Source organism: Enterobacter cloacae complex sp. P6RS (assembly GCF_014982245.1).
GTDB lineage: Bacteria > Pseudomonadota > Gammaproteobacteria > Enterobacterales > Enterobacteriaceae > Enterobacter > Enterobacter bugandensis.
Genome location: NZ_JADCLB010000020.1, coordinates 291,540 through 348,954, shown reverse-complemented (window position 1 = coordinate 348,954; position 57,415 = coordinate 291,540). Strand labels below are relative to the sequence as shown.

At 55.9% G+C, this 57,415-nt stretch carries 56 protein-coding genes and 3 tRNA genes (2 of these 59 only partly in view); 39 read left to right on the top strand and 20 right to left on the bottom strand.

The window, feature by feature from the left end:
- Positions 1-102, bottom strand: the 5' portion of a protein-coding gene (locus INF73_RS15395; protein ID WP_014832453.1) for a DUF2594 family protein. The gene continues 123 nt to the left of window position 1, outside the view; 102 of the gene's 225 nt are visible here — the first part of the coding sequence; it begins with the start codon at positions 100-102; its stop codon lies off the left edge, out of view.
- Between the two features lie 465 nt (positions 103-567).
- On the opposite strand from INF73_RS15395, the gene uvrY reads away from it, so the two are divergent.
- The 6 genes from uvrY (at position 568) to INF73_RS15365 (ending at position 4,105) form a co-directional block, all read left to right on the top strand.
- Positions 568-1,224, top strand: coding sequence for a UvrY/SirA/GacA family response regulator transcription factor (gene uvrY, locus INF73_RS15390; RefSeq protein ID WP_045260341.1), 657 nt, complete (start codon positions 568-570; stop codon positions 1,222-1,224).
- Positions 1,221-3,053 (top strand): excinuclease ABC subunit UvrC, encoded by a 1,833-nt coding sequence (gene uvrC / locus INF73_RS15385; RefSeq protein WP_069733040.1) that lies wholly within the window; start codon positions 1,221-1,223, stop codon positions 3,051-3,053. Before uvrY ends, uvrC begins: the two co-directional genes overlap by 4 nt.
- 56 nt (positions 3,054-3,109) lie before the next feature.
- Positions 3,110-3,658 (top strand): CDP-diacylglycerol--glycerol-3-phosphate 3-phosphatidyltransferase, encoded by a 549-nt coding sequence (gene pgsA / locus INF73_RS15380; RefSeq protein WP_008500348.1) that lies wholly within the window; start codon positions 3,110-3,112, stop codon positions 3,656-3,658.
- Between the two features lie 152 nt (positions 3,659-3,810).
- Positions 3,811-3,886 (top strand) — tRNA-Gly (locus tag INF73_RS15375).
- A 46-nt stretch (positions 3,887-3,932) separates the two neighbouring features.
- Positions 3,933-4,006: transfer RNA gene (locus INF73_RS15370), tRNA-Cys, on the top strand.
- A gap of 12 nt (positions 4,007-4,018) precedes the next feature.
- A tRNA-Leu gene (locus INF73_RS15365) sits at positions 4,019-4,105 on the top strand.
- Positions 4,106-4,369: 264 nt separating this feature from the next.
- On the opposite strand, the gene INF73_RS15360 is transcribed toward INF73_RS15365, so the two are convergent.
- The 6 genes from INF73_RS15360 to INF73_RS15335 form a co-directional block, all read right to left on the bottom strand.
- Complete coding sequence (locus INF73_RS15360) at positions 4,370-4,822, bottom strand: DUF3828 domain-containing protein (protein ID WP_193540515.1); 453 nt, start codon at positions 4,820-4,822, stop codon at positions 4,370-4,372.
- Between the two features lie 211 nt (positions 4,823-5,033).
- Positions 5,034-5,750 (bottom strand): ABC transporter ATP-binding protein, encoded by a 717-nt coding sequence (locus INF73_RS15355; RefSeq protein WP_193540517.1) that lies wholly within the window; start codon positions 5,748-5,750, stop codon positions 5,034-5,036.
- Complete coding sequence (locus INF73_RS15350; RefSeq protein ID WP_048956507.1) at positions 5,747-6,622, bottom strand: ATP-binding cassette domain-containing protein; 876 nt, start codon at positions 6,620-6,622, stop codon at positions 5,747-5,749. The genes INF73_RS15355 and INF73_RS15350 overlap by 4 nt, the downstream gene beginning before the upstream one ends.
- Positions 6,619-7,893 (bottom strand): high-affinity branched-chain amino acid ABC transporter permease LivM, encoded by a 1,275-nt coding sequence (gene livM / locus INF73_RS15345; protein WP_193540588.1) that lies wholly within the window; start codon positions 7,891-7,893, stop codon positions 6,619-6,621. Before livM ends, INF73_RS15350 begins: the two co-directional genes overlap by 4 nt.
- Before the next feature lie 11 nt (positions 7,894-7,904).
- On the bottom strand, positions 7,905-8,819 hold the full coding sequence (locus INF73_RS15340) for a branched-chain amino acid ABC transporter permease (RefSeq protein WP_028013668.1): 915 nt from the start codon (positions 8,817-8,819) through the stop codon (positions 7,905-7,907).
- A gap of 99 nt (positions 8,820-8,918) precedes the next feature.
- Positions 8,919-10,040: a branched-chain amino acid ABC transporter substrate-binding protein gene (locus INF73_RS15335; RefSeq protein ID WP_028013667.1), complete on the bottom strand. Its 1,122-nt coding sequence runs from the start codon at positions 10,038-10,040 to the stop codon at positions 8,919-8,921.
- 415 nt (positions 10,041-10,455) lie between these two features.
- Between INF73_RS15335 and INF73_RS15330 the strand changes: the two genes are divergently transcribed.
- Positions 10,456-11,124, top strand: coding sequence for a YecA family protein (locus INF73_RS15330; protein WP_193540519.1), 669 nt, complete (start codon positions 10,456-10,458; stop codon positions 11,122-11,124).
- A 34-nt stretch (positions 11,125-11,158) separates the two neighbouring features.
- Here the strand turns inward: INF73_RS15330 and tyrP are convergent, their stop codons facing one another.
- From tyrP to yecR, 3 genes are all read right to left on the bottom strand, one after another.
- Positions 11,159-12,370: a tyrosine transporter TyrP gene (gene tyrP, locus INF73_RS15325; protein WP_041909407.1), complete on the bottom strand. Its 1,212-nt coding sequence runs from the start codon at positions 12,368-12,370 to the stop codon at positions 11,159-11,161.
- Between the two features lie 245 nt (positions 12,371-12,615).
- Positions 12,616-13,113 carry a non-heme ferritin gene (gene ftnA / locus INF73_RS15320; protein WP_028013664.1) on the bottom strand — a complete coding sequence of 166 codons (498 nt, stop codon included), beginning with the start codon at positions 13,111-13,113 and terminating at the stop codon, positions 12,616-12,618.
- Between the two features lie 203 nt (positions 13,114-13,316).
- Positions 13,317-13,655 carry a YecR family lipoprotein gene (gene yecR / locus INF73_RS15315; protein ID WP_059358221.1) on the bottom strand — a complete coding sequence of 113 codons (339 nt, stop codon included), beginning with the start codon at positions 13,653-13,655 and terminating at the stop codon, positions 13,317-13,319.
- A 254-nt stretch (positions 13,656-13,909) separates the two neighbouring features.
- Between yecR and INF73_RS15310 the strand changes: the two genes are divergently transcribed.
- The 3 genes from INF73_RS15310 (at position 13,910) to INF73_RS15300 (ending at position 15,111) form a co-directional block, all read left to right on the top strand.
- On the top strand, positions 13,910-14,548 hold the full coding sequence (locus tag INF73_RS15310; protein WP_193540520.1) for an RpiB/LacA/LacB family sugar-phosphate isomerase: 639 nt from the start codon (positions 13,910-13,912) through the stop codon (positions 14,546-14,548).
- 118 nt (positions 14,549-14,666) lie between these two features.
- A complete protein-coding gene (azuC, locus tag INF73_RS15305; protein WP_014884364.1) occupies positions 14,667-14,750 on the top strand; it encodes a stress response protein AzuC in 84 nt (27 codons plus the stop codon).
- Between the two features lie 109 nt (positions 14,751-14,859).
- Positions 14,860-15,111, top strand: a complete 252-nt coding sequence (locus INF73_RS15300; protein ID WP_008500405.1) for a DUF2766 family protein — start codon at positions 14,860-14,862, stop codon at positions 15,109-15,111.
- A gap of 40 nt (positions 15,112-15,151) precedes the next feature.
- Here the strand turns inward: INF73_RS15300 and INF73_RS15295 are convergent, their stop codons facing one another.
- Positions 15,152-16,495 carry an anaerobic C4-dicarboxylate transporter gene (locus INF73_RS15295; protein WP_028013661.1) on the bottom strand — a complete coding sequence of 448 codons (1,344 nt, stop codon included), beginning with the start codon at positions 16,493-16,495 and terminating at the stop codon, positions 15,152-15,154.
- 163 nt (positions 16,496-16,658) lie between these two features.
- Positions 16,659-17,162: a non-heme ferritin-like protein gene (locus INF73_RS15290; RefSeq protein ID WP_193540522.1), complete on the bottom strand. Its 504-nt coding sequence runs from the start codon at positions 17,160-17,162 to the stop codon at positions 16,659-16,661.
- 787 nt (positions 17,163-17,949) lie between these two features.
- On the opposite strand from INF73_RS15290, the gene araF reads away from it, so the two are divergent.
- From araF to otsA, 5 genes are all read left to right on the top strand, one after another.
- Positions 17,950-18,939, top strand: a complete 990-nt coding sequence (gene araF, locus INF73_RS15285) for an arabinose ABC transporter substrate-binding protein AraF (protein ID WP_008500409.1) — start codon at positions 17,950-17,952, stop codon at positions 18,937-18,939.
- Positions 18,940-19,010: 71 nt separating this feature from the next.
- Complete coding sequence (gene araG, locus INF73_RS15280; protein ID WP_193540524.1) at positions 19,011-20,525, top strand: L-arabinose ABC transporter ATP-binding protein AraG; 1,515 nt, start codon at positions 19,011-19,013, stop codon at positions 20,523-20,525.
- A 14-nt stretch (positions 20,526-20,539) separates the two neighbouring features.
- A complete protein-coding gene (gene araH / locus INF73_RS15275) occupies positions 20,540-21,520 on the top strand; it encodes an arabinose ABC transporter permease AraH (RefSeq protein WP_032644894.1) in 981 nt (326 codons plus the stop codon).
- A gap of 176 nt (positions 21,521-21,696) precedes the next feature.
- Entirely contained in the window at positions 21,697-22,500 is an 804-nt protein-coding gene (gene otsB / locus INF73_RS15270) for a trehalose-phosphatase (protein ID WP_028013657.1), read from the top strand.
- Positions 22,475-23,899, top strand: coding sequence for an alpha,alpha-trehalose-phosphate synthase (gene otsA, locus INF73_RS15265; protein WP_028013656.1), 1,425 nt, complete (start codon positions 22,475-22,477; stop codon positions 23,897-23,899). The genes otsB and otsA overlap by 26 nt, the downstream gene beginning before the upstream one ends.
- Positions 23,900-23,915: 16 nt before the next feature.
- On the opposite strand, the gene uspC is transcribed toward otsA, so the two are convergent.
- Complete coding sequence (gene uspC, locus INF73_RS15260) at positions 23,916-24,344, bottom strand: universal stress protein UspC (RefSeq protein WP_028013655.1); 429 nt, start codon at positions 24,342-24,344, stop codon at positions 23,916-23,918.
- A 795-nt stretch (positions 24,345-25,139) separates the two neighbouring features.
- On the opposite strand from uspC, the gene flhD reads away from it, so the two are divergent.
- The 6 genes from flhD to cheW all read left to right on the top strand — a co-directional run bounded on the left by flhD (position 25,140) and on the right by cheW (position 30,572).
- The gene (flhD, locus tag INF73_RS15255) at positions 25,140-25,490 is read left to right on the top strand and encodes a flagellar transcriptional regulator FlhD (RefSeq protein ID WP_028013654.1); all 351 of its coding nucleotides are present in this window, start codon (positions 25,140-25,142) and stop codon (positions 25,488-25,490) included.
- A 2-nt stretch (positions 25,491-25,492) separates the two neighbouring features.
- Entirely contained in the window at positions 25,493-26,071 is a 579-nt protein-coding gene (flhC, locus tag INF73_RS15250) for a flagellar transcriptional regulator FlhC (RefSeq protein ID WP_013096051.1), read from the top strand.
- Between the two features lie 123 nt (positions 26,072-26,194).
- Positions 26,195-27,082 (top strand): flagellar motor stator protein MotA, encoded by an 888-nt coding sequence (gene motA / locus INF73_RS15245; RefSeq protein WP_008500417.1) that lies wholly within the window; start codon positions 26,195-26,197, stop codon positions 27,080-27,082.
- Positions 27,079-28,008, top strand: a complete 930-nt coding sequence (gene motB / locus INF73_RS15240; RefSeq protein WP_028013653.1) for a flagellar motor protein MotB — start codon at positions 27,079-27,081, stop codon at positions 28,006-28,008. The genes motA and motB overlap by 4 nt, the downstream gene beginning before the upstream one ends.
- Positions 28,009-28,012: 4 nt before the next feature.
- Positions 28,013-30,049, top strand: a complete 2,037-nt coding sequence (gene cheA / locus INF73_RS15235; RefSeq protein WP_045260328.1) for a chemotaxis protein CheA — start codon at positions 28,013-28,015, stop codon at positions 30,047-30,049.
- 19 nt (positions 30,050-30,068) lie between these two features.
- The gene (cheW, locus tag INF73_RS15230; RefSeq protein ID WP_014884351.1) at positions 30,069-30,572 is read left to right on the top strand and encodes a chemotaxis protein CheW; all 504 of its coding nucleotides are present in this window, start codon (positions 30,069-30,071) and stop codon (positions 30,570-30,572) included.
- A gap of 105 nt (positions 30,573-30,677) precedes the next feature.
- Here the strand turns inward: cheW and INF73_RS15225 are convergent, their stop codons facing one another.
- A complete protein-coding gene (locus INF73_RS15225; RefSeq protein WP_063942288.1) occupies positions 30,678-31,943 on the bottom strand; it encodes a dicarboxylate/amino acid:cation symporter in 1,266 nt (421 codons plus the stop codon).
- A 431-nt stretch (positions 31,944-32,374) separates the two neighbouring features.
- Here INF73_RS15225 and INF73_RS15220 point away from each other — a divergent pair, with 431 nt between their 5' ends.
- From INF73_RS15220 to INF73_RS15145, 16 genes are all read left to right on the top strand, one after another.
- The gene (locus INF73_RS15220) at positions 32,375-32,947 is read left to right on the top strand and encodes a spore coat protein U domain-containing protein (protein ID WP_028013650.1); all 573 of its coding nucleotides are present in this window, start codon (positions 32,375-32,377) and stop codon (positions 32,945-32,947) included.
- Between the two features lie 8 nt (positions 32,948-32,955).
- The gene (locus INF73_RS15215; RefSeq protein WP_028013649.1) at positions 32,956-33,504 is read left to right on the top strand and encodes a spore coat U domain-containing protein; all 549 of its coding nucleotides are present in this window, start codon (positions 32,956-32,958) and stop codon (positions 33,502-33,504) included.
- A 17-nt stretch (positions 33,505-33,521) separates the two neighbouring features.
- Positions 33,522-34,283 carry a molecular chaperone gene (locus tag INF73_RS15210; RefSeq protein WP_045260435.1) on the top strand — a complete coding sequence of 254 codons (762 nt, stop codon included), beginning with the start codon at positions 33,522-33,524 and terminating at the stop codon, positions 34,281-34,283.
- A complete protein-coding gene (locus INF73_RS15205) occupies positions 34,259-36,643 on the top strand; it encodes a fimbria/pilus outer membrane usher protein (protein ID WP_045260326.1) in 2,385 nt (794 codons plus the stop codon). Before INF73_RS15210 ends, INF73_RS15205 begins: the two co-directional genes overlap by 25 nt.
- Positions 36,640-37,602: a spore coat U domain-containing protein gene (locus tag INF73_RS15200; protein ID WP_028013646.1), complete on the top strand. Its 963-nt coding sequence runs from the start codon at positions 36,640-36,642 to the stop codon at positions 37,600-37,602. The genes INF73_RS15205 and INF73_RS15200 overlap by 4 nt, the downstream gene beginning before the upstream one ends.
- Before the next feature lie 84 nt (positions 37,603-37,686).
- The gene (gene tar / locus INF73_RS15195) at positions 37,687-39,354 is read left to right on the top strand and encodes a methyl-accepting chemotaxis protein II (protein ID WP_193540526.1); all 1,668 of its coding nucleotides are present in this window, start codon (positions 37,687-37,689) and stop codon (positions 39,352-39,354) included.
- Between the two features lie 44 nt (positions 39,355-39,398).
- A complete protein-coding gene (gene tap, locus INF73_RS15190; protein ID WP_041909430.1) occupies positions 39,399-41,000 on the top strand; it encodes a methyl-accepting chemotaxis protein IV in 1,602 nt (533 codons plus the stop codon).
- Between the two features lie 19 nt (positions 41,001-41,019).
- A complete protein-coding gene (gene cheR, locus INF73_RS15185) occupies positions 41,020-41,886 on the top strand; it encodes a protein-glutamate O-methyltransferase CheR (protein WP_014884342.1) in 867 nt (288 codons plus the stop codon).
- A complete protein-coding gene (locus tag INF73_RS15180) occupies positions 41,883-42,932 on the top strand; it encodes a chemotaxis response regulator protein-glutamate methylesterase (protein WP_014884341.1) in 1,050 nt (349 codons plus the stop codon). Before cheR ends, INF73_RS15180 begins: the two co-directional genes overlap by 4 nt.
- 17 nt (positions 42,933-42,949) lie before the next feature.
- Entirely contained in the window at positions 42,950-43,339 is a 390-nt protein-coding gene (cheY, locus tag INF73_RS15175) for a chemotaxis response regulator CheY (protein ID WP_008500431.1), read from the top strand.
- Positions 43,340-43,349: 10 nt separating this feature from the next.
- Complete coding sequence (cheZ, locus tag INF73_RS15170) at positions 43,350-43,994, top strand: protein phosphatase CheZ (protein ID WP_028013643.1); 645 nt, start codon at positions 43,350-43,352, stop codon at positions 43,992-43,994.
- 147 nt (positions 43,995-44,141) lie between these two features.
- Positions 44,142-45,290: a flagellar biosynthesis protein FlhB gene (gene flhB / locus INF73_RS15165; protein WP_028013642.1), complete on the top strand. Its 1,149-nt coding sequence runs from the start codon at positions 44,142-44,144 to the stop codon at positions 45,288-45,290.
- Positions 45,283-47,361: a flagellar biosynthesis protein FlhA gene (gene flhA / locus INF73_RS15160; RefSeq protein ID WP_193540528.1), complete on the top strand. Its 2,079-nt coding sequence runs from the start codon at positions 45,283-45,285 to the stop codon at positions 47,359-47,361. Before flhB ends, flhA begins: the two co-directional genes overlap by 8 nt.
- On the top strand, positions 47,358-47,750 hold the full coding sequence (locus INF73_RS15155; RefSeq protein ID WP_028013640.1) for a flagellar protein FlhE: 393 nt from the start codon (positions 47,358-47,360) through the stop codon (positions 47,748-47,750). Before flhA ends, INF73_RS15155 begins: the two co-directional genes overlap by 4 nt.
- A gap of 263 nt (positions 47,751-48,013) precedes the next feature.
- Complete coding sequence (locus tag INF73_RS15150) at positions 48,014-49,597, top strand: MFS transporter (protein ID WP_193540530.1); 1,584 nt, start codon at positions 48,014-48,016, stop codon at positions 49,595-49,597.
- A gap of 4 nt (positions 49,598-49,601) precedes the next feature.
- Positions 49,602-50,741, top strand: a complete 1,140-nt coding sequence (locus tag INF73_RS15145) for a glycoside hydrolase family 105 protein (RefSeq protein WP_193540590.1) — start codon at positions 49,602-49,604, stop codon at positions 50,739-50,741.
- Between the two features lie 34 nt (positions 50,742-50,775).
- On the opposite strand, the gene argS is transcribed toward INF73_RS15145, so the two are convergent.
- The gene (gene argS / locus INF73_RS15140) at positions 50,776-52,509 is read right to left on the bottom strand and encodes an arginine--tRNA ligase (RefSeq protein WP_193540532.1); all 1,734 of its coding nucleotides are present in this window, start codon (positions 52,507-52,509) and stop codon (positions 50,776-50,778) included.
- A 239-nt stretch (positions 52,510-52,748) separates the two neighbouring features.
- Between argS and INF73_RS15135 the strand changes: the two genes are divergently transcribed.
- Together INF73_RS15135 and cutC are read left to right on the top strand one after the other, a co-directional pair.
- Positions 52,749-53,318, top strand: a complete 570-nt coding sequence (locus INF73_RS15135) for a VOC family protein (RefSeq protein WP_193540534.1) — start codon at positions 52,749-52,751, stop codon at positions 53,316-53,318.
- A gap of 69 nt (positions 53,319-53,387) precedes the next feature.
- Positions 53,388-54,131 (top strand): copper homeostasis protein CutC, encoded by a 744-nt coding sequence (gene cutC, locus INF73_RS15130; RefSeq protein ID WP_193540536.1) that lies wholly within the window; start codon positions 53,388-53,390, stop codon positions 54,129-54,131.
- 120 nt (positions 54,132-54,251) lie between these two features.
- Here cutC and cmoB read toward each other — a convergent pair whose 3' ends face one another.
- The 5 genes in view from cmoB to INF73_RS15105 are tightly spaced (at most 52 nt apart) and all read right to left on the bottom strand, a layout consistent with a single transcriptional unit that may run on beyond the window.
- Positions 54,252-55,223 (bottom strand): tRNA 5-methoxyuridine(34)/uridine 5-oxyacetic acid(34) synthase CmoB, encoded by a 972-nt coding sequence (cmoB, locus tag INF73_RS15125; protein WP_028013632.1) that lies wholly within the window; start codon positions 55,221-55,223, stop codon positions 54,252-54,254.
- On the bottom strand, positions 55,220-55,963 hold the full coding sequence (cmoA, locus tag INF73_RS15120) for a carboxy-S-adenosyl-L-methionine synthase CmoA (protein WP_045260318.1): 744 nt from the start codon (positions 55,961-55,963) through the stop codon (positions 55,220-55,222). The genes cmoB and cmoA overlap by 4 nt, the downstream gene beginning before the upstream one ends.
- Before the next feature lie 40 nt (positions 55,964-56,003).
- Positions 56,004-56,399, bottom strand: coding sequence for an MAPEG family protein (locus INF73_RS15115; RefSeq protein ID WP_028013630.1), 396 nt, complete (start codon positions 56,397-56,399; stop codon positions 56,004-56,006).
- Positions 56,400-56,451: 52 nt separating this feature from the next.
- Positions 56,452-57,270 carry a DUF72 domain-containing protein gene (locus INF73_RS15110; RefSeq protein ID WP_045260317.1) on the bottom strand — a complete coding sequence of 273 codons (819 nt, stop codon included), beginning with the start codon at positions 57,268-57,270 and terminating at the stop codon, positions 56,452-56,454.
- A protein-coding gene (locus tag INF73_RS15105) for a hydrolase (RefSeq protein ID WP_028013628.1) crosses the window boundary here: on the bottom strand, positions 57,267-57,415 show its 3' end. Its footprint extends 418 nt past the window's final position; the window shows 149 of its 567 coding nt (coding positions 419-567); its start codon lies off the right edge, out of view; it ends in the stop codon at positions 57,267-57,269. Before INF73_RS15105 ends, INF73_RS15110 begins: the two co-directional genes overlap by 4 nt.

Sequence of the window (57,415 nt, the reverse complement as noted above, 5' to 3'; positions counted from 1 at the left end):
GCCCATCGCCTGCAGCATCAGCGTTAGCAGCGCTTTCAGGCAGTTTACTTCCTGTGCCAGTTCCTGGTTATTCTCCGCAGTGGCAAATTCAGGTGTGCTCATTTATTTTCCTCATTATTAAACGGCGCTAAAGCGCGACGACGAAAGTCAAGGCGGCGGAGTATACCACAAGCTGCAGCAAAAAATGCAGCGGTTGTTTTTCGTACTTTTACGCCAGTGTTTATTTGCGTAAACAGAGCCAGCCGGTAAACTGATGCTTTGGTATGACTATTAATTGTTTGCGCCTGGTTTACCTGCCGTTAATTATTGTTACAAAAATTTGAGAACAGTTTTTCCGCGAGGAAAGCGTGCAAGCTTTTTGTAACTTTTTGAATACAGATGCTTAAAAAAAGCCGCAAAAGCTCTGATGGCAAGGGCTCTCTTTCCAGGGACTGTACAGGCTAATTTCCAAAAACGAGAGCAAAATCGAATAGCCGATTTTTTAACGTTTTAATCTTGTGATGAAAACCGTTAATATAAGCCAAATTATCACTCAGTAGCGTTATCCCTATTCTGGAGACATTTCCTTTGATCAACGTCCTTCTTGTTGATGACCACGAACTGGTGCGCGCAGGGATACGACGCATTCTTGAAGATATTAAAGGTATTAAAGTTGCCGGTGAGGCGTGCTGTGGGGAAGATGCCGTAAAATGGTGCCGCGCAAACTCGGCCGATGTGGTGCTGATGGATATGAATATGCCCGGTATCGGTGGCCTTGAGGCAACACGCAAAATCGCGCGTACCTTTGTTGATACAAAAGTCATCATGCTGACCGTGCATACTGAAAACCCGCTTCCCGCGAAGGTGATGCAGGCGGGGGCAGCTGGTTACCTGAGCAAAGGCGCAGCACCGCAGGAGGTCGTCAATGCTATCCGTTCTGTATTTGCCGGGCAGCGTTACATTGCCTCCGACATTGCGCAGCAGATGGCGCTGAGCCAGATCGAACCCGAGAAAACGGAATCACCGTTTGCCAGTTTGTCTGAGCGTGAATTGCAGATTATGCTGATGATCACCAAGGGTCAGAAGGTGAATGAGATCTCAGAGCAGCTGAATCTCAGCCCGAAAACGGTCAACAGCTATCGTTATCGTATGTTCAGTAAACTGAACATTCATGGTGATGTTGAACTGACTCATCTGGCCATCCGGCACGGTTTATGTAACGCGGAGACGTTGTTAAGTCAGTGAGTGATGTATTCGATTCAAAAGCATTTCTGAAAACCGTAACCAGCCAGCCAGGCGTCTATCGGATGTATGACGCTGGCGGTACGGTTATCTATGTGGGGAAGGCCAAAGATCTTAAAAAACGTCTTTCCAGCTATTTCCGCAGCAACCTTGCCTCCCGTAAGACCGAAGCGCTGGTCTCACTCATTCAGAATATTGATGTCACCGTGACGCATACCGAGACGGAAGCGCTGCTGCTTGAGCACAACTATATTAAGCTCTACCAGCCGCGCTATAACGTGCTGCTGCGGGACGACAAATCCTATCCGTTTATCTTTCTGAGTGGTGACACCCATCCGCGCCTGGCGATGCACCGCGGCGCAAAACACGCGAAAGGGGAATATTTCGGCCCCTTCCCGAATGGCTATGCCGTGCGGGAGACGCTGGCGCTGCTGCAAAAAATCTTCCCGATCCGCCAGTGTGAAAACAGCGTCTACCGCAACCGCTCGCGCCCGTGTTTACAGTACCAGATTGGGCGTTGCCTTGGCCCCTGTGTTGCCGGGCTGGTCAGTGAAGACGAGTATGCGCAGCAGGTAGAGTATGTACGTCTGTTCTTAGCTGGCAAAGACGATCAGGTTTTAACCCAGTTGATCGGCAGAATGGAAAAAGCCAGCGCCGCGCTTGAGTTCGAAGAGGCTGCGCGGATCCGCGACCAGATCCAGGCGGTGCGCAGAGTCACTGAGAAACAGTTTGTCTCAAATACCGGCGACGATCTCGACGTTATTGGCGTGGCCTTCGACGCCGGCATGGCCTGCGTGCATGTGCTGTTTATTCGCCAGGGCAAAGTGCTCGGCAGCCGCAGCTATTTCCCGAAGGTGCCTGGCGGCACTGAGCTGGGTGAAGTGGTGGAGACCTTTGTTGGCCAGTTTTATCTTCAGGGCAGCCAGATGCGTACGCTGCCCTCGGAGATCCTGCTCGATTTTAGCCTCGATGATAAAACCCTGCTGGCCGATTCGCTCTCTGAACTGGCGGGGCGCCGGGTCAATGTTCAAACCAAACCGCGCGGCGACCGTGCACGCTATCTGAAGCTGGCGCGGACCAACGCGGCGACGGCGCTCACCACTAAACTGTCCCAGCAATCGACGGTGAGCCAGCGTTTAACCGCGCTGGCGACGCTCCTGAAGTTGCCGGAAGTGAAGCGAATGGAATGTTTCGATATCAGCCATACGATGGGTGAGCAGACGGTGGCGTCCTGCGTGGTATTTGACGCCAACGGCCCGCTGCGCGCCGAGTATCGCCGCTATAACATCACCGGCATCACGCCGGGTGATGACTATGCTGCCATGAATCAGGTGCTGCGCCGTCGCTACGGTAAAGCGATTGAAGAGAGCAAGATCCCGGACGTGATTCTTATCGACGGTGGGAAAGGGCAGCTAGGTCAGGCGAAAGCGGTATTCGAGTCGCTCGACGTTGAGTGGGACAAAAACCATCCGCTGCTGTTAGGCGTGGCAAAAGGGGCCGATCGAAAGGCCGGTCTGGAAACGCTGTTTTTTGAGCCGGAAGGTGAGGGCTTCAGCCTGCCGCCAGACTCCCCGGCGCTGCACGTCATTCAGCATATTCGCGATGAATCACACGATCACGCCATCAGCGGCCACCGCAAAAAACGGGCGAAGGTCAAAAACACGAGCACGCTTGAGACTATTGAGGGCGTTGGGCCAAAACGCCGCCAGATGCTGCTGAAGTATATGGGCGGATTGCAAGGATTACTCAACGCCAGTATGGAGGAAATTGCAAAAGTGCCGGGTATTTCGCAAGGGCTGGCAGAAAAGATCTACTACTCGTTGAAACATTGAGGGCTCTGTAGCAACATAGAGCTAAATTTTACTGACAACAAATAGTTACCGTCACTATGCAATATAATATCCCTACGTTGCTCACTCTCTTTCGTGTTGTACTCATTCCGTTCTTTGTGCTGGCGTTTTACCTGCCGGTCGTCTGGGCACCGTTCGCCTGCGCATTGATCTTCCTTATCGCAGCGGTAACTGACTGGTTTGATGGCTATCTGGCGCGCCGCTGGAACCAGAGCACCCGTTTCGGCGCCTTTCTCGATCCGGTAGCGGATAAAGTGATGGTCGCGATCGCGATGGTGCTGGTGGCTGAGCACTATCATACCTGGTGGGTGACGCTGCCCGCCGCAACTATGATTGGCCGTGAGATCATCATCTCTGCGCTGCGTGAGTGGATGGCGGAGCTGGGGAAACGCAGCAGCGTGGCGGTATCCTGGATTGGTAAAGTGAAAACGACGGCGCAGATGGCGGCGCTGGTCTGGATGCTCTGGCGTCCGAACGCCTGGGTTGAGTGGGCGGGGATTGGCCTCCTGTGGGTGGCGGCAGTGCTGACGCTGTGGTCAATGCTGCAATATTTGAACGCTGCGCGCGGGGATTTGCTTGATCAGTGATCGTTTCGCCGTAATTTTCAGCAAACAATCCAGACAAGCAAAAAATAACGTTGACTCATCACGTCATATCAGTAGAATGCAACGCATCGAACGGCGGCACAGCAAGCCGGACGATAATGAAATCAAGTGGTTAGCAGTTAACTTGATAACATGCGGGAATAGCTCAGTTGGTAGAGCACGACCTTGCCAAGGTCGGGGTCGCGAGTTCGAGTCTCGTTTCCCGCTCCAGATTAAAGACATGCGCAATAGCGGGTGTCAGTTAGAAAAGTTTTACGGCGCGTTAGCAAAGCGGTTATGTAGCGGATTGCAAATCCGTCTAGTCCGGTTCGACTCCGGAACGCGCCTCCACTTTCTTCCCGAGCCCGGATGGTGGAATCGGTAGACACAAGGGATTTAAAATCCCTCGGCGTTCGCGCTGTGTGGGTTCAAGTCCCACTCCGGGTACCATGGGAAACAAAGAATAATCAAAGCAATAAGCAGTGTCGTGAAACCACCGAAAGGTGGTTTTTTTGTGCCTGAAATCCACTTTCTTGCATCATTGTTATTATTCAGTTATTCAGTTATTCAGTTATTCAGTTATTCAGTTATTCAGTTATTCAGTTATTCAGTTATTCAGTTATTCAGTTATTCAGAGCGAAGGTGTATTTGTCGGCGATACGACAGGGATTCGCGAAGATGCATTGCATCTGTACCCCTGTCATATCGCCGATATCATTCTGCGCTCAGGTTGTCAGAAATATTCACGCTTGCCACGGACTGAACTTTCCATGCGCCATTTTCTTTGACCATGCAGTCAATCACGGTGTGATCCCGCTTTTTGCCGAATGATATATACACCTGCATGCATGCGGCATCGTAATCTAATGCCCGCGCACTGACGATGCCCCAGTCATCATCATATCCCTGGGCCTTTATGAACATATCGACGTCAGGCACGTCATATTCTTCCGGATCCAGCTTATCCATGGCTTTGAGTTTACTGATTGTTTCGCTGGTAACGTATCGGCTCAGCGCTTCATAGTGTTTTATTGGCTCTTTCCCGCTAAGAATCTGCGAGATGTACCACTTATTAAACTGAAGGGCGGCGGATGCCTCAGGGGGTAGCTTCTGTGCAGCTGATACGAGAGTGGGCAGAAGCAGGGCAGCAAGAATTATTTTTTTCATGTTAGTCATGCCTGTATATTGCATACGCTGGTTTTATGGGCACTCCACATAATTTAATCCCTTATAGACTTAATGGTTAACAAGGGAAACATTACGCCTGTAAGTTGCAGTTTTTTGTAAATAAGGGTGAGCGAAATTAAACCACTATCTGTTTGGATAATGGTGTTTGGTTAATCCATACGGCATCTTTATGCCCGCTATCGCGGGCGTTTTAATATCCGCCCAAATACGCCTTCCTCACCTCCTGATTTCCCAGCAGCTCCTCGCCGCTGCCGCTCAGCCGGATCTGCCCGTTAACCATCACATATCCGCGGTCGGAAAGCTTCAACGCATGGTGCGCATTCTGCTCCACCAGAAAAATGGTCATGCCGTTGCGGGCCAGCTCGCGCAGCGTCTGGAAGATCTGTTTCACAACTATCGGCGCTAAGCCCAGGCTCGGTTCATCCAGCAACAGCAGCCTGGGACGGCTCATCAGCGCCCGGGCGATCGCCAGCATCTGCTGCTCCCCGCCGGACATGGTCATCGCGCGCTGCTTGCGCCTCTCCTTGAGGCGAGGGAACAGGTCGAACATGGTTTGCATATCTTCAGCCGCAAACCGGTTGCCGATGGGGATGGTTCCCATCAGCAGGTTCTCTTCGACGGTCATATCCGGGAAGACACGCCGGCCTTCAGGCGCCTGCGCAATGCCGCCGGAGGCGACGTAGTGGGTGGATTGATGGCTGATGTCGTCACCATTGAACAGAATGTGCCCGCTCCGGATGCGCGGCTGGCCAAAGATAGACATCAGCAATGTGGATTTACCCGCGCCGTTCGCGCCAATCAGCGCCACGGTCTCACCTTTATTGACCTCCAGGGAGACCTGCTTCAGCGCCTGAATGGCACCGTAGAACACATCCACCTCGCGAAATGCCAGCAGCGGTTCTGTCATAGGGACACCTCGCTTTCGTCCGTACCCAGGTAGGCAGCAATCACCTTTTCATCATGCTGAATCTGTTCGGGTTTCCCTCTGGCAATAACATCGCCGTGGTCGAGCACGATAATGTCGTCCGAAATCTCCATCACCATCCCCATATCATGTTCAATCAGTAAGACCGTGATGTCATGACGATCGCGCAGGAAACGAATAATGCTGCTCAGCTTATGCGTTTCGACCGGGTTAAGCCCGGCGGCGGGCTCATCCAGACAGATCATCTCGGGCCCGGTACACATTGCCCGCGCGATCTCCAGACGCCGCTGCTGCCCGTACGACATCTCTCCCGCCAGGCGATTGGCGCACTCCACCAGGTCCACCACCTCCAGCCAGTAGAAGGCCCTGTCCAGGGCATCGCTTTCCGCCCGCCGATATGCCGGCGTGTTTAAGATCCCGGCGAGAAGATTGCGGTTAACCCGCATATGCTGGGCCACCAGAAGATTTTCCACGACAGACATCTCGCGAAAAAGGCGGATGTTCTGAAAGGTGCGCGCCAGCCCGGCGCGGTTCACCAGGTGCGTTCCGCCAAACATTTTGTAGAACAGGCGCTGCCCGAACTGCGCGGGGTTAATCCAGTCGCCCGGCTGGAATTTTTGTCCGAGGACCTGAATAACGTTGGTCGTTTTAGTGCGGGTAGAAAATAAAATATTGCCGCCGGAGGCCTTATAGAAACCCGTCAGGCAGTTAAACACGGTTGTTTTTCCCGCTCCGTTTGGCCCGATAAGGGCGGTAATGGAGCCGCGCTGCACGTCCAGATTAACGTCGTTAAGCGCCTTAATCCCACCGAAGTGCATCATCAGATGTTCCACGCGCAATATCGTCCCGTTCATGGCGCCACGCCCTTACGCACGGCAAACCCGCTGCGGTTAATGCGGATCAGGCCGCGTGGACGCCAGATCATCATCACCACCATTAGCATGCCAAACAGCAGGACGCGGTACTCCGCAAAACTGCGCAGCAGCTCCGGCGTTACCGTAAGCACAAAGGCGGCCAGCACCACGCCAAGGGTCGAGCCCATGCCGCCCAGCACCACGATGGCGAGGATCAGCGCGGATTCAAAGAAGGTAAAGGAGGTCGGATTCACAAACCCCTGATAGGTTGCGAAGAACACCCCGGCAATCCCCGCGGTCGACGCGCCCAGCGTAAAGGCTGAGAGCTTCACCAGGACGTGATTCAACCCCATCGAGCGGCAGGCAATTTCGTCTTCTCGCAGGGCTTCCCACGCCCGGCCAATCGGCATCCGCGTCAGGCGGTGTTTGACGTAGAGCACCAGCATCACCACCAGAAACAGTACGGTATAGATAAAGATAAACTTCATGTTCGGGTTGTAGGTCAGGTGGAAAAACTCGTGAAAAGGCACGCCGCCTTCTTTCGCGCGTCGTCCAAATTCCAGGCCGAAAAAGGTGGGGGGAGGGGCTGACACGCCGTTTGGCCCCCCCGTGAAGGTCAGCCAGTTGTTCAGGATCAGGCGAATGATCTCCCCGAACCCGAGGGTGACGATCGCCAGATAGTCGCCGTGCATGCGCAGTACCGGGAAACCGAGCAGGGCACCGGCGGCGGCGGCCATGATTGCCGCCAGCGGCAGCATGCTCCAGAAGCCTAACCCCAGATACTGGTATCCCAGCGCCAGACCGTACGCGCCAATCGCGTAGAAGGCGACGTACCCCAGGTCCAGCAGGCCGGCCAGCCCCACGACGATGTTCAGCCCCAGACCGAGAAGCACGTAGATCAGCCCGAGAATGGCGACGGTCAGTACATACTTGGTGGCGACAAACGGGAAGCAAACCGCAAGCGCAATCACCAGAGGAATAATCCAGCGCATGCGACTTTTGTAGTCCGGAGGCCTAACATAGACGCCCGCGCTATCGGCTTCGAAGCGCGCCTGGAAACGAGCGCCCACGGCAGTACCCAAAAAAGCGCTCAAGAGAAAACGCCCCAGCATTACAATGCCGACCATCCAGGCCAGCCGTTGTCCGGCAAAGTTAAAGCTGTACCCGTCCAGCACCACGCCAGCAATCGGGCCGAAGATAATCAGGGCAATCAGCCCGGAAAAAATCGCGTCCAGAACGCAGCGCTTTAGAGAAAAACCGTGCGATGTCATCATTCTCTTCCTCACACTTTGGCCACAACCGGACGCCCGAGCAGACCCTGGGGCCGGAAAATCAGGATCATGACCAGCAGGCCAAACGAGAAGACATCTTTATAGTCCGAGTTCACCATGCCCGAGAACTGGGCTTCCGCGACGCCCAAGATAAGGCCACCGAGCATGGCGCCGGGCAAGGAACCGATACCGCCGAGCACTGCCGCCGTAAAGGCCTTAATGCCAATCACAAACCCGACGTAGAAATCAAAGGTGCCGTAATTCATGGTGATGAGCACGCCCGCCAGGCCGGCCATCGCCGCGCCGATAACAAAGACCAGGGAGATAATCCGGTCGGTGTTGATCCCCAGAATAGAGGCCATCTTGCGATCCTGCTGTACCGCGCGGCACATCCGCCCCAGCCGGGTATGGTTGATTATCCACGTAAGCACCAGCATGCCGGCAAACGAGGCGAGCAGAATAAACACTTTGGTGTAGGTTATCTGCACGAACCCGTCGCCAAGATGCAGGCGAATCACGCCGTCGAGCATGGTCGGCACCCCTTGCTGGCGCGGGCCCTGGCTCAGTTGGGCGTAGTTTTGCAGGATAAGCGACATCCCGATGGCGGAGATAAGCGGCGCCAGGCGCGTGGAGTTCCTCAGCGGCCTGTAGGCGATACGCTCGATAGTCCAGCCGTACACGCCAGTTACCGCGATGGTGAACACCAGCGTACCCAGAATCAGCAGGGGGAAGGATTCAAGCCCGAAGAAAGAGAGCAGCGCCAGACCAATGGCGCAGAGATAGGCGGAAATCATATACACTTCGCCGTGGGCGAAATTGATCATCCCGATAATGCCGTACACCATGGTGTAGCCGATGGCGATCAGGCCGTAGACGGAGCCCAGCGTTAAGCCATTGACTAACTGCTGCAGGAAGAATGTACTCATCTTAGCGCGCTCGTTTTATAGGCTGCGCGAGGCGCGCAGCCTGATGTTTATTACGCGCCGACGGGCAAGCCCGCCGACGTTGAGCGTGATTCCGTCCCGTTACTGCACTTCCTTATATTTTCCCTTGTCGTCCCACTGGTAAACCACGTAGTCAGACACTTTCAGGTCGCCTTTGCTGTCCCAGGCTTTTTTGCCCATCACCGTGTCGACGGAATTGGCTTTCAGCCACTCGCTGGCTTTCGCGGAATCCTTGCCGCCGGTGGCCTTGAAGGCTGCGGCAATAGCCTGTACGGAGGCATAGGAGTAGAGGGTATAACCTTCCGGCTCGAATTTACCGGCGCGGAATTTGTCGATAACCGCTTTACCGTCCGGGATCAGGCGCGGATCTTTACCAAAGGTCATGTAAATGCCGTTGGTATATTGCGGGCCGCCCGCTGCCGTCACCATCTCTTCGTTGACAATGCAGTCGCCGGAGAAGAATTTCGCCTGCACCCCCTGTTCACGCATCTGGCGAACCAGCGGGCCAGCTTCCGGGTGACAGCCGCCGAAGAACACCACGTCCGGTTTTTGCGCGCCGATCTTCGTCACCAGCGCGTTAAAGTCTTTTTCACCGCGGGATAAACCTTCATACATCACATCCTTCACCCCGCGCTTCGCCAGCGCCGCTTTGGTGGCGTCTGCCAGCCCTTGTCCATAGGTGTCTTTATCGTGAATGATGACCACGCGTTTGGCTTTTAGCTTGTCGATAATGAAGTCGCTGGCGACCTGACCCTGCTGGTCGTCGCGGCCGCACATGCGGAACATGTCGCTCATGCCGCGTTCGGTGATCTGCGGGTTAGTTGAGCCGGGAGTAATCGCGATGATGCCCGCGTCGCTATACACCTCGGAGGCGGGCATGGTGGAAGAGGAGCAGAAATGGCCGACCACGGCGTTGACCTTATCCTGGTCGACTAAGCGGTTGGCGACGGCCACCGCCTGCTTAGGCTCGCAGGCATCATCCCCCTGAACCAGTTTGATCTTCTCACCGTTAATACCGCCTGCGGCGTTAATGTCTTCGGCGGCCTGCGTTGCGCCGTGCCAGTACTGATCGCCGTAGGTGGCATTAGGGCCCGTGAACGGTCCGGCGACACCGATCACGATATCTGCCCGGGCGGAAAATGCCGTTACCAGACAACCGGCCAGCACAAGAGAAACAGGCGTTTTGATAAATTTCAGCGACATTATTATGTTCCTTAGCAAAGAGGTTTTTGCACCACGGCGTAAGCCTGAACGCCCAGGGCGCAGCCAATCCAAAAACACGAGCAAGAACAAAATGCACTAAACGAACGGCATCCTGCGTGATACGGCGAGGTTTCCATGCGCAGCGTCGCGCGAAGAACAGCAAGCAAAAACGTTGCCAGAATGGTTAACCCCTTGACGGGGTTATGACATGTTTGAGTATAGAGCGCCGCGTTATCCCGCCCTGCGCCAGGAGAAGAATTTACAGCGGAGATCACACATCGTTAACAATAAAGCCCATAAGTTGTGCAATGGTCACGATTTGCACACTTTTGCAGCAATAAAGACCTAAACTTCAGCCAGGGCAGACGTGCGATCTGTGGTAGGATCCTTTCCTTTTTTATCAGGAGTGTCCGCGATGACGGAAGGTCCATTAAATGAAAGCGAAATGGCGTGGCTGGAAGAGACACTAATGTCTTACGGTCATGACGATGCGTCCGTGATTGACGTGTCCGAACTGGACGGCATGCTTACTGCAGTGCTTTCCGGCCCTGTTGTCGTTGAGCCAGAAGCCTGGCTGGTGGCGGTGTGGGGCGGGGAGAAGTACATCCCGCGCTGGAAAAACGATCGCGAGATGAACCGTTTTATCGATCTCTGCTTTAAGCATATGAACGATATTGCGGAGCGCCTGAGTGAATACCCGGATCAGTTTGAGCCGCTGTTCGGCTATAACGACGTTGACGGTGAGAGTTACACCGTTGTCGAAGAGTGGTGCTATGGCTACATGCGCGGCGTGGCGCTGACGGACTGGTCAGCCTTGCCGGAAGCCCTGAAGGCCGATCTCGACGTGATTGCCCTGCACGGAACGGAAGAGAACAGCGAGAAGCTGGATGAACTGTCCGAAGAGGAGTATATCGCCAGCATCGAGAGCATCCAGCCTGCGGCCCTGCGTTTATACAACTACTGGGTGGAGAACCCGCAGCAGCCGGAAGCGAAGAAGCCTGTCGTGAACGGCACGAAAGTGGGGCGTAACGATCCGTGTCCTTGCGGCAGCGGGAAGAAGTTTAAGAGCTGCTGCCTGCACTGATAAAAAAAGGGGCTGATGATAGCCCCTTTTATCATTAACCCACTTCCGGCAGCATCCCGGCTGCAATCAACACCTGCACCAGAATAATCATTACCCCGCAGCCAAACACAACGCACAGCAGCGGTTTTCCCCCCGCGACGCGATATCCTTGCTGAGGATGTTGCTGACGGCTTTTCCACGCCAGCAGGGAAGGGAGCAGCAGGGCCAGGACAGAGAGCGCCACCCCCGCGTAGCCCAGCGCCATCACAAACCCGCGAGGGTAAAACAGCGCAAACGCCAGCGGCGGCAGGAAGGTAATGGCTCCGGTCTGTAACCGTCCGGCGGCAGTATTGCGACGCTGGAACAGGTCGGCCAGGTAATCGAACAGGCCGAGCGCTACGCCCAGGAACGAGGTCGCGAGCGCCAGGTCGGCAAACAGGTGAACCGCCAGCTCCACGTGCGGCGAGGTGACCACCTCGCGTAGCGACAACAGAAAACCGTTCAGGCCAGCGTGCTGCGCCATCAGCCCGACGAAGGTTGAAGAGTCAATGCTACCCAGCGTCACCAGCTGCCAGAAAATGTAGGCGATCAGCGGAATGGCGCTGCCGATAACAAACACACGACGCAGCTTGCGGACATCGCCGTTCATATAGCTGACGATGCTCGGCACGCTGCCGTGGAAGCCAAACGAGGTGAAAATGACCGGAATGGCGGAAAGCGCCAGCCCTTGCTCCAGCGGCAGCGTCAGCAGGTTCACCTTGTGCACGTGCGGTGCCAGCAGCGCCAGCATGACAACCAGAAACAGAATTTTGGCGCTGAACAGAAAACGGTTAAAGAGATCGACCAGCGATGTGCCCACGCAGACCACGCCGCCGCCAATAAGCGCAAAGAAGATAGCACCCGTTGCAGGGGTAATGTCAGAGCCAAACCAGTCGTTGACGCTGGAGGCGATTAGCTCCCCGGCACCGCTGATATACGCGGCCGTGAGGGCGTACATCAGGAACATCATGCTAAAGCCGGTGATCCACTGGCCGTAGCGTCCCAGGTAGCGCGCCGCCAGCGAACCCAGCCCGGTATCGGCGGGCACATGCTGGTAAACCTCAAGCAGCAGCAGTGCGGTATAGCACATTAATGCCCAGAGCGTGCCAAGCAGCAGCAGGGTCATCCCAAATCCCACTCCCGCGGCAGCCAGAGGCATTGCCAGCATTCCTGCGCCAATCGTCGTTCCGGCGACGATAAAAATACTTCCCAGGGTTCTGTTCTTCACGCTTTCCTCTACAACGACGCTTAACCGCAACAAAATCTGCGGCGCAGAGTAAGGCAAAAGCGGTAATTCGTCAAACCACCGTTACAAGGCGTGTAATGAAAGGTTTACGTATTGCGCTACTGCCCATCCTGAATGGGGCGACGGTCAGGCGTGACGTAAATAAGGCGTACGGGGAATAAAATGCGTGTTTTAATGCAGGGGAAAGGTAAATTAACGCGGCGCCGGAAACCGGCACCGCGCTGATATTAATTCTGCGTATCGAGAGTCGACAGTTCTTTATCAATAAAGTAAAGTCCTTCGCCGGATTTACCCACCAGGGATAATTTATCCAGCACGGATTTAAACAGCTTCTCTTCTTCGTGTTGTTCCGCAACGTACCACTGCAGGAAATTAAAGGTTGGATAATCCTGGCCGATCATTGCCGCATGAACCAGTTCGTTAATTTTCTGGGTGATCAGCTGTTCGTGCTCGTAGGTGGCGCGGAACAGTTCGTCGAGAGAATTATATTCAGCAAAAGGCGAGGCCACGTTCTCAATGCGCGGCAGGCTGCCCGTATCGGTCAGATAATCAAACAGGCGCTGCATGTGGGTCATCTCTTCCTGGGCGTGACGACGCAGAAACGCGGCCGCACCTTCAAAGCTGTGATAGCTGCACCAGGCGCTCATCTGCTGGTAGAGAAGGGATGAATAGAGCTCAAGGTTCATTTGTGCATTGAGCTTGTCGATCATTTCAGTTTTCAGCATGGTGGCGCTCCGGATTATTATTACGGGTTCATAATGAGCGACACTATAATTTGTTATTTAATTATTTGCAAAACGTAAAATTAAATATTTGTTCGTTTAAAATACGAATGGGAATAAAACGCATTGGCGATATTTATTTTTATTAATGCGAATTATTTTTGTTCTTAGTTAAATAAAGCGCCAGCAAACGCTGGCAGCTTTGATTAATACCAGGGATTATTTGCCTTAGGGTTAACGGCATACCCCATGCACTTATACTGGATAGTAACGCTCTCGTTCAGGCACAAAGAGCCGCTTGTCAGTGTACAGGTTTTGACCGGCTGCCCGTAGGCAGAGGCGGTGGCATAGCCCATGTTCTGACAGGCTTTTACCGCGGTACCGTTATTAACATATTCATCGGACCAGGCGTTTTGCAGCACGGCCTGGCCATAGTCGAGGCGGACAATGCCGTTCGGCGCGTCGAGGCTGCTGATTTCCGCCTGGCGATTAACGCTGCATCCCGCGAGCAGCAGGACTGTAGCGGCTACGATGGCTCTTTTCATGGTTCGCTCTGAGTGGATGGAAATACGTTATCGTACCCGCAGATGCCCGCTGCAATGCCAGGAATAGCCGGACGATCTACCCTCACTCTTTGCAACGGACGGCGTAGATCCTCCCCTTCACAAAATTGTGAGCGTGCATTTGATTTTTAAAACTCCATTTCATTTACTTTGAAAGTCTGTTTATTTGATGCCAGAATGAACGGGAACAGGTATCCATGGCGGGGAGCGCCCGCAGCGCATTCTGGAGAGACAAGATGAAAATTGCACTGATGATGGAAAACAGCCAGGCGGCTAAAAACCCAGTCATATTAAAAGAGCTGAAAACGGTAGCCGATGAAAAAGGGTTCCCGGTTTACAACGTGGGTATGAGCGACGAAAACGATCATCACCTGACCTACATCCACCTGGGCATTATGGCGAGCATTTTGCTGAATGCGAAAGCGGTGGATTTTGTGGTCACCGGCTGCGGCACCGGGCAGGGGGCGCTGATGTCGTTAAACATCCACCCTGGCGTGATTTGCGGCTACTGCATCGATCCCGCAGACGCGTTTCTTTTCGCGCAAATCAATAACGGCAATGCGCTCTCGCTGCCTTTTGCCAAAGGGTTTGGCTGGGGAGCGGAGCTAAACGTTCGCTTTATCTTTGAAAAGGCGTTTACCGGCCGAAAAGGGGAGGGTTATCCTCCAGAGCGTAAAGAGCCGCAGGTGCGTAATGCCGGTATTCTGAACCAGGTAAAAGCGGCCGTGGTAAAAGATAACTATCTTGACTCGCTGCGCGCCATCGATCCTGAGCTGGTGAAGACCGCTGTTTCCGGCCCGCGTTTCCAGCAGTGCTTCTTTGAAAATTGCCAGGATAAGGTGATCGAGGATTTTGTTCGCGGTATCGTGGGTTAATGCGCACTGCGCAGTTTAAATTGTGATATGCGTCACAAAAATATTGATTTTTGTGACGATGGTCATATTATAGGCACATTGACTATAAAGTTGTATAACAAGTTAATGGAGCATCACAATGAAACTGCGCAAAATCCTGAAAAGTATGTGGGCCAATTACTGCCGCACTTTTAAAGACGTGCCGCCTGGCGCCATGTTCTGATAAAAAAAACCTGCTTCGGCGGGTTTTTTTGTGTCCTGCGGCAATGAAGGGCAGATGTCACGGGCCACGTTTTGATACTATGGCGGCCTTTGAATAAGGAGAAACCCCCATGTCACAAAACCTGAGCGCCGATCAGGAACTGGTCTCTGACGTTGTCGCCTGTCAGCTGGTTATCAAGCAAATTCTTGATGTTCTGGACGTTATTGCACCGGTTGAAGTGCGCGAGAAGATGTCCACGCAGCTGAAAAACATCGATTTTGCCAGCCATCCCGCGGCTGCCGACCCGGTGACGCTTCGCGCGATCCAGAAAGCCATCGCGCTGATTGAACTGCGCTTTACGCCGCAGGGCGAGTCTCATTAAAACGCGAACGGGCGACCGCGCGTGTCGCCCGTTGAAAACGTTAAAAGAAGGTCTGGACCAGCAGGTAGCTCGCCGCGCAGGCGCAGCTCACGCCAATTAGCCCCGGCAGAATAAAGCTGTGGTTAATGATGAATTTGCCGATGCGGGTTGTTCCCGAGCGGTCAAAGCCGATGCAGGCTAAATCACTCGGGTAGGTCGGCAGAACAAAATAGCCGTAGGACGCCGGGAAGAAGGCGATCAGCATTTTTGGATCGATGCCCAACATCAATCCCATCGGCGCCACGGCCGTCAGGGCCGCCGCCTGGCTGTTTACCAGCTTCGACACCAGGAAAAGCACGATGGCATACGTCCACGGATGGCTTTTCACCACCCCTTCCAGCGCCAGCTTTAACTCATCGAGATGCGCCTGGAAAAAGGTATCGCTCATCCACGCCACCCCGAACACCGAGAAGATCGCCACCATACCGGCCTTGAATACCGCACCGTTTGAGATGGCTGAGGCATTGACCTTGCAGGCCATCAGCATCACGGCACCGGCGATGAGCATCATCATCTGAATGACGAGGTTCATCGACAGGGCCGTCATTTTACCTTTCAGCTCGAAGGCCGGGCGCAGTTCGGGGAAAGCCCCGAGCAGGACTACCACCGCAATGCCGGCAAAGAAAATCCATGTCGACCAGTAGGCCTGCTTCGGAAAACGCTGGTTCATTAACGTCTCCGTGCCGCCATAGATAAACTCGCGCTGTTTGGGGTCTTTCAGTTTCTCCTGAAACTCCCCGTCGTCAGCTAAATCTTTCCCCCGACGTAAACTCCACAGGGCCGCGATCGCGACGCCGAAAAGCGAAGCGGGAACCGATACGGCGAGGATTTCCAGGATCCCCCACGCGTGCCCAATCCCATGCTGTGCGGCCAGGATGGAGACCAGCGACACAACGGCGACGGAAACCGGAGACGCGGTGATCGCCATCTGGGATGCCACCGATGCCACCGCCATTGGGCGTTCCGGGCGGATCCCTTTTTTCAGGGCGATATCCGCAATGATGGGGAACATGGTGTAGACCACGTGCCCAGTGCCGCACAGAAAGGTCAGCATCCAGGTGGTAAAAGGGGCGAGAAGCGTGATGTGCTGCGGGTGTTTGCGCAGCAGGCGTTCAGCAAACTGCATCATGACGTTGAGGCCACCCGCGGTCTGCAGGGTAGCGGCACAGCCTATCACCGCGAGAATGGTTAACATGACGTCAACCGGAGGCTTGCCGGGCTGGAGCCCAAAGACAAAACACAAAATAAAAAGGCCAATACCGCTGATTAACCCAAGCCCCATGCCGCCGAAACGTGTTCCCGTCAGCAGGCAGAGGAGAATGACAACAAACTCAATGGTGATCATGCTTTTCCCTCGTCAATGATTATGTAATTAAATAAATCATTACATTTTGTAGGGTTAATCATTGAGAGCGAGATCTGATTTGTTAAATTTCAGCAAAAGCAGAGGGTTGGGGAGATAAGAAGGAACCTGCCTCCCTGAACCAGGGCAAAGGCAGGTTAAACGCTTAGTGGTGCTGCACCGTCACAAGATCGAGCAGGTGGCGGTCGGCTTGCTCGGGGCGTAAACCGGCCTGGCGCGCACTGTGGATCTCATCCGCCAGCGTTTTCAGCAGCATACCGTCCTGCTGCTGTTCTTTATCCATATCGCGTAAAAATTTAAGAGTGATGATGTCATGCTGTGCTCTGGCTTCATCGGCCAGCTTGTTGAGCGTCGTACAGCGCTGCTCATGTTCTTCCAGCGTTTTCTGGAACAGTTCTTCCAGAGAAGAGTAATTTTCGTTGATCCCATCAAGGGCTTTAACAACCGGGTTAGCCCCCGCGGCCTTCAGGAAGTTAAAGACGCGCATCATATGGGTGACGTTGCTTTGTGCCTGTGAACGAAAGAACGTGGCAGAGCCCGTGAAACTTTTTTCAGAACACCATGCACTTAAGTGAAGGTGCAGGTTCGAGGCGTAGAACTCAAGGTTCATCTGCGCGTTAAGTTTTTGCATCATCGTTTGGGTAGCCATACTCATATCCTTATAGACTGTGGGACGTGATGTCCGCTGCTTAACCTGACAGCCAGGCAAATACGAAGAAAAACAGAATTGCAATTTTTGCAGTGACTAAAATCGATCGAAAATTCACTTCCTGTGTTCGATATAAATAAGCATACCTTTGTCTTATGATTAAGAAAACTCTTAATTAGGCTGTGTTTACCATACATTACAAAGTTTAATATAGTACAAAAATACAAATATATAGTCATCAAAGGGGATTTTATTAACCTCTTGATATTAAAGGTTAAGTGTCTTTCGAGGGATACTGATTTACTTTCGTGAACATTTAGTCGGAATAATGCTCTGTAAGAAAAATAAATACAGATTATTCATTTCAAATATATGATGCGTTGCTGAATTTGCGCTAAGTCAATTTTAACGGAATAACGCCTTTTCATGACGCGTTCTTTTTTTTGATAAAAAGCATGGATCCTCGTCAGGGGAGAGCTGCAGCGACATCCGCCGTAAGGCATCAGGGATTTCTTAGCTAATCTTATGGATAATTCTGCTTACCCTGCTTTCATTTGTCAGACAATTCCTGCCTTTTTTATGTCATTTTTCGCTGAATTTATGTACGCAATTACTGTAATTCTGCGGTGTGATGGGGCTCTCTTATGGATGATTAATTTCCCGCTAAAACTATCACCAGCAATAACGCTTATGACGAGGTAAGCGCTAATGCCTTGTTTTAAGTCCGATTAAATAAGAAGCACGCAAATCTTCCCTACAGAAAAGAATGCTAAAGCTGGAGTTTACCATGCACAAATTTACTAAAGCGCTGGCGGCCATCGGTCTGGCTGCCGTTATGTCACAATCCGCTATCGCTGAGAATTTAAAACTCGGTTTTTTGGTAAAACAGCCGGAAGAACCCTGGTTCCAGACCGAATGGAAATTCGCTGATAAAGCCGGAAAAGATTTAGGTTTTGAAGTGATTAAAATCGCCGTGCCGGATGGTGAAAAAACCCTGAACGCCATCGACAGCCTGGCGGCCAGCGGCGCGAAAGGTTTTGTGATCTGCACGCCGGATCCAAAGCTCGGTTCGGCAATTGCGGCGAAAGCCCGCGGTTACGACATGAAGGTTATTGCGGTTGACGATCAGTTCGTTAACGCCAAAGGCAAACCGATGGACAGCGTTCCGCTGGTCATGATGGCGGCGACCAAAATCGGTGAACGTCAGGGGCAGGAGCTTTATAAAGAGATGCAGAAACGCGGCTGGGATGTGAAAGAGACCGCCGTCATGGCCATCACCGCAGACGAGCTGGACACGGCGCGTCGTCGTACGACCGGATCAATGGACGCGCTGAAAGCGGCCGGCTTCCCTGAAAAACAGATCTATAAAGTGCCAACCAAATCTAACGACATCCCGGGCGCCTTTGACGCGGCGAACTCTATGCTGGTCCAGCACCCGGAAGTGAAGCACTGGCTGGTGGTCGGCATGAACGACAACACCGTGCTGGGCGGCGTGCGCGCGACGGAAGGTCAAGGCTTCAAGGCGCCTGACGTTATCGGGATCGGCATCAACGGCGTGGATGCGGTGAGCGAGCTGTCCAAAGCGCAGGCCACCGGCTTCTACGGCTCTCTGCTGCCAAGCCCGGACGTTCACGGCTACAAATCCAGCGAAATGCTCTACAACTGGGTCACCAAAGGGGCTGAACCGCCGAAATTCACCGAAGTGACCGACGTGGTGCTGATTACCCGCGACAACTTCAAAGAGGAACTGGCGAAAAAGGGACTGGGCGGTAAGTAATACGCTGTGATTGTGCCCCTTACTCGCCGTAAGGGGCCAGACGTACACACTACAGGAATCACGGAGTCGTTATGCAACAGTCTAATCCGTATCTCTCTTTTCGCGGCATCGGGAAAACGTTTCCCGGTGTTAACGCGCTGACCGATATCAGCTTCGACTGCTATGCCGGCCAGGTTCATGCCCTGATGGGGGAAAACGGAGCGGGGAAATCCACGCTGCTAAAAATCCTCAGCGGCAACTACGCGCCAACAACCGGCACGCTGGCCATTCGCGGTGAAGAGGTGGCCTTTGCCGATACCACGGCGGCGCTCAACGCCGGTGTCGCCATTATCTATCAGGAACTGCACCTCATCCCTGAGATGACCGTGGCCGAAAACATCTATTTAGGCCAGCTTCCGCACAAAAGCGGCGTGGTGAATCGTTCGCTACTTAATTATGAAGCGGGGCTGCAGCTTAAGCATCTTGGTCTGGACGTCGACCCCCAGACCCCGCTGAAATACCTCTCCATCGGCCAGTGGCAGATGGTTGAAATTGCCAAGGCGCTGGCGCGTAACGCCAGGGTTATTGCCTTTGATGAACCCACCAGTTCGCTTTCCGCGCGTGAAATCGAAAACCTGTTCCGCGTGATCCGCGAGCTGCGCCAGGAAGGGCGCACCATTTTGTACGTCTCGCACCGCATGGAGGAGATATTTGCCCTGAGCGATGCCATCACCGTATTTAAGGATGGGCGCTATGTGCGCACCTTTACCGATATGCAGCAGGTTAACCATGATCAGCTTGTTCAGGCGATGGTCGGGCGCGATCTGGGCGATATCTATCACTGGAAACCGCGCGAGTACGGCCCCGAGCGCCTGCGTCTGGACAACGTTAAAGCGCCGGGCGTGCGAACGCCGGTTTCGTTATCCGTACGCAGCGGTGAGATCGTCGGTCTGTTTGGCCTTGTTGGGGCGGGGCGCAGCGAGCTGATGAAAGGGCTGTTCGGCGGTACACGCATTACCGCAGGGCAGGTCTTCATTGACGGCGAGCAGGTGGATATCCAGAAACCCGCCCACGCAATCAGGGCCGGGATGATGCTCTGCCCGGAAGACCGCAAGGCGGAGGGGATCATTCCGGTGCATTCGGTGCGCGACAACATCAACATTTCCGCCCGGCGTAAATTTATCCGCGCGGGTTGCCTGATTAACGACGGCTGGGAGTCGAGCAACGCCGACCATCATATTCGCTCGCTGAATATCAAAACGCCGGGACCGGAACAGCTGATTATGAATCTGTCAGGAGGAAACCAGCAGAAGGCCATTTTAGGCCGCTGGCTGTCGGAGGACATGAAGGTCATTTTGCTGGACGAGCCGACGCGCGGTATCGATGTGGGCGCAAAACACGAGATTTACAACGTGATATATGAACTGGCAAAACGCGGCGTGGCGGTGCTGTTCGCCTCCAGCGATCTGCCTGAGGTGCTTGGCGTTGCTGACCGCATTGTAGTGATGCGCGAAGGCGAAATCGCCGGTGAATTACTTCATGAACAGGCGAATGAACAACAGGCGTTGAACCTCGCCATGCCTAAAGTCAGCCAGGCTGTCGCCTGAGTAAGGAGTTAATGATGTCCTCTGTTACTACATCCGGAGCGCCGAAGTCGGCTTTTAGTTTTGGACGCATCTGGGATCAGTACGGCATGCTGGTGGTCTTCGCCGCACTCTTCATCGCCTGTGCAATCTTCGTCCCTAATTTTGCCACCTTCATTAATATGAAAGGGCTGGGACTGGCGATTTCCATGTCCGGCATGGTGGCCTGCGGCATGCTCTTCTGTCTGGCCTCCGGTGATTTCGACCTGTCGGTGGCCTCGGTTATCGCCTGCGCGGGCGTCACCACGGCGGTGGTGATCAACATGACGGAAAGCCTGTGGATTGGCGTTTTTGCCGGTCTGTTGCTCGGCGTGATCAGCGGTCTGGTGAACGGTTTTGTTATCGCACGCCTGAAGATTAATGCCCTGATTACCACGCTTGCAACGATGCAGATAGTCCGCGGTCTGGCCTATATCATCTCCGACGGTAAAGCGGTAGGGATTGAAGACGAGCGCTTCTTTACGCTGGGCTACGCCAACTGGCTGGGCCTGCCTGCGCCTATCTGGCTCACCGTGGCCTGCCTGATCCTGTTCGGCTTCCTGCTGAACCGCACCACCTTTGGCCGTAATACGCTGGCGATCGGCGGCAATGAAGAAGCGGCCCGTCTGGCAGGGGTGCCGGTTGTACGCACCAAGATTATTATCTTCGTGCTCTCCGGGCTGGTCTCCGCCGCGGCGGGGATTATTCTGGCGTCGCGTATGACCAGCGGCCAGCCAATGACCTCCATCGGTTATGAGCTGATCGTCATCTCGGCGTGCGTTTTAGGGGGCGTTTCCCTCAAGGGAGGCATCGGAAAAATCTCATATGTGGTGGCCGGTATCCTGATTTTGGGCACGGTGGAAAACGCCATGAACCTGTTGAATATTTCGCCGTTCTCTCAGTACGTCGTGCGCGGCCTGATCCTGCTGGCAGCCGTGATTTTCGACCGTTACAAGCAAAAAGCGAAGCGTACCGTGTAACCCCAGCGTTGACTTTTTATTGCTCAACTAATAACCATAGTTGACCCCTGAACCGCCTCGCCAGTTTTGCTGGCGGGGCGGTTGTCAAATGGCGAGGCCCATCACACTGTCTATACTTACATGGCTATGAAAGAGGTAAAGGCGTTTACCTCTCGTAAACCGTAAGGAGGATTAGGGTGGCTGACTTGTTAACCGCACCGCCTGTACTGCCCGGAAAATATGCTTTCTTTTTTGACCTCGACGGGACGCTCGCCGGGATCCAGCCGCATCCTGACGACGTGGTCGTACCGGATACGGTGCTAGAGAATTTGCAGCAGCTCTCTCGACTGAACGAGGGCGCATTGGCATTGATTTCAGGGCGCTCAATGGCTGAGCTGGACGTGCTCGCCAGTCCTTACCACTTTCCGCTGGCCGGTGTACACGGAGCGGAGCGCCGCGATATCCATGATCAACTGCATGTTGTATCACTCCCCGATACCTTAATTCAGGCGTTACATACTGAACTCTCCTCGGCGCTGGCGTCGCTCCCGGGCACGGAACTGGAAGCGAAAGGCATGGCGTTCGCCTTGCACTATCGGCAGGCTCCGCATCACGAAGCGGCGATCTTTGCGATTGCCCGCAGCGTGGCCGATGCACATCCGCAGCTCGCGCTGCAGCCGGGGAAGTGCGTCGTTGAGATAAAACCTGAGGGCATCAATAAGGGGGCCGCGATTGCGGCGTTTATGGCGGAACCGCCATTTAAGGGACGTACACCGGTATTTTTTGGCGATGACCTGACCGATGAGGCCGGTTTTCGCGTGGTGAAACAGGCCGGAGGGATCGCCGTCAAGGTAGGGCCTGGTGACACTGTCGCTGAATGGCGTCTGGCGAATGTCGAGGCCGTCTGGCAGTGGATTTCTGATATCGCTAACCAGCAACAACAACAAATAGCGCAAAACAAAGGGGGAAACCATTATGGGTCGCTTAGTCGTCGTCTCTAACCGAATTGCACCGCCTGATGATAAAAAAGCCAGTGCAGGTGGCCTGGCGGTAGGGGTATTAGGTGCCTTAAAAGCTGCTGGCGGGCTGTGGTTTGGCTGGAGCGGTGAAATCAATGAACAAGAGAAACCGCTTAAAAAGGTGACGCGCGGGAACATTACGTGGGCATCATTTGCGCTCAAAGAGAAAGACTATGACGAGTATTACTCGCAGTTCTCCAACGCGGTCCTGTGGCCTGCGTTTCACTATCGTCTTGACCTGGTGAAATTCCAGCGTGAATCCTTCGAGGGCTACTCGCGGGTGAACGCGCTGCTGGCGGATAAACTGCTGCCTTTAATTGAGGAAGACGATATTTTATGGATCCACGATTATCATCTGCTCCCCTTCGCCAGAGAGCTGCGTAAAAGGGGAGTCAATAACCGGATTGGCTTCTTCCTGCACATTCCGTTCCCGACGCCGGAAATTTTCACCGCGCTGCCGCCGCATGAAGAACTGCTGGAGGCGCTGTGTGATTATGACCTGCTGGGCTTCCAGACCGAAAATGACCGTCTCGCGTTCCTGGACTCCGTGTCAGGCAAAACGCGCCTGGTAACCAACGGCGGCAAAACCCATACGGCGTGGGGAAAAACCTTCCACACCGAGGTCTATCCGATTGGTATTGAACCCGACGAAATTGCGGAACAGGCCTCGGGCCCGCTGCCGCCGAAGCTGGCCCAGCTTAAGAATGAACTCAAGCACGTGAAGAATATCTTCTCGGTAGAGCGTCTGGATTATTCCAAAGGGTTGCCGGAACGCTTCCTGGCGTATGAAACGCTGCTGGATAAATACCCTCAGCACCACGGTAAAATCCGCTATACCCAGATCGCGCCAACGTCGCGCGGGGAAGTGCAGGCCTATCAGGATATTCGTCATCAGTTGGAGACCGAAGCGGGGCGCATCAACGGGCGCTACGGCCAACTGGGCTGGACGCCGCTCTTTTATCTGAATCAGCATTTTGACCGTAAGATCCTGATGAAGGTCTTCCGCTACGCCGACGTTGGCCTGGTTACGCCGCTGCGCGACGGGATGAACCTGGTGGCAAAAGAGTACGTGGCGGCTCAGGACCCGGCGGATCCGGGCGTGCTGGTGCTTTCCCAGTTTGCAGGGGCAGCGAACGAACTGACCTCAGCGCTGCTCGTTAACCCTTACGATCGGGATGATGTGGCAAATGCCCTCAACCGCGCGCTGACCATGCCGCTGACGGAGCGAATTTCCCGACATGCCGAAATGATGGAGACGATCCGGAATAACGATATAAATCACTGGCAGGCGCGTTTTATTCAGGATCTACGCGAAATAGCCCCGCAAAGTCACGAAGGCGATCTGCAAAAAAAGATCGCGACCTTCCCTAAACTCGCCTGATATTCCTCTGGGGGGGTTAAGCCCCCCCAAGCGGCACTAACAGCACGTCAACCTGGCTTGAGGCGATAATAGATTTTGCCGCGCAGGTAGCCCTCGATATAAAGCTGTGGTTATGGTTCCCGCAAATCACTAAATCAATATTCTGCTTGCGGCACATATCAAGAATATGGGCATTCAGTTCCCCCGTCGCAATAACGGTTTGATCAATGGGGTACTCTGCTTTTTCGACAAGCTCTCGCAGAAACTGCTGCGTTTCCTCCTGCAAAACCTCACGAATATCTTCCAGCATCGGGGCCGCCAGTTGATTGTACATCTCGGGCTCGGCCGCGAGGGTAATGAGGCTGATGCGCGCATTATGCGGCCGGGCGATGGAAACGGCCCGGGCGACAAGCTGGTGGCTTTCGGGGGAAACGGCAACAGAAACAAGAAGATGGGAGTAACTCATGGCGCACTCCTTAGATGCCTGACAGACAGCGTTTCATCACCATTACCGCGAATTTCCTGGTTTCGCAAGACTTGAATACCACATTAGTGTGAAGCTTATCATAATTATTCATTAATTATTCTTATAAGAAGAATAACTGATAAATGCGCCTAAATGAAAAAAATTAACAACTTAAGGTAAGTCACACAAATCCTCGCTTTCACTATTAAATCGTTCTAACAAGTTATAAACGCATTTCGAATGATCACGCAATGAAACAATTTTTTTGCCAGAAATGCATAACTGTATGTTTTATCGAAGTAATCAAAATGTGTCCCTGACGCATACGCGATGTAAACGATTGCTGATACCGCACGCACGGGTAAAAGCACATTGCGTGCCACTTATTCTCACGCGTATGCATGAGTATTCGTCGATTAAGAATACAAAACAGTGCTGATTGCTTAAAAAATGAGCAAATTAGAAGTCATACTGATGGATTTATGGGTAACATTCACTTAAATTGTGTGACGTGGATCACATTTTTTTTAAATTTGAGGGTGGCTGCATTGTATGTGTCAAATCTGGCGAGTAGAGTTTGCGTCGAATTAGGAAAAATCTTAGTTATTTGTAAGAAATGATAAAACCTGTAAGAGATGTAACCGCGTTGCATCCCTTACGCGTTTGGATGAATACAAACCTAGATTCAACTATGCATTTAGCCTTTTCTTTTTTATACCGGGTGATTTCCCGGCGACATCACGGGGTGCGGTCTTTCCGCATAAAAATAATAGTTGGTTATTCGGGATGGGAACAATGCATACATCCGAGTTGCTAAAACATATCTATGACATCAATTTGTCATATTTACTGCTCGCGCAGCGTTTAATTAGTCAGGACAAAGCGTCCGCGATGTTTCGTCTGGGTATTAACGAAGAAATGGCAACCATGCTGGGTGGATTAACCCTCCCGCAGATGGTAAAACTGGCGGAAACGAATCAACTGGTGTGCCAGTTCCGTTTTGATAATCCGCAGACGATAACGCGTCTGACGCAGGAATCCCGCGTGGACGATCTGCAACAGATCCATACTGGTATCCTGCTCTCCACTCGCTTGCTTAGCGACATCAGTCAACCTGATGACGCAGCCCGTAAGAAAAGGGCCTAGCAATGAGCGAAAAAAGCATTGTTCAGGAAGCGCGTGACATACAGCTGGCCATGGAGCTGATTACGCTGGGTGCTCGTTTACAAATGCTGGAAAGCGAGACTCAGCTGAGCCGTGGTCGCCTCATCAAACTGTATAAAGAGTTACGCGGTAGTCCCCCGCCGAAAGGCATGCTGCCGTTTTCTACGGACTGGTTTATGACCTGGGAGCAGAACATCCACGCTTCCATGTTCTGTAATGCCTGGCAGTATCTTCTCAAAACCGGTTTGTGTAGCGGCGTAGACGCCGTGATCAAAGCGTACAAACTTTACCTTGAACAATGCCCACAGCAGGAAGAAGGCCCTCTGCTGGCGCTGACCCGCGCATGGACGCTGGTGCGTTTTGTTGAGAGCGGAATGCTTGAACTGTCGCGCTGCAATTGCTGCGACGGTAATTTTATTACCCATGCTCATCAGCCTGCAGGCAGCTTCGCCTGTAGTTTATGTCAGCCGCCGTCCCGCGCAGTAAAAAGACGTAAACTTTCCCGGGATGCTGCCGATATTATTCCACAACTGCTGGATGAACAGATCGAACAGGCTGTTTAACCCGAACGTGTGGGCAAGATTCCAGCAGCGGTAAGTCATTACCGCTGCTTTTTTTTACCCCGCAAACGGTAAACGCTGCGAGCTGGACGTCCTTGCCATAGTCACTAGCGGAAGGATGATGTCGTGCTTATCTTATTAGGTTACCTGGTAGTTCTCGGTACAGTTTTCGGCGGTTACATGATGACCGGCGGGCACCTTGGAGCACTCTATCAACCGGCTGAACTTATTATCATCGGCGGCGCAGGGGTAGGGGCTTTTATCGTTGGCAACAACGGTAAATCGATCAAGGGCACGTTGAAAGCAATTCCATTGCTGTTCCGTCGCTCGAAATACACCAAAAGCATGTATATGGATCTGCTGGCGCTGCTCTATCGCCTGATGGCGAAGTCGCGTCAGCAGGGGATGTTCTCGCTTGAACGGGATATTGAAAACCCGAAAGAGAGCGAAATTTTTGCCAGCTATCCGCGCATTCTGGCGGACGCCATGATGCTGGATTTCATCGTCGATTACCTGCGTCTCATCATCAGCGGCAATATGAATACCTTCGAAATTGAAGCGCTGATGGACGAAGAGATCGAAACCCACGAAAGCGAATCTGAAGTGCCGGCCAACAGCCTGGCGCTGGTGGGCGACTCCCTTCCGGCGTTTGGTATCGTGGCGGCGGTCATGGGGGTGGTACACGCCCTGGCCTCGGCGGACCGTCCGGCGGCTGAACTGGGCGCGCTGATTGCCCATGCGATGGTGGGCACCTTCCTCGGTATTTTGCTGGCTTATGGTTTTATCTCTCCGCTGGCAAGCGTGCTGCGCCAGAAAAGCGCGGAAACGACCAAAATGATGCAGTGCGTGAAGATCACGCTCCTCTCTAACCTCAACGGTTACGCGCCACCGATCGCGGTTGAATTTGGCCGTAAAACGCTTTACTCCAGCGAGCGTCCGTCGTTTATCGAGCTTGAAGAACACGTGCGCGCGGTGAAAAACCCAAACCAACAGACGACAACTGAGGACGCATGAAAAACCAGTCCCATCCGATCGTCATTGTCAAAAAACGCAAGCACAAGGGCGGCGGGCACGGTTCCCACGGCTCCTGGAAAATCGCGTACGCCGACTTTATGACCGCAATGATGGCGTTCTTTCTGGTGATGTGGCTGATCTCCATCTCCAGCCCGAAGGAGCTTATCCAGATTGCCGAATATTTCCGTACCCCGCTGGCGACGGCGGTGACCGGTGGGCCGCGTATCTCTAACAGCGAAAGCCCGATCCCTGGCGGCGGCGATGATTACACCCAGCAGAAGGGTGAGGTGAAAAAAGAGCCGAACATCGACGAGCTGAAACGCAAGATGGAGCAGGCGCGTCTGAAAAAACTGCGTGGCGATCTCGACCAGCTGATTGAAGCGGATCCTAAACTGCGCGCGCTGCGGCCGCACCTGAAAATCGATCTGGTCCAGGAAGGGCTGCGTATTCAGATTATCGACAGTCAGAACCGCCCGATGTTTAAAACCGGGAGTGCGGAAGTTGAGCCGTACATGCGCGATATTTTGCGCGCCATTGCGCCGGTGCTGAACGGCATTCCTAACCGAATCAGCCTTTCGGGCCACACGGATGACTTCCCGTACGCCAGTGGGGAGAAGGGATACAGCAACTGGGAGCTTTCTGCCGATCGTGCCAACGCCTCGCGTCGCGAGCTGGTGGCAGGTGGGCTTGATGATGGCAAGGTACTGCGCGTGGTCGGCATGGCAGCAACCATGCGGGTCTCCGACCGCGGGCCGGATGACGCCATCAACCGTCGTATCAGTCTTTTAGTGCTGAACCAGCAGGCGGAGCAGGCCATCCTGCACGAAAACGCCGAAAGTCAGAATGAGTCACTGGACGATTTAAAACAGCCTGGGGCCGTCCCTGCGGCTGCCGTTCCAACATCGCCACCAGCCAATCCGAGGTGATAGCGTGAGCATGGATATTAGCGATTTTTACCAGACATTCTTTGATGAAGCCGACGAACTGTTGGCGGATATGGAGCAACATTTGCTCGATCTGGTGCCCGAAGCACCGGACTCCGAGCAGCTCAATGCCATCTTCCGCGCGGCGCATTCTATTAAAGGCGGAGCCGGAACGTTTGGATTTACCATCCTGCAGGAAACGACCCATTTAATGGAAAACCTGCTTGATGAAGCACGACGCGGTGAGATGCAGCTCAATACCGACATTATCAACCTGTTTTTGGAAACCAAAGATATTATGCAGGAACAGCTCGACGCCTATAAAAGTTCGGCAGAGCCTGATGCCGCCAGCTTTGAATACATCTGCAATGCGCTGCGCCAGCTCGCCCTGGAAGCAAAAGGTGAGGTCGCTGCAGCCGTTGTCCCTGCGACAAAGCTGAGCGTTGTCGATGCGGTGGCTGCTGAAGAGGCCGCGCCAGCCGCTGCGCAAGCGGGCAAGCTGCGCGTTGTGCTGTCACGCCTGAAAGAGAGCGAAGTTAACCTGCTGGAAGAAGAGCTGGGTAACCTGGCGAAATTAAGTAACGTAGTGAAAGGCAAAGACAGCCTCGCGGCGACCCTCGATGACGGTATCAGTCAGGACGATATCGTGGCGGTGCTGTGCTTTGTCATTGAAGCCGACCAGATCGCCTTCGAAACGGAAGCCGCCGCGGTAGCAGCTCCGGCTGCAGAAGAAGAGGTTGCCGTCGTTGCCCAGGCCGCCGCACCGGCTGTGGCCCCAGCGACCCCGGTGCTGAAGGCGGTGCCAAAAGAGGCCGCAGCGCCTGGCCGTGGTGAAAAACCGGCCGCGCGCTCCAGTGAGTCCACCAGCATTCGCGTTGCCGTTGAGAAGGTTGACCAGCTGATTAACCTGGTTGGCGAACTGGTGATCACCCAGTCCATGCTGGCGCAGCGTTCTAACGAACTGGACCCGGTCACGCACGGCGATCTGATCACCAGCATGGGCCAGCTTCAGCGTAATGCCCGCGACCTGCAGGAATCGGTGATGTCCATCCGCATGATGCCGATGGAATATGTCTTCAGCCGCTTCCCGCGCCTGGTGCGCGACCTTGCCAGCAAGCTGAATAAGCAGATTGAACTGACCCTGATGGGCAGCTCAACGGAGCTGGATAAGAGCCTGATCGAGCGCATCATCGACCCGTTAACGCACCTGGTGCGTAACAGCCTTGACCACGGTATTGAACTGCCGGAAAACCGCATTGCCGCCGGGAAATCTCCAGTCGGGAATCTCATCCTCTCTGCGGAACATCAGGGCGGGAACATCTGCATCGAAGTGACTGACGACGGCGCGGGCCTTAACCGCGAGCGCATCCTGGCGAAAGCCATTTCACAGGGGATGGCGGTGAATGAAAACATGACCGACGAAGAAGTGGGCATGCTGATCTTCGCGCCGGGCTTCTCGACCGCCGAGCAGGTGACGGACGTTTCCGGACGCGGCGTCGGCATGGACGTGGTGAAACGTAACATTCAGGAGATGGGCGGCCACGTTGAGATCCAGTCTAAACAGGGCTCCGGCACCACCATCCGCATCCTGCTCCCGCTGACGCTGGCGATCCTCGACGGCATGTCGGTCAAAGTCGCGGACGAAGTCTTCATTCTGCCGCTGAACGCGGTGATGGAATCCCTCCAGCCGCGTGAAGAAGATCTGCATCCGCTGGCAGGCGGCGAGCGCGTTCTCGAAGTGCGCGGTGAGTACCTGCCGCTGGTTGAACTGTGGAAAGTGTTCGAAGTGGACGGGGCGAAGACCGAGGCCACGCAGGGTATCGTGGTGATCCTGCAAAGCGCGGGCCGTCGCTACGCGCTGCTGGTCGATCAGCTGATTGGTCAGCACCAGGTGGTGGTGAAGAACCTCGAAAGCAACTACCGCAAGGTGCCGGGTATTTCTGCTGCCACCATTCTGGGGGATGGTAGCGTGGCGCTGATCGTCGACGTGTCGGCGCTTCAGGGATTAAATCGTGAACAACGTGTGGCGTACACAGCCGCCTGATTAAGTAGAAGGTAATAACATGACCGGTATGAGTAATGTAACGAAACTGGCGGGCGAGCCATCAGGGCAGGAGTTCCTGGTATTCACTTTGGGCGATGAGGAGTACGGCATCGATATCCTGAAAGTGCAGGAAATTCGTGGTTACGACCAGGTTACCCGCATCGCTAACACGCCAGCGTTTATTAAAGGCGTCACCAACCTGCGCGGCGTGATTGTGCCAATCGTGGATCTGCGCGTGAAGTTCAGCCAGGGCGACGTTGACTACAACGACAATACCGTCGTGATCGTCCTGAACCTGGGACAGCGCGTGGTGGGTATCGTGGTGGATGGCGTATCTGACGTGCTTTCCCTGACCTCTGACCAGATTCGTCCTGCGCCGGAGTTTGCGGTCACGCTGTCGACCGAATACCTGACCGGCCTGGGGGCGCTCGGCGAGCGTATGCTGATTCTGGTGAACATCGAAAAGCTGCTGAACAGCGAAGAGATGGCGCTGCTGGATATCGCGGCGAATCATGTAGCGTAGGTAAATGCAAAACGGCAACCCAGGTTGCCGTTTTTAGTGTTTGCTCCCTCTCCCACAGAGAGAGGGCTGGGGTGAGGGCATCAGGCCTCACCCTTTTTCATGCCATTACGCTTCCTGCTTTACCAGTTCAGCTTCAGCTTCAGCTTCCCGCGCACCTTCATTCTGCGAGAGCATCGCCGTCGCAATCCCGTTCCCCAGCACGTTAATCGCGGAACGCCCCATATCCAGGAAGTGGTCGATCCCCATCAGCAGCAGGATCCCCGCCACCGGAATGTTAAAGCTTGGGATCGTTGCGGCCAGCACCACCAGCGAGGAGCGCGGCACGCCCGCAATGCCTTTTGACGCCAGCATCAGGGTTAACATCAGCACCGTCACCTCAGAGAAGCTCAGGTGAATGTTGTACGCCTGCGCAATAAACATCGAGGCGAACGAGCAGTACACCATTGACCCCACGAGGTTGAAGGAGTAGCCAATCGGCAGAACGAAAGAGGCGATATTGCGCGAGCAGCCAAAGCGCTCCAGCTGCTCCAGCGTTTTAGGGTAGGCCGCTTCAGAACTGCTGGTGGTGAATGCGACCAGCACCGGATCTTTCAGCATGCTGACCAGGCGAAACACCTCTTTTTTCAGCACCATGTAACCCACGGCCAGCAGCACCATGCAGGTGAGAAGAATGGCAACGTAGTAGCCGCCAATAAAGGAGGCGTAGTTCAACAGGATGCCCAGACCCTGCGTGGCAATGACGGAGGAGATCGCCGCGAAGATGGCCAGCGGCGCAACGTACATCACGTAACCCGTTACCTTCAGCATGATATGGGAAACCACATCCAGTGCGGCCACCAGCGGCGCATTGAATTTCTGCCCCAGCGACGCGCCGCCGATGCCGAAGAACATCGAGAACACCACTATCTGCAGGATCTCATTGTTCGACATCGCCCCCGCGATGCTGGTGGGAATGGTGTGAGACAGGAACGCTTTCAGCGTCATCCCGCCCACGGCCAGACCGGTATCCACCGCCTCGGTTGGAATAGTCAGGTTCAGGCCGCTTCCCGGACGCTCCAGCGTGACGATAAACAGTCCGACCAGAATAGAAAGCACGGATGAACTGATGAACCATACCATCGCTTTTCCGCCCACCCGGCCTATGGTGGAGGTTTCTCCCAGCTTCATAATGCCTACGGTCAGCGTGCTGAAGACCAGCGGCGCAATAACCATTTTGATCAGACGGAGGAAAATATCGGTCAGAAGGGTAATATTATCCGACCAGGCTTTGATGGCATCCGCAGATGCGTACTCGTGAATTGCCGCCCCTGAAAGAATACCCGCCAGCATGAATATCACGATGAAGAGTGTAAGTTTGTTTGCACTTGCCACGAAAAAAGACCCTCTATGCGCTATCAGATGTCGCCCGCGCCGATACATATAAATTTTTTATTACTGCGCGGGAAAATATTCGGCACATAAATTGACGCAAAGCGTAGGGGGTTACAACAAGTTTTTAAGTTTTATTGATTTTGTTGTTAGTGGCATAACGATATATTGTGATGGTGATCACACTATAAGGGATATATTCTCTTCTGAAAAAATAAAAATGCGGCCAAAATAATTTTAATTCATTGTTATTTATAAGAATATTAAGTCAATAGGACACAAGGATTATGCGTTTTGGGGCGGGTGGTGGAAGCGATATCCGTAAACTAAATTCTCATTAACCCCTCTCAGAGGAACCTTAAGCGGGGCTAACATCTTGAACAGCATAAATAAAATGTGGCAAGGGAACGCGTTTGACTTCCGGAGGGTGGAAAATGAAAAGAAAACGCCTTTTAATCTGCGCTGGCGCGTTACTGGCGGCGACAACGGTACATCCTGCGCTGGCCGTGACCAGCAGCGGCACCATCGGTGCGACGCTGACCCTCACAAACGGGTGTCTGATTAACGGATCGCCCACGCAAAACGGTATTAACTTCGGGACACTCGATTTTGGTACCCATCCCGCCACGTTTTCCACGCTGACCACCCAGCTCACCGGCGCCAGCGGCGGGAATACGTTCACCATTCAGTGCACCACCGCCAGCTATACGGTGGCGATCACCGGCAACACTAACTCCACCGCACCCGGTACCGTGGTCGGCACGCCGGGCACGCCTGCGCGCTATCTGATCAATACCGCCAATGCGGCGCAGGGCGTGGCTTACAGTCTGTACAGCGACAGCGGATTTAACAACGTCATCGCCAACAACGCGGCGCTGCCGGTCGCGTCGACGGCGGGCGGGGTCAACAGCTACACCCTTTACGGGCGCATCACCGGCGGCGGTAACAGCGTCACGGTGGTGCCGGGCACTTATACCGACACGATCAACGTCAGCGTCACCTACTAGCTCCAGCCATGAAGGCCTCCTTTTTAAGTCTGCGCGCTTGCGCAGAGGGGATCGTGCAGCCTTTTTTTGCGCTGGCGCTGGGGCTGACCCTGGTTTCCGGGGCCGGCGCGGTGACGTCGCAGTCGTTTAAGGTGAGCGCGACCGTCGTGCCGGGATGTTCTGTCACGACGGGGACCGGCGGGATCTTCGGGACGCTGGATTTTGGGACCCATACCGGCGTGGAGAGTGCCCCGGTCAGCACCAGCTTTGTGCCCAACGGGGCGCTGTCCATCGCCTGCACGCCGGGCGTGGCGCTGAGCATGAGCATCAACGGCGGGCAAAACTACGCCTCGGTGCGCCGCATGACGCGTTCAGGCGGCACTGACGTGGTGGGCTACCGGCTTTACAGCAGCAGTTCACTGGCGGCGAACAGTGAGATTGGGGTCAACCAGGCCATCCCGGTGACCTACACCAACAGCAACAATATTGCACTACCACTTTTTGGCGTAGCGCTGCTGACGGGATTTAGCCCGGCAGGCACCTATTCCGATCAGCTCACCGTGACCTTGTCATGGTGAAAAAGGGAGAACATTCGATGAAGCCACTATTCAGGCATTGGTACCTGGTGAGTATGTTGGGCGTGACCGCCATGGCGGCAGGACAGGCGCAGGCGGCGGCGACCATTCTGTTATGGCCCATCGATCCGTGGCTGTCGGCCGACAGCAAAGCGACTGAATTGTGGATCCAGAATCAGGGAAACAGTGCCACAACGATGCAGGTGCGCATTGTGCGCTGGAAGCAGGAGGGGGGCTTTGAGCGCTATACCGCCCAGCAGGACGTGGTCGCCAGCCCGCCCATCGTCACCATCGGCAAAGGCAGTAAACAGCTGATCCGCCTGATCAAACAGGGTACGGTTCCGATGGGCGTTGAACAAGCCTATCGCATTATCGTGGATGAAATTCCCCAGCCGGACGCGAAGGCCGACCCCGCCATCGGCCTTAAACTGCAGATGCGCTATTCCATACCGCTGTTCGTTTACGGACAGGGGATCCCGACAATAAAAGAGGGGGCGCATCATGCCCTCGTGGATACCCGTAACCTGAGCTGGCGCGTCACGCAGGTGGCGGGCCAGCCTGCCATTGAAGTGCGCAATCAGGGTGATGTTCACGTCAGGCTCAGCCAGGTGGCGCTGGAGCAGGGGGGACAAAAGCGCATGATTGCGGATGGCCTGCTGGGGTATGTGCTGCCGGGCAGCACCCGCAGCTGGCCGATTCCGGCCGGGATCCGCCAGCCCAGCCAGATAAGCGCGCAGATTAATGCCAGGGATGCACAATGGCAGTCGACGCCCGTCAACTGAAGCCCGCAATGATGATCCTGCTTTGCGTGAGTACCAGTACCTGGGCCGAACCGGGTGATGACAGCTTACCGCCGCCGCCGCAAGCGCAGGCGATAAACGGGGAGGCGGTTTTCCAGCTCGCCCTGGTACTGAACCACTACGACACCGGGCTGGTGGTTCCCGTGACGCAACGCGACGGCGCTTACTATATCTCCAGCGCCGATTTGCTGCGCGCCGGGCTTCCGCCTGAACATGTGCCCAACGGCGACGTCAATCTCAGCACGCTTCCGGCGGTGCGGGTGGAGTACGACAGTCCCGCCCAGCGTCTGCTGCTGACCGTGCCCCGTGAGTGGATAACCTCCCGCGTCACCCCGTTTGGCGGCCAGCCGACGCAGAGTAAGCCTCACTATGGCAGAGGCGCGCTGCTCAATTACGATTTTTATACCAACCATACCGAGCACGTCGGCGGGCAGGCCTCGCTCTGGCATGAATTCCGCTACTTCAATGAAAACGGTTCATTCTCCTCCACCGGCTACGCCCGCGAAAATTTCACCGGCAACGACGGTCAGCAGGAGGGCTATGTCCGCTATGACACCACCCTGCTGGTGACCAACGAGGAGGACGCCACCACCTGGACCGCCGGGGATGTCATCAGCGATGCCCTGAGCTGGAGCAGCAGCGTCCGCATGGGCGGGATCAGCTATGGGCGTGATTTCTCCCTGCGTCCGGACCTGGTGACCTGGCCGCTGCCGGAATTTTCAGGTGAAGCGGCGGTGCCGACCTCGGTCGACCTCTTCATCAACGGCTACCGCTCCGGGTCCACGCAGCTGCAGCCCGGGCCGTTCACCCTGACGAACCTGCCCTACATTAACGGCGCCGGGGATGCGGTGCTGGTCACCACCGATGCGCTGGGGCGCCAGGTGAGTACCACGCTGCCGTTTTACGTCACCAGCGATCTGCTGAAAGAAGGGCTGAGCGACGGGGCCGTTACCCTGGGGAGCCTGCGGCGCAACTACGGCATTAAGAATTTTGACTACGGCCCGGCGGCGGGGAGCGGATCGTATCGCTACGGCCTGACGGACTGGCTGACGCTGGAGGGGCACGCCGAAGGCGCGGAGGAACTGGCGCTCGCCGGTGCGGGGACGGTGGTCAAGCTGGGGCGTTTTGGCGTGGTGAATACCTCGTACAGCCAGAGCCGGATGCGCGGAGATGACGGCGGGCAAATCAACTGGGGCTACCAGTACAGCACCAGCGAGTTCAGCCTCGCCACCCAGCATACCCGCCGCGATCGCGGCTTTGGTAACCTGGCCCTGTATGACCAGCCGACGGTGTACGACGAAAATGACCGCCCCATCGCCAGCTTTAGCCGCAATACCGATCAATATTCCCTGACCTTCAACCTGGGGGAATACGGCAACATCGGGGCGGCCTGGATCGGCGTGGAGAGCTTTGACAGCCAGAAAACCGAGCTGCTTAACCTCTCCTGGAGCCGAAATCTGTGGGGCTCCAGCAGCATTTACCTCGCCGCCAGCCGGGACCAGCAGCGGGGCGACTGGACGGTCGCGATGTCATTCCAGGTGCCGCTGGGCGAACGCGACAGCGCGGCGCTCACCGTGGAAAATACCCCGGATGCAGGCAGCACGCAGCGCATCAACTACAACCACTCGATGCCCTCCGACGGCGGCTTCAGCTGGAATATGGCGTGGGCGAACCAGTCGCGATCGAATAACTACCAGCAGGGAACGGTGGGCTGGCGCAATAACAATATCGAGCTGCAGGGGGGCGGGTACGGCGAGAAGGGCATGATGACCTGGTGGAGCGAAGCGATGGGCTCCCTGGTGCTGATGGACGGCGAACTGTTTGCGGCAAACAAAATCAACGATGCGTTTGTGGTCATCAGCACCGATGGCCAGCCGGATGTCCCCGTCAGCTATGAAAACCAGCCGGTTGGTAAAACCAACCGCAACGGGTATCTGCTGGTGAGCGGCGTCTCGGCCTATTACCCGGCAAGCTACAGTATTAATACCCTGAACCTGCCTGCCGACACCCGGCTGAAAGAGACCGAGCGGCGGGTGGCGATCCGCCGCCACAGCGGTTATCTGGTGGATTTCCCGATGGAACAGGAGCGGGTAGCGAGCGTCATCCTGCACGACGCGCAGGGGGAGGCCATTCCGGTGGGAAGCCAGGTTCGACGCGCCTCGCGCAGCAATGCGGTGGTGGGATATGACGGGATTGCCTGGCTGGAAAACCTCAGCGACGTCAATCTGCTCGACGTCACGACGCCGACAGGCAAACGCTGCAGGGCAACGCTGACCATCGGCGCGAACCCGGACCACAGGCTGCAAACCTACGGCCCGCTGGTCTGCCGGGAGGGGCCATGAAGCGCTGGGTGATGTTGCTCCTGCTGCTGCTCTCCGGCGGCAGCTGGGCGGCCTGTACCGTCAGCACGGTCAATGCGTCGTTCGGCAGCGTCACGTCGTTTGCGCTGAGCGGCTCCGGGGAGGTGGAGACCACCGGCACGCTGGTGGTGGCGTGTGATGCGATACTCAACCTGCTGACGAACGACTCGGTGACGCTGAACTACACCGCAGCAACGATATCGGCCAACAGTCGTGCGACCCTGAAACGCACCGATAATGCCGCCATCACGGACGTGATCCCCACCCGGCTGTGTGGACTTTCGGGTTGCGCGAGCAGCAGTGAGGTACAGATAAGTAAATCGTATACCTGGAGCGGAAATACCTTGCTGGGATTGCTCGGGTCAAAGCAGTACAACATTCCGCTCTATTTCCGCACCGTCGCCGGACAAAACGTCTCTGCCGGGCCGTATCAGGTGCAGTTAACCTTCAGCGTTAACTACAGCGTCTGTTCCGTGGGGGCGCTCGGTATTTGCACCATCAATCAAACGGGAACCGCAACGACCAGCATTCTGCTTAACATGAACGTCACCAACGACTGCAGCGCCATGACCACGCCGGACGTCAACTTTAACAGTGCGCCGCTGGTGCAAAATTTCCCCACGGTCTCGCAGGCGATTGCCGTCACCTGTACCAAAGGCAGTACCTATACCATCGGGATTAACAATGGTGCCAACGCGCTGAATAACGTGCGCCGGATGGTGAGCGGCAGTAACTACCTGAGTTATGACATCTATAAAGAAGCCACGACTAACCGCTGGGGCAGCAGCGGCAGCGAACGCTGGACCAGCGCGACCTCCTCGCTGGTCAGCGCCGACGGCCTGCTGCGTACCTATAACTACACCGCCAAAGTCCTGACGAATCAGGCCACGCCACCCGCCGGTACCTACACCGATACGCTGATTGTTGACGTCGCGTTTTAACCCCGCGCTTTTCCCTTTCGCAAATGTAAAGTTCCTGTGGCCTGTGCCGATAACACCGTTAATAAATCTATGAGAAGGTGTTGTATGTTGAACCGTATCCGCGTTGTCACAATGCTCATGATGGTGCTGGTCATTTTCGCACTACTTCAGCTTATCTCCGGCGGGCTTTTTTTCTCGTCTTTAAAACAGAACCAGGACAGTTTCGCCGCCTCAAACGATCTCCGCCTGCAGCAGAGTGAGCTCACCTCAACGTGGGATCTGATGCTGCAAACGCGTATCAACCTGAGCCGCTCGTCCGCGCGCATGATGATGGATCCCAACAACCAGCAGAGCAGCGCGAAAACCGATCTGCTGAAAAATGCCCGGGCGACCCTCGCTGACGCCGCTAAACATTACAACGCCTTCAAGAAGATCGCACCGCAGCCTGCTATGGCACAGGTGAGCCAGAACATTGATGAAAAATACAGCGCTTACCATGCCGGGCTGACGGAGCTGATTCAGTTCCTGGAGAGCGGCAACATGGATGCCTACTTCGCACAGCCGACGCAGGGGATGCAAAACGCACTCGGCGCGGCGCTGGGGGAATACGCGAAGGCCAGCGGCGATCTGTATCACTCGGCCTTTACTGAAAGCCAGAATGACTACCGCTTTGCGAAATGGCAGATGGCGGTATTGGCCCTGGCGCTGGTCATTGTGCTGTTCGCGGTGTGGTACGGCATTCGCCATATCCTGCTGAACCCTCTCGGCCGCGTGATTGCCCATATTCGCGAGATTGCCTCTGGCGATCTGACCAAAACGCTGACCGTTTCCGGACGTAACGAGATCACCGAGCTGGCCAACAGCGTCGACCACATGCAGCGTTCATTGATCGAGACCGTCGCCAACGTGCGTAACGGATCCGAGGCGATCTATACCGGCACCAGCGAAATCGCGATGGGGAATAACGATCTCTCATCTCGTACCGAGCAGCAGGCGTCGGCGCTGGAAGAGACGGCCGCCAGCATGGAGCAGCTCACCGCAACCGTGAAGCAGAACGCCGATAACGCCCGCCAGGCGTCTCAGCTGGCGGAAAGCGCCTCCGAAACCGCGCAGCGCGGCGGTCGCGTGGTGGATGGCGTGGTGAAAACCATGCACGAAATCGCCGACAGCTCGAAGAAAATCGCCGACATCATCAGCGTCATCGACGGCATTGCCTTCCAGACCAACATCCTCGCGCTCAACGCCGCCGTGGAAGCGGCGCGTGCGGGCGAACAGGGACGCGGGTTTGCCGTGGTGGCCGGGGAAGTGCGCAACCTTGCCAGCCGCAGCGCCAACGCGGCAAAAGAGATTAAATCCCTGATTGAAGACTCCGTCTCCCGCGTGGATACCGGCTCCGTGCTGGTGGAAAGCGCCGGGGAGACCATGAATGACATCGTGAATGCCGTTACCCGCGTAACGGACATCATGGGTGAAATCGCCTCTGCGTCCGATGAGCAGAGTCGTGGTATCGACCAGGTTGCCCTGGCGGTATCGGAAATGGACCGCGTGACACAGCAAAACGCCGCCCTGGTGCAGGAGTCCGCTGCGGCGGCCGCTGCGCTGGAAGACCAGGCGAGCCGTCTGAAGATGGCCGTCTCGGCGTTTCGTCTCGCTTCACTCGCTGGAAATACGGTCACTGCGCAGGCTACGTACTGCGCGCCAGCCGCCGACACGGCGGTCACCCGCACCCGTGCTGCAACGACCGGACAAGATGAAAACTGGGAAACATTTTGACTGACAATTAAACCGCGGCTGCTTGCCGCTTGATGGGAGCGTGGATGTTAAATCGTATTCGTATCTCGACCACACTGTTTTTGATTCTGATCCTTTGCGGTGTGTTGCAGGTTGGCAGTAACGGGTTGTCTTTTTGGGCGTTTCGCGATGGCTATCAGAATTTGCAGGACGTTGAGGCGAGTAATCAGCAGCGCTCCGCACTGGCACAAACGCGTGCCGTGCTGTTGCAGGCAAGCACTGCGCTGAACAAGGCAGGAACCTTAACCGCGCTCAGCTATCCGCCGGATGACATTAAGGCGCTGATGGCAACGGCGCGCGACAGCCTGAAGCAGGCAGACGCACAGTTTAAGGCCTTCACGGCGCAGGCGGCCGACGGCGAGAAAGAGAAAGCGCTGAAGGCGGCCATGAAAAAGAACTTTGAGCAGTGGTACAGCGATCTGGACCACCAGGCGACCTGGCTTGAGAACAACCAGCTTTCGGACTTCATGACCGCTCCGGTCCAGGCGTCTCAGGCGGCGTTTGACGGCAGCTTTGACGCGTGGCAGCAGGATATCAATCAGTCCGTTCTGCGCGCCGGTGAAGCAAGCCGCACCAGCTATCACATGTCGGGCGTTATCTTTGCCGTCGTTGTGATTCTGGCGGGGCTGCTGACCGGCGGGGCGCTGCTCTGGGCGCGCAGAATGATTGTGCAGCCTCTGGCGATTATCAGCAGCCACTTCGACAGTATTGCGAAGGGGGATCTGGCGCGTCCGGTGGCGGTGTTTGGCAAAAACGAAATTTCGGCGATCTTTGCCAGCCTGAAGGCCATGCAGGGGTCGCTGCGGGAAACGGTATCCGACGTGCGTCAGGGCAGTTACGCCATGCATACGGGGATCTCAGAGATTGCGGCAGGGAATAACGATCTCTCGTCCCGCACCGAGCAGCAGGCGGCGTCGCTGGCGCAGACGGCGGCCAGTATGGAACAGCTGACCGCGACGGTAAGCCAGAACGCCGATAACGCGCGCCAGGCGTCTGACCTGTCAAAACAGGCGGCGCTGACGGCGAAGAGAGGGGGCGATCAGGCCTCTCACGTGGCCAGCACCATGCAGGAGATTGCCGCCAGCTCGCAGAAGATCGGCGACATCATCAGCGTGATTGACGGTATTGCGTTTCAGACCAATATCCTGGCGCTGAACGCCGCCGTGGAAGCGGCGCGCGCCGGCGAGCAGGGACGTGGGTTTGCGGTGGTGGCAGGTGAAGTGCGAAACCTGGCGAGCCGCAGCGCTAACGCGGCGAAAGAGATTAAGTCCCTCATTGAAGAGTCGGTCTCTCGCGTCCAGCAGGGGTCTGCCCTTGTGGATACGGCGGCGCATACCATGCACGAGATCGTCACCTCGGTGACGCGGGTTAACGACATCATGGGCGAGATTGCCTCGGCGTCGGATGAACAGCGTCGCGGGATAGAGCAGGTGGCTCAGGCCGTCAGCCAGATGGATCAGGTGACGCAACAGAATGCCTCGTTAGTTGAGGAAGCGGCAGCGGCAACCGATCAGCTGGCCAGCCAGGCGGATCGTCTCACCGGGCTGGTCGCGGTATTTAATGTGAAAGAGCACGTTGAAGCAGTAACAGAAGTCGGGCGGTCGCAGGCCGTGCCAGTTGTATCCTGAATGTAATTAAGAAGGCGCTATGACATCACCAATGCCCCCTGGGCAAACGTCATTATTGTTGCAGATGACACAGCGCCTCGCGCTGTCCGACGCGCATTTTCGTCGGATATGTCAGTTAATCTACCAGCGTGCGGGGATCGTGCTTGCGGATCATAAGCGGGACATGGTCTACAACCGTCTGGTGCGGCGCTTGCGTACGCTGGGGCTGGATGATTTTGGCCGCTATCTGAGCATGCTCGAAGCGAACCAGAACAGCGCGGAGTGGCAGGCTTTTATTAACTCACTCACGACCAACCTGACGGCCTTTTTCCGCGAAGCCCACCACTTTCCGGTTCTGGCCGAGCACGCGCGCCGTCGCACCGGGGAGTATCGCGTATGGAGTGCGGCCGCCTCGACGGGCGAAGAGCCGTACTCGCTGGCGATCACCCTTGCAGACACGCTGGGCATGGCGCCGGGACGCTGGAAAGTCTACGCCAGCGATATCGACACCGAGGTGCTGGAGAAAGCGCGCAACGGCGTGTATCGCCAGGACGAGCTGAAAACGCTGTCGCCGCAGCAGCTGCAGCGTTACTTCATGCGTGGCACGGGGCCGCATGAAGGCCTGGTTCGCGTACGCCAGGAGCTGGCGAACTGCGTCGAATTCGCGCCCGTTAACCTGCTCGATAAGCAGTACAACGTGCCGGGGCCTTTCGACGCCATTTTTTGCCGTAACGTCATGATCTATTTTGATAAAACGACGCAACAGGACATTCTGCGTCGGTTTGTTCCGTTGCTCAAGCCTGACGGTTTACTGTTTGCCGGGCACTCGGAAAACTTCAGCAACCTCGCGCGTGAGTTTAGCCTGCGTGGGCAAACGGTATATGCGCTGAGTAAGGAAAAAGCATGAGTAAAATCAGGGTATTGTCTGTCGATGATTCAGCGCTGATGCGTCAGATCATGACTGAAATCATCAATAGCCACAGCGACATGGAGATGGTGGCCACTGCGCCGGATCCGCTGGTAGCGCGGGATTTAATTAAAAAATATAACCCCGACGTGCTAACGCTGGATGTCGAGATGCCGCGCATGGATGGCATAGATTTCCTTGAGAAATTGATGCGCCTGCGTCCCATGCCGGTGGTGATGGTCTCCTCCCTGACCGGGAAAGGATCGGAAATCACTCTGCGCGCGCTGGAGCTGGGGGCGGTGGATTTTGTCACCAAACCGCAGCTCGGCATTCGCGAGGGGATGCTGGCGTACAGCGAGATGATCGCCGAGAAAATTCGCACCGCCTCGCGCGCGAAGCTCGCGGCCCACAAGCCGATGGCCGCGCCGGCAACCCTGAAGGCCGGACCGTTACTCAGCTCGGAAAAACTGCTGGTTATTGGGGCGTCAACCGGAGGAACAGAGGCAATTCGCCATGTACTCCAGCCATTGCCGCTTTCAAGTCCGGGTATTCTGATCACGCAGCATATGCCGCCTGGCTTTACCCGCTCCTTCGCCGAACGTCTGAACAAGCTGTGCCAGATCAGCGTGAAAGAGGCGGAAGACGGCGAGCGCGTGCTGCCGGGACATGCGTATATCGCACCGGGGGACAAGCATATGGAGCTGGCGCGCAGCGGCGCTAACTATCAAATCAAAATTCATGACGGACCGCCGGTTAACCGGCACCGTCCGTCGGTGGATGTGCTGTTTCATTCGGTGGCGAAACATGCGGGGCGCAACGCCGTTGGGGTGATCCTGACGGGGATGGGCAACGACGGTGCCGCCGGAATGCTTGCAATGCACCAGGCTGGCGCCTGGACGATTGCGCAGAATGAAGCAAGTTGTGTGGTGTTCGGCATGCCGCGCGAGGCCATCAATATGGGTGGCGTGAGCGAAGTGGTCGATCTTAGCCAGGTAAGCCAGCAGATGCTGGCGAAAATCAGTGCCGGACAGGCAATACGTATTTGACTCAGGAGTATTATTTTATGGCGGATAAAGAGCTTAAGTTTTTGGTTGTGGATGACTTTTCCACCATGCGTCGCATTGTGCGCAACCTGCTGAAAGAGCTGGGCTTCAACAACGTTGAAGAAGCAGAAGACGGCGTGGATGCGCTGAACAAACTGCAGGCTGGCGGGTTTGGTTTTGTCATCTCCGACTGGAACATGCCAAACATGGACGGTCTGGAACTGTTGAAAACCATTCGTGCTGATGCGGGCATGGCGTCTATGCCGGTGCTGATGGTCACGGCAGAAGCGAAAAAAGAGAACATCATTGCCGCTGCACAGGCGGGCGCAAGCGGCTACGTGGTGAAGCCATTCACCGCGGCGACCCTGGAAGAGAAGCTCGGTAAGATCTTCGAGAAACTCGGCATGTGAGGTGTTGGTGATGATGCAACCTGCTATGAAACCCGTTGAAGAACACTCGCCGAGCGACATCATCGTCCGCATCGGCAGCCTGACGCGCATGCTGCGTGACAGCCTGCGTGAGCTGGGTCTGGATCAGGCGATTGCCGAAGCGGCGGAAGCGATTCCTGACGCCCGCGATCGTCTGGACTACGTCGTGCAGATGACCGCTCAGGCCGCGGAACGTGCGCTGAACAGCGTTGAAGCGTCACAGCCGCACCAGGATGCGATGGAAAAGGGGGCGAAAGCGCTAACCCAACGCTGGGACGAGTGGTTTGAGAACCCCATCGAGCTGGCGGATGCCCGCGAGCTGGTGACCGATACCCGTCAGTTCCTGGGGGATGTGCCGGGCCACACCAGCTTCACCAACGCCCAGCTGCTGGACATCATGATGGCGCAGGATTTCCAGGATCTGACCGGTCAGGTCATCAAGCGCATGATGGATGTGATTCAGGAGATTGAGCGCCAGCTGCTGATGGTGCTGCTGGAGAACATTCCGGAACCGGCTGCCCGTCCAAAACGCGAGAACGAAAGCCTGCTCAATGGTCCGCAGCTCGACGCCAGCAAGGCGGGCGTCGTGGCAAGCCAGGATCAGGTGGACGACCTGCTGGACAGCCTCGGCTTCTGATTGTCCATTCCGCCTCAGGGGGTTACGCCGCCTGAGGCGGTTTACGACAAAATCACCGAAAAGAGCCCGAATAAACGGGCTTTTCCCGCCATTGGATTTCCGCTGCGCTGGCATGATACCCGTGACGTAATGGGCTGAGCATGCACTGTGGCAGAAGAGAACGACGACAAAACGGAAGCCCCCACACCCCACCGACTAGAAAAGGCGCGTGAGGAAGGGCAGATCCCCCGATCCCGAGAATTGACCTCCCTGCTGATCCTTATCGTAGGCGTGTGCATTATCTGGTGGGGCGGGGAGTCGCTCGCCCGCAAGCTGGCGGGGATGCTCTCTACCGGCTTACGTTTTGACCACAGCATGGTCAACGACCCGAATCTGATCCTCAGCCAGATTATTCAGCTGATAAAAGGGGCCATGGTTGCGCTACTGCCCCTGATTACCGGCGTGGTGCTGGTGGCGCTGGTCTCCCCGGTGATGCTGGGCGGGCTGGTCTTTAGCGGAAAATCGCTGCAACCTAAATTTTCAAAACTGAACCCGCTGCAGGGCATTGCGAAAATGTTCTCGGCACAGACCGGGGCCGAGCTGCTCAAGGCTATTCTCAAATCGGTGCTGATGGGCAGTTCCGCAGGGTTTTTCCTCTGGTACCACTGGCCCGAAATGATGCGCCTTATCAGCGAGTCGCCCCTTACCGCGATGAGCAATGCGCTGAACCTGGTCGGGCTTTGCGCGCTGCTGGTGGTGCTCAGCATTATTCCGATGGTGGGTTTTGACGTTATCTTCCAGCTCTATTCCCACTTCAAGAAACTGCGAATGTCACGTCAGGACATCCGCGACGAATATAAGCAGATGGAAGGTGACCCGCACGTGAAGGGGCGCATCCGGCAGATGCAGCGTGCCGCCGCCCGTCGCCGCATGATGGAAGATGTGCCGAAGGCGGACGTCATCGTTACCAACCCGACGCACTATTCCGTGGCGCTGCGCTATGACGAAAACAAAATGAGCGCGCCGAAAGTGGTGGCAAAAGGGGCGGGGCTGATTGCACTGCGTATCAGGGAAATTGGTACCGAAAACCGCGTGCCGATCCTGGAAGCGCCTCCTCTGGCGCGAGCCCTTTACCGCCACGCGGATATCGGACAACAGATCCCTGGTCAGCTCTACGCCGCGGTGGCGGAAGTGCTGGCCTGGGTATGGCAGTTGAAGCGCTGGCGTCTGGCCGGCGGTCAACGGCCTGTCAAACCTGAGAACCTTCCGGTGCCTGCCGCGCTGGATTTTATGAACGAGAAGGACACTGATGGCTAATCTGGTGGCAATGTTGCGCCTGCCCGGCAACCTGAAATCGACCCAATGGCAGATCCTTGCCGGGCCGATCCTCATCCTGTTAATTCTGTCGATGATGGTACTGCCGCTCCCGGCGTTCATCCTCGATCTGCTTTTCACCTTCAATATTGCGCTGTCCATTATGGTGCTGCTGGTGGCGATGTTCACCCAGCGCACGCTGGAGTTCGCCGCGTTCCCGACCATTCTGCTGTTTACCACCTTGCTGCGACTGGCGCTGAACGTGGCTTCCACGCGTATCATCCTGATGGAGGGCCACACCGGCGCGGCAGCGGCGGGTAAGGTGGTCGAGGCCTTCGGCCACTTCCTGGTGGGCGGGAACTTCGCTATCGGGATCGTGGTGTTCGTCATCCTCGTTATCATTAACTTTATGGTTATCACCAAGGGTGCCGGGCGTATCGCGGAAGTGGGCGCGCGCTTTGTGCTCGACGGGATGCCGGGCAAGCAGATGGCGATCGACGCCGATCTGAACGCCGGGCTTATCGCCGAAGATGAAGCCAAAAAGCGCCGCGCGGAAGTGACCCAGGAAGCGGACTTCTACGGCTCCATGGACGGTGCGAGTAAGTTTGTGCGCGGTGATGCCATCGCGGGCATCCTGATCATGGTGATTAACGTGGTCGGTGGCCTGCTGGTGGGGGTACTGCAGCACGGGATGGACATGGGCCATGCGGCGGAAAGCTATACGCTGCTGACCATCGGTGATGGTCTGGTCGCACAGATCCCAGCGCTGGTTATCTCTACTGCGGCGGGCGTTATCGTGACCCGCGTCAGTACCGATCAGGACGTTGGCGAGCAGATGGTGGGCCAGCTGTTCAGTAACCCACGCGTGATGCTGCTGGCCGCGGCGGTTCTCGGGTTGCTCGGCCTGGTGCCGGGTATGCCAAACCTCGTGTTCCTGCTGTTTACGGCGGGGCTGCTGGGCCTTGCCTGGTGGATGCGTGGCCGTGAAACCCAACCGGCAGGGGAACCTGTTCCGGTGAAAATGCCGGAGAACACCCAGGCCGTCGAAGCAACCTGGAACGACGTTCAGCTGGAAGATTCCCTGGGAATGGAAGTGGGGTATCGCCTGATCCCGATGGTGGATTTCCAGCAGGATGGAGAGCTGCTTGGCCGCATCCGCAGCATCCGTAAAAAATTCGCCCAGGACATGGGCTTCCTGCCGCCGGTGGTGCATATCAAGGACAATATGGACCTGCCGCCCGCGCGCTATCGTATTCTGATGAAGGGTGTTGAAATTGGCAGCGGCGAAGCTTACCCGGGACGCTGGCTGGCGATTAACCCAGGCACTGCAGCAGGCACGCTGCCGGGCGAGCAGACCGTCGATCCGGCCTTTGGCCTGGCGGCAATCTGGATTGAAAGCGCGCTGAAAGAGCAGGCGCAAATCCAGGGTTATACGGTTGTCGAAGCCAGTACCGTGGTGGCAACCCACCTTAATCACCTGATTGGGCAATTCTCGGCAGAGCTGTTTGGCCGTCAGGAAGCGCAGCAGCTTCTCGATCGCGTGACGCAGGAGATGCCGAAGCTGACGGAAGACCTGGTGCCGGGCGTGCTGACGTTAACTACGCTGCACAAGGTGCTGCAAAACCTGCTTGAGGAAAAAGTGCCGATCCGCGATATGCGTACTATTCTGGAAACCCTTGCCGAGCATGCGCCGCTGCAGAGCGATCCGCACGAGCTGACGGCGGTGGTGCGCGTGGCGCTGGGGCGTGCGATCACCCAGCAGTGGTTCCCGGGAACCGGTGAAGTCCAGGTGATTGGCCTCGATACGCCGCTTGAACGCCTGCTGCTGCAGGCCCTGCAGGGCGGCGGCGGCCTCGAGCCTGGCCTGGCGGATCGCCTGCTGGAGCAAACTCAGGAGGCGCTGGCGCGTCAGGAGATGCTGGGCGCGCCGCCGGTGCTGCTGGTCAACCACGCGCTGCGTCCGCTGCTGTCGCGCTTCCTGCGCCGCAGCCTGAATCAGCTTGTTGTGCTGTCGAATCTGGAGCTGTCGGATAACCGCCATATCCGCATGACGGCAACGATTGGAGGAAAATAATGAAATGGCTATGGATTTTGCTCTTCCCGCTGGCGGCTCAGGCCGCCGGGGAAGGGACCTGGCAGGCAAGCAGCATGGGCGTGACCCTCAGCAACCGGGGTGTCGCCATGTCTTCTAATCCGCTGTCGCCCTCTGAAACGGTTTCTGGTCAGATGGGGATGGTGGTGTGGAACTACAGGCTGATTGGCCCAACGCCAGCCGGACTGCGGGTGCGCCTCTGCTCACAGACCCGCTGCACGGAAATCGACGGCGAAAATGGCACAACGCAGGCGTTCAACGGCGTGCCGGCCATTGAACCTTTACGTTTTATCTGGGAAGTGCCGGGCGGAGGACGTTTGATCCCGGCGCTAAAGGTGCAGAGTAATTCTGTCATCGTTAACTACCGCTAGCTGCCTGCCTTTGTCACCAGCCATCAGTCAATTCTGATGGCTGTCTCGCAAAATTGACCTCGCCTTTTGATGCAAAAGAAACGCTGTTTTATAAATTAGTGACACGCGTGACGCGACTCTTTGCATTTTTGCCATTTACCCTGCCCGTGATGGCAGAAACAGAAAGGTATCAGGACGTCGTTGCATTTACTGTAGCCGTGTAAAAACTCCCCGATGAGCCTTACTTGCAGGGAGTCTCCCAAATTTGCTTAGGGTTGACGGCAATGAAAACACGTAAAATTGGACTCGCAAATTATCTTGCTTACGGGGCAGGCGATTTTCTCGGGGCCGGTACGACCGCCCTGACGGCGGCCTGGCTTTTGTATTTTTATACCACCTTCTGTGGACTCACACCGATTGAAGCAACCTTCATCTTTGCCGCTGCGAGGGTGCTGGATGCTGTTGTCAGCCCGTTAATGGGCTTTTTGACGGATAATTTCGGTACGACCTGGGCTGGAAAGCGCTTTGGCCGGCGTAAGTTCTTTATCCTGCTAGGCATTCCGTGCGTGTTCAGCTACTCGTTGATGTGGGTGGGGGACATGAATTTCTGGTACTACCTGCTGACCTATCTGGTGTTTGATATTGTCTACACCATGATTCTGGTGCCTTACGAGACGCTGGTGCCGGAAATGACCGACGACTTCAAACAGAAAACCAAGTTCTCCGGGGCGCGTATTTCTATGGCGCAGATGTCAGCGATTCTGGCCTCCTTCCTGCCGGGGATCCTGCTCACCCACTTCGGTAAAGACAACGCCGTCTCATTCTTTTACGCAAGCCTGGTTTTCTCCGTGCTGTGCGCCCTGATGCTGACCTTTGTCTGGTTCTTTACCTGGGAGCGCCCGCGTGAGGAGTGGTCTGAAGCGGCGCTGCGTGCCGAAGAAGAGAAGAAGAAACTGACGCTGGGGCAAAGCATCAACCGTCTGTTTGTCGAATTAAGCTCTACGCTGCGCATCAAGATTTTCCGCCAGCATCTTGGCATGTACCTCGGCGGCTACATCGCACAGGACGTATTTAACGCAGTCTTCACCTATTACGTGGTGTTTGTACTGATGCAGGAAGCGTCAATGGCGTCCAACCTGCTGGGCACGATGGCTATCTTCCAGTTCCTCGCCGTGATCGGGATGATCCCGCTGTGTATTCGCTTCGGACCTGCGCCGTCCTACCGCATGGTGGTGGTGCTGTTTGGCCTGGCGTCTCTCTCTTACGCCATGCTCTATTACGCCGGTCTGAGCGACGTCTACGCTCTGCTGTTGCTGATCTCTGCGGTGGCTGGGCTGGGTCGCGGCGGTATTAACTATGTGCCATGGAATACCTATACCTACATTGCTGACGTGGATGAAGCGATCACCGGCCAGCGCCGGGAAGGGATTTTCGCCGGCATCATGACCCTGACCCGTAAGGCCTCACAGGCCGGTGCGGTGATGCTGGTGGGCATCGTGATGCAAATGTCCGGCTTTGTCAGCGGTCAGAAGGTACAGCCTGCGGAAGTGAGCCACACCATTCTGCTGATCCTGAGCGTGGGCACCATCCTGGTGCTGTTCTGCGGTTTCCTCGTTTCCCTGCGCTTCAGGCTTAATTTGCAGACCCACAGCACGCTGCGCGAGGAGACCGCGAAAATGCGTGAGTGTGGTCATGCGATGCCGGAGTCAGCGACGCCACACGCCCGCGCCACCGTCGAGATGCTGGCCGGTATGCCTTATGAGTCACTGTGGGGCAATAACAACATCGGTTATCTGAATCGCAATAAGCCAGCGGCATCGACGCTGAAGGATCGCGCGGTACTCAATTCGACATACAACAGAGGTTAAGATGATGAAAGTTTGGCCTGTCAAACATAGCCCGCTATTGCGTCAGCCAGAGCGCTTTATCGCCCGGGACGAGCTGAAATCACTGATTCAAAAGGTGACGCACAACCTGGTCAATATCCACGACAAAACGGGTGAATTTTTGCTGCGGCTGGACGACGGGCGCGTGATCGACACCAAGGGCTGGGCCGGATGGGAGTGGACGCACGGCGTCGGCCTGTATGGCATCTGGCAGTACTACTGCCAGACCGGTGACGAAGGGATGCGCAACATTATCGACAGCTGGTTTGCCGACCGCTTTGCGGAAGGTGCCACCACCAAAAACGTCAATACGATGTCGCCGTTCCTGACGCTGGCCTATCGCTACGAAGAGAGCAAAAACCCGGCCTGGCTGCCGTGGCTGGAAAGCTGGGCGGAGTGGGCGATGACTGAAATGCCACGCACCGAACACGGCGGCATGCAGCACATCACGCTGGCGGAAGAGAATCATCAGCAGATGTGGGACGACACGCTGATGATGACTGTGCTGCCGCTGGCGAAAATCGGCAGGCTGCTGAATAAGCCGGAGTACGTAGAGGAGGCGATCTATCAGTTCCTGCTCCACGTGCAGAACCTGATGGACCGGGAGACCGGGCTGTGGTTCCACGGCTGGAGCTACGACGGCAATCATAACTTTGCCCGGGCCCGCTGGGCGCGCGGCAACAGCTGGCTGACCATTGTGATCCCGGACTTCCTCGAACTGGTTGATCTGCCTGAAAACAACGCCGTGCGCCGTTATCTGGTGCAGGTGCTGAAGGCGCAGGTTGCCGCGCTGGCAAAATGTCAGGACGAGAGCGGGCTGTGGCATACGCTGCTGGACGATCCTGATTCTTATCTGGAGGCGTCGGCCACGGCAGGGTTTGCCTACGGAATTCTGAAGGCCGTGCGCAAGCGTTATGTCGGCGCAGAGTACGCTGAGGTGGCGGAGAAAGCGATTCGCGGTATTGTGCAAAATATCTCGCCGGAAGGGGAGCTGCTGCAAACCTCGTTCGGGACGGGAATGGGCAGCGATCTCGATTTTTATCGTCAAATACCGCTGACGTCGATGCCGTATGGCCAGGCAATGGCGATTCTCTGTCTGACAGAGTATTTGCGGAAATACTTCTGATAATAAAAAACCCGGCGTTTGCCGGGTTTCTTTTTTACATACGTTCTACGGTTTCGATACCCAGGGTATCCAGACCCAGCTTCAGGGTCTTCGCCGTCAGCTGAGCCAGCTTCAGGCGGCTGTTACGCACCGATTCATTTTCTGCAGACAGAATAGGGCAGTGTTCGTAGAAGCCAGAGAACAGACCCGCCAGATCGTACAGGTAAGCACACATCACGTGCGGCGTGCCGTCACGCGCGACAACCGTCAGCGTCTCTTCGAACTGCAGCAGACGCGCCGCCAGCTGTGCTTCACGATCTTCCGTGATGGTCAATGTCGCATTCGCCAGCACGCTTTCATCAATGTTCGCCTTGCGGAACACGGAGAGCACGCGGGTATAGGCGTACTGCATGTACGGCGCCGTGTTGCCTTCAAACGCCAGCATGTTGTCCCAGTCGAAGATGTAGTCGGTGGTGCGGTTCTTGGAAAGATCCGCGTATTTCACCGCACCGATACCCACGGCGTTGGCCAGTTTTTCCAGTTCGTCAGCAGGCATGTCCGGGTTCTTCTCTGCCACCAGGCGCCGGGCGCGCTCCAGCGCTTCGTCCAGCAGATCGGAAAGCTTCACGGTACCGCCCGCGCGGGTTTTGAACGGCTTGCCGTCTTTACCCAGCATCATGCCGAACATGTGGTGTTCCAGCGGCACGCAGTCCGGCACGTAACCGGCTTTACGCACGATCGTCCACGCCTGCATCAGGTGCTGGTGCTGGCGGGAGTCAATGTAGTACAGCACGCGGTCGGCGTGCAGCGTTTCATAACGGTATTTCGCACAGGCGATATCGGTGGTGGTGTACAGATAGCCGCCATCCTTTTTCTGGATAATCACGCCCATCGGTTCGCCTTCCTTGTTTTTGTACTCATCAAGGAACACTACCGTTGCGCCTTCGCTCTCCACCGCCAGGTTTTTGGCTTTCAGGTCCGCCACAATGCCTGGCAGCATCGGGTTGTACAGGCTTTCACCCATCACGTCGTCGCGAGTCAGGGTCACGTTCAGACGGTTATAGGTAAGCTGGTTCTGGGACATGGTGATGTCAACCAGCTTGCGCCACATCTCGAGGAAGTATTGATCCCCGCCCTGCAGCTTCACCACGTAGCTGCGTGCGCGCTCGGCAAAGGCTTCGTCTTCGTCATAGTGCTTTTTGGCTTCGCGGTAGAACCCTTCCAGGTCCGCCAGCGCCATTTCACCCGCGTTTTCCTGCTGCTGTTTTTCCAGGTAAGCAATCAGCATGCCGAACTGGGTGCCCCAGTCGCCCACGTGGTTCGCGCGGATCACCTTGTGACCGAGGAACTCAAGGGTGCGTACCGCGGCGTCACCAATGATGGTGGAGCGCAGGTGGCCTACGTGCATCTCCTTCGCCACGTTCGGGGCAGAGTAGTCGACCACCACGGTCTGCGCTTCCGGCTGGGAAACGCCCAGACGGTCAGACTTCAGCGCCGCGTCAACGTGGCTCGCCAGGAACGCAGGCTCAAGGAAAATATTGATAAAGCCCGGACCTGCAATTTCGGTTTTGCTGGCAATGCCGGAGAGATCCAGATGCGTCAGTACCTGCTCAGCGAGCTGTCGCGGCGGCATGCCCAGTTTTTTAGCCACTGCCATCACGCCATTAGCCTGATAGTCGCCAAACTGTACTTTTGCTGACTGACGAACCTGCGGTTCGCAATCCGCAGGTGCGCCTGCGGCAATCAGTGCCTGACTGACTTTTTCGGAGAGAAGAGCCTGAATATTCACCTGGATACCTTACGTTTTTGATGCGGGCTTACAACCGCCCGCGCCAGTTAAAGAATTTAGGGCGGGAGTATACTGCAAATGCCTTCTGGCGTCAGCATTGCGGGGGCCGAAGATTGCTCAGAATCCAGGCTAAGAAAGCGTGCATAACCATGCAGTCATAAAAAGCCGGATTCAGCGGTTGGTCAAAACGGGGCAACGGAGTAAATTAGCGGCTTTGCGACACGAAAAGAGACTGACTTATGGCGAACTGGCAATCCATTGACGAACTGCATGATATTTCCGCAGATTTACCGCGCTTCACAAAGGCGTTCACAGAACTTGCCACCCGTCTTGGTCTGGATATCGTGCCGCTTGAGGCGGATCACATTTCCCTGCGCTGCCACCAGAATGCCACCGCCGAGCGCTGGCGTCGCGGGTTTGAACAGTGCGGCGAGCTGCTCTCTGAAAACATCATCAATGGACGCCCCATTTGTCTGTTCAAACTGCATGAGCCGGTGAACGTGGCGCACTGGCAGTTCACCGTGGTTGAACTGCCGTGGCCGGGCGAGAAACGCTATCCGCACGAAGGCTGGGAGCATATCGAAATTGTCCTGCCGGGTGAGCCGGAAACGTTGAACGCGCGCGCCCTGGCCCTGCTGTCAGACGACGGGTTAAGCAAGCCGGGGATTTTTGTGAAGACGAGTTCACCCAAAGGCGAGCGCGAGCGTCTGCCTAACCCGACGCTGGCCGTGACGGACGGGCAGGTGACCGTGAAATTTCATCCCTGGACCATTGAGCAGATTGTTGCCAGCGAAGCCAGAGAGTTGTGATTCGTCGCTAAGACCCGAACCGAGAGGCGTGCAATGATGGCGCGTTAAGCTGATTTTAAGGAGAAGCAGATGGCGCTGCTGGAGATTTGTTGTTACAGCGTGGAATGTGCCGTAACGGCGCAACAGATGGGAGCTGACCGTATTGAGCTATGCGCCGCCCCGAAAGAAGGGGGCTTAACGCCTTCATACGGCGTGTTGAAGTCTGCCCGCCAGGCCGTCACCATCCCGGTCCACCCGATTATTCGGCCTCGCGGCGGCGATTTTTGTTACACGGCGGGCGAGTTCAGTGCCATGCTTGAAGATATCGCGCTGGTTCGTGACCTGGGCTTCCCGGGGCTGGTGACCGGCCTGCTTGATGAAGACGGACATGTCGACCTGCCGCGGATGCGTAAGGTAATGGACGCCGCGAAAGGAATGGCCGTCACCTTTCATCGTGCGTTTGATATGTGCAAAGATCCCCTGCAAGCATTTGATACGCTTGCCGAACTTGGCGTGGCGCGTGTCCTGACATCGGGACAGCAGTCTTCGGCGGAAAAAGGTCTGCAATTAATTACGGAACTAAAAGCACATTCCGGTGTTCCAATAATAATGGCGGGTGCGGGAGTCCGTGCCAGCAATCTGGAACGGTTTTTAAACGCCGGGGTGGAAGAGCTTCACAGCTCTGCGGGGAAATGGATACCTTCACCCATGCGTTATCGCAATACAGGGCTGTCAATGTCGACGGATGCTGAAGCGGATGAATATTCTCGCTACGGCGTAGAGGGAGAGTCGGTTGCGGAAATGAAGTCGCTGATTGAGCGTCATCACGTGTAGCAACGTACCGATTTTTACCGCGCATCATGTCGCCCAATATGATGCTTGCTTGTACCAGGCCCCTGCAATTTCAACAGGGGCCTTTTTTTATCCCCTCACCCCACACGGGAGAGGGAAAAACTACGGCTTGGTCGCAATCAACACCGCACGCATCGGTGCAGGATAGCCTTCAACGGTTTTGCTGTGGTCGGCCGGGTCGAGGAACTGCTCCAGCGATTCGGTGATCATCCAGTCGGTGCGGCGCTGCTCTTCGATAGACGTTACGCAAACATCGGCAATGCGCACATCTACAAATCCGCATTTCTCCAGCCAGTTTTTCAGCGCCAGCGCGGACGGGATGAAGTAAACGTTGCGCATCTGCGCGTAGCGATCGCCCGGCACCAGAACCGCATGCTCATCGCCTTCAATCACCAGCGTTTCCAGCACCAGCTCGCCGCCGCTGACCAGCTGATCTTTGAGCTGCCACAGGTGTTCAAGCGGGGAACGACGATGATACAGCACGCCCATCGAGAAGACAGTATCGAACGCTTTCAGGGCAGGGAGCTGCTCTATGCCCAGCGGCAGCAGGTGCGCGCGCTGGTCGTTGCCGAGCAGTTTTCGCACCGCCTCAAACTGGCACAGGAAGAGCTGCATCGGGTCGATGCCGACCGCCAGATGGGCTCCCGCGCCAATCATGCGCCACATGTGGTAACCGCTGCCGCAGCCTACGTCCAGAATGGTGCGCCCGGTCAGGTCGGAAAGGTGCGGCAGTACGCGATCCCACTTCCAGTCTGAGCGCCACTCGGTATTGATGTTCACGCCGTACAGCGAGAACGGCCCTTTGCGCCACGGCATTAAATTACGCATCAGCGTTTCGATGCGGTTGATCTGCCCGGCAGGGAGCGGCTCTGCGCTTTCCGCCGTCACGCTGTGCAGTAAATCCAGACGATGCGGCGTCAGCTCCGGCAGATACTCCACGGCATTTGACCACTGCTTTAACAGGCCGTGCTGCTGATCGCGCTGCCAGGCGGCAATCTGCGCCGGCAGGGTCTCCAGCCAGTGGGAAAGATGGTTTTTAGCAATCAGCTGATAAAAGTTGCTGAATTCAATCATGCGGCATCCCCGGCTTTTAGCGCCACCAGAGAGCCAAAGTTAAAGCACTGGAACCACAGTTCGCTGTGCTCAAAACCGGCTTTGTGCAGGCGCGCTTTATGGGTTTCCACGGAGTCCGTCAGCATCACGTTTTCCAGCATGCTGCGCTTCTGGCTGATCTCCAGCTCGCTGTAGCCGTTCGCCCGTTTGAAATCGTGGTGCATGTTGAACAGCAGCTCGCCTACTTTGGCATCCTCAAAGCTGAATTTTTCAGAAAGCACCAGCGCGCCGCCGGGATTCAGCCCCTGGTAAATTTTGTCCAGCAGCAGCTGGCGGTCTTCAGGCACCAGGAACTGCAGGGTAAAATTCAGCACTACCATCGAGGCGTTGTTAATCTCGATCTCGCGGATATCGCCTTCCACCACGTCCACCGGAACGGGGGCTTTGTACGCGTCAATATGGCGACGGCAGCGTTCCACCATGGCCGGGGAGTTATCGACGGCAATGATTCGGCAGCCATCGTGATGAATGTTACGACGTACCGACAGCGTTGCCGCGCCGAGCGAGCAGCCCAGGTCATAGACCTGCGTACCGGGTTGAACGAAGCGCTCAGCCAGCATACCGATCATAGAGATAATATTGGAATAACCGGGAACAGAGCGCTGGATCATATCCGGGAAGACTTCGGCTACCCGTTCATCGAAGGTCCAGTCGCCCAGGCTGGCGATAGGCGCGGAAAAAAGCGTGTCGCGATCTGACATAACGTAAAAATCCGGGAAAAATAAAGTGGCGTATTGTGCGCTAATGGAGGGAGAAAACCAACTCCCACGGCATATACCACAGGTTAGCCAGCACCATCAGCAAAAGCGAACACCAGGTCGCGCTCATGCCGGAACGACGCCAGCGGAATAAACGGTGGTGAAAGCCGTAATAATGCATTAACCGGCCAGCAATAAGCATCAGGCCACAAATATGCACCATCCAGGTTTCCGCGCCATTCATCTCCATAAACAGCAGCAGGATGAGAGCAACGGGGATGTATTCCACCGCATTACCGTGAATGCGAATAGCGCTTTGCAGTTCGGAGAAACCGCCGTCGCCGTAAGAGACGCGGTATTGCATCCTGAGGCGCACAACATCAAACGAAAATTTAATCAGCAGTAATGCACCTAACACCGCATACAGCGCGCTGACCATACTAACTCCCTGTTTTTTGGCAGATGGCACTTCACTATGATAGGGGGTGATATCAGAAAAGAGAAGATTGTTGTGGGATGGAAGGGACGCTGCCCACGGATGGCACCGCGGCCTGCAAGGCCTGCCACAGAGCATCGACCAGTTCGGGCGCCTGAGCAATATCCGGCGTGTGCAAAAAGAGGTACGGCGTGGTGGTGTGCTCCCAGCTCGCGAGTTTTTGCAGCCAGACGGCGAACATCGCCTGATTTTGCTGCATATTGTCGCTGCCGATGAACCTGACCATCGGGTTCTGTGCGGTCACGATGGCGTGGACCGGCACTTTCGGTTTTTTACGCTGAGCATCAACGATGGCCTCGTTATGCGGTACTGCGTTGTGCACCGGACGACTGTCGAGGATCACCCGGTTAACGGAACGATCCAGCAGGCCCCGGTTGAGCGCTTTTTCGGCTTCGCCTTTCGCAAAGAAGTCCTGATGTCGGACTTCCACGCCGTAGGTGAATTCGCGGGGCAGGGCATCCAGGAACTGCCACAGGGCGGGCAGATCGCGCGGGCCAAACGTGGCGGGAAGCTGGAGCCAGTATTGTCCAATTCGGTTCGCCAGCGGCGACATGCGCGTGAAAAATTCTTCCGTTAAGTCCCCGCAGTTGCGCAGCGCGGCCTGGTGGGAAATGGTCGCCGGAAACTTAAAGCAGAAACGGAAATCGTCCGTTGTTTGCTCCCGCCAGCGTTCGACTATCTCGGCTTTGGGCAGCGCATACAGCGTGGTGTTACCCTCGACGCAGTTAAAGTGTCGGGCATACTCTTCAAGGCTGGTAATGCCCAGGCGCACCCATTTAGGGTGCGACCACTGGGGCAGGCCCACGTACATCATAGCGCGCTTAAAATCTCATCCGTACTACGCACGCGTCCGATGCGCGGGAAGATATGGGTCATGCTGCCCTGATGCTGCTCCGCGGAAGCCGCGCTGCAGGCATCTTCAGCAATCACCAGATTAAAGCCCAGCTCCCAGGCGTTAC

Coding starts and splice junctions, on each gene's coding strand:
- otsA (WP_028013656.1), top strand. CDS start 22,475: ATGGGTCGCTTAGTCGTCGTCTCTAACCGAATTGCACCGCCTGATGAT.
- flhD (WP_028013654.1), top strand. CDS start 25,140: ATGCATACATCCGAGTTGCTAAAACATATCTATGACATCAATTTGTCA.
- motB (WP_028013653.1), top strand. CDS start 27,079: ATGAAAAACCAGTCCCATCCGATCGTCATTGTCAAAAAACGCAAGCAC.
- INF73_RS15290 (WP_193540522.1), bottom strand. CDS start 17,162: ATGGCTACCCAAACGATGATGCAAAAACTTAACGCGCAGATGAACCTT.
- INF73_RS15180 (WP_014884341.1), top strand. CDS start 41,883: ATGAGTAAAATCAGGGTATTGTCTGTCGATGATTCAGCGCTGATGCGT.
- ftnA (WP_028013664.1), bottom strand. CDS start 13,113: ATGCTGAAAACTGAAATGATCGACAAGCTCAATGCACAAATGAACCTT.
- tap (WP_041909430.1), top strand. CDS start 39,399: ATGTTAAATCGTATTCGTATCTCGACCACACTGTTTTTGATTCTGATC.
- INF73_RS15300 (WP_008500405.1), top strand. CDS start 14,860: ATGTCACAAAACCTGAGCGCCGATCAGGAACTGGTCTCTGACGTTGTC.
- INF73_RS15145 (WP_193540590.1), top strand. CDS start 49,602: ATGAAAGTTTGGCCTGTCAAACATAGCCCGCTATTGCGTCAGCCAGAG.
- uspC (WP_028013655.1), bottom strand. CDS start 24,344: ATGAGTTACTCCCATCTTCTTGTTTCTGTTGCCGTTTCCCCCGAAAGC.
- flhC (WP_013096051.1), top strand. CDS start 25,493: ATGAGCGAAAAAAGCATTGTTCAGGAAGCGCGTGACATACAGCTGGCC.
- livM (WP_193540588.1), bottom strand. CDS start 7,893: ATGACATCGCACGGTTTTTCTCTAAAGCGCTGCGTTCTGGACGCGATT.
- INF73_RS15150 (WP_193540530.1), top strand. CDS start 48,014: ATGAAAACACGTAAAATTGGACTCGCAAATTATCTTGCTTACGGGGCA.
- INF73_RS15360 (WP_193540515.1), bottom strand. CDS start 4,822: ATGAAAAAAATAATTCTTGCTGCCCTGCTTCTGCCCACTCTCGTATCA.
- INF73_RS15115 (WP_028013630.1), bottom strand. CDS start 56,399: ATGGTCAGCGCGCTGTATGCGGTGTTAGGTGCATTACTGCTGATTAAA.
- cmoB (WP_028013632.1), bottom strand. CDS start 55,223: ATGATTGAATTCAGCAACTTTTATCAGCTGATTGCTAAAAACCATCTT.
- flhA (WP_193540528.1), top strand. CDS start 45,283: ATGGCTAATCTGGTGGCAATGTTGCGCCTGCCCGGCAACCTGAAATCG.
- INF73_RS15210 (WP_045260435.1), top strand. CDS start 33,522: ATGAAGCCACTATTCAGGCATTGGTACCTGGTGAGTATGTTGGGCGTG.
- INF73_RS15355 (WP_193540517.1), bottom strand. CDS start 5,750: ATGACAGAACCGCTGCTGGCATTTCGCGAGGTGGATGTGTTCTACGGT.
- INF73_RS15215 (WP_028013649.1), top strand. CDS start 32,956: ATGAAGGCCTCCTTTTTAAGTCTGCGCGCTTGCGCAGAGGGGATCGTG.
- araF (WP_008500409.1), top strand. CDS start 17,950: ATGCACAAATTTACTAAAGCGCTGGCGGCCATCGGTCTGGCTGCCGTT.
- INF73_RS15200 (WP_028013646.1), top strand. CDS start 36,640: ATGAAGCGCTGGGTGATGTTGCTCCTGCTGCTGCTCTCCGGCGGCAGC.
- INF73_RS15135 (WP_193540534.1), top strand. CDS start 52,749: ATGGCGAACTGGCAATCCATTGACGAACTGCATGATATTTCCGCAGAT.
- INF73_RS15310 (WP_193540520.1), top strand. CDS start 13,910: ATGAAAATTGCACTGATGATGGAAAACAGCCAGGCGGCTAAAAACCCA.
- cheW (WP_014884351.1), top strand. CDS start 30,069: ATGACCGGTATGAGTAATGTAACGAAACTGGCGGGCGAGCCATCAGGG.
- INF73_RS15330 (WP_193540519.1), top strand. CDS start 10,456: ATGACGGAAGGTCCATTAAATGAAAGCGAAATGGCGTGGCTGGAAGAG.
- tar (WP_193540526.1), top strand. CDS start 37,687: ATGTTGAACCGTATCCGCGTTGTCACAATGCTCATGATGGTGCTGGTC.
- INF73_RS15340 (WP_028013668.1), bottom strand. CDS start 8,819: ATGAGTACATTCTTCCTGCAGCAGTTAGTCAATGGCTTAACGCTGGGC.
- INF73_RS15335 (WP_028013667.1), bottom strand. CDS start 10,040: ATGTCGCTGAAATTTATCAAAACGCCTGTTTCTCTTGTGCTGGCCGGT.
- azuC (WP_014884364.1), top strand. CDS start 14,667: ATGAAACTGCGCAAAATCCTGAAAAGTATGTGGGCCAATTACTGCCGC.
- cheR (WP_014884342.1), top strand. CDS start 41,020: ATGACATCACCAATGCCCCCTGGGCAAACGTCATTATTGTTGCAGATG.
- INF73_RS15205 (WP_045260326.1), top strand. CDS start 34,259: ATGGCAGTCGACGCCCGTCAACTGAAGCCCGCAATGATGATCCTGCTT.
- pgsA (WP_008500348.1), top strand. CDS start 3,110: ATGCAATATAATATCCCTACGTTGCTCACTCTCTTTCGTGTTGTACTC.
- araG (WP_193540524.1), top strand. CDS start 19,011: ATGCAACAGTCTAATCCGTATCTCTCTTTTCGCGGCATCGGGAAAACG.
- cutC (WP_193540536.1), top strand. CDS start 53,388: ATGGCGCTGCTGGAGATTTGTTGTTACAGCGTGGAATGTGCCGTAACG.
- INF73_RS15295 (WP_028013661.1), bottom strand. CDS start 16,495: ATGATCACCATTGAGTTTGTTGTCATTCTCCTCTGCCTGCTGACGGGA.
- yecR (WP_059358221.1), bottom strand. CDS start 13,655: ATGAAAAGAGCCATCGTAGCCGCTACAGTCCTGCTGCTCGCGGGATGC.
- INF73_RS15220 (WP_028013650.1), top strand. CDS start 32,375: ATGAAAAGAAAACGCCTTTTAATCTGCGCTGGCGCGTTACTGGCGGCG.
- INF73_RS15350 (WP_048956507.1), bottom strand. CDS start 6,622: ATGAACGGGACGATATTGCGCGTGGAACATCTGATGATGCACTTCGGT.
- cmoA (WP_045260318.1), bottom strand. CDS start 55,963: ATGTCAGATCGCGACACGCTTTTTTCCGCGCCTATCGCCAGCCTGGGC.
- INF73_RS15110 (WP_045260317.1), bottom strand. CDS start 57,270: ATGATGTACGTGGGCCTGCCCCAGTGGTCGCACCCTAAATGGGTGCGC.
- cheY (WP_008500431.1), top strand. CDS start 42,950: ATGGCGGATAAAGAGCTTAAGTTTTTGGTTGTGGATGACTTTTCCACC.
- araH (WP_032644894.1), top strand. CDS start 20,540: ATGTCCTCTGTTACTACATCCGGAGCGCCGAAGTCGGCTTTTAGTTTT.
- cheZ (WP_028013643.1), top strand. CDS start 43,350: ATGATGCAACCTGCTATGAAACCCGTTGAAGAACACTCGCCGAGCGAC.